Consider the following 57671-nt stretch of genomic DNA (forward strand, 5'->3'; position numbering starts at 1 on the left):
AGGTGCTCCTTGCGGGAGCTGAGCAACGCGAGCTGAGGACCGTCGGCAACGGGCTTCATGGCTGGCCTCCATCGGGGGTCAAGTGAACCGAACGGTAATAGACGCAGCCAACCGTGACCATGGTCATCGCTTGCCCGTCCGCACCATCTCGATTACGTTTCCGCAACATGCGCGCACGGTCTGTGGCACTCGTCTCACTATCCGTCCTACTCCTCGGCTGGTTGTCCCCGGCCAACGCCGCGCCGCCACCGGCCCGGGCGGTGGCCCAAGTCGTTCCGCCGTCCGAATTCGGGACCGATTACGACGATCCCCGGACGCCGGCGCCACCGGTCGCCGTGCCGGACACCCGGCACTGCTCGGTCGAGATCGTCCGGAACGGCTTCAAGAACTTCGATCCCTACACCTCCACCTATACCCCACCGGCCGGCTGTCGCGGACCGTGGTCCAAGGTCGTGCTGAAGATGCACGGCTCGGTCAAGGGCGTCCAGTACGACCGGCTGGGGCACATCACGATCGGCGGCGTCGGTGTCTTCCGCACCTCCACTCCCGAGCCGAGCACGGACGGCATCAGTTGGCAGGTCGAGAAGGACGTCACGTCCTACAGCCCGCTGCTGCGCACCCCACAGCCCGTCGTGATGGAACTCGGCAATGTGGTCAACGACACGTACACCGGCGTCCTGGACATCGTCGTCACCCTCGACTTCTACGTAGCAGGCCACGGCGCCCCACCGGCCCGTACGGCGAACGCCGTGCTGCCGCTCCAGGACCAGCGCCGCGAGGACTCCGACCTCGTCGGTACGGCGACGCTGCCGCGCAACACCACCCGCTTGCTCGGCGAGGTCTACGTGACCGGTTCGGGCGGCGGCTGCGAGGAGTTCTGGGACACCTCCGCGCCGGAGTCGACCGGCTACTCCTGCCCCGACGGATCGCCGTACCGCGAAGTCGACGTCCTGGTCGACGGCAAGCTCGCCGGGATCGCCCTGCCGTACCCGTACATCTACACCGGCGGCTGGTCCAACCCGTACTCCTGGCGTCCCTCCCCCGCACCACGTGCCTTCGACATCAAGCCCGTGTACTACGACCTGACGCCCTTCGCCGGCCTGGTCAGCGACGGCAAGCCGCACGAGTTCCGCGTCCACGTCGCCGGCGTACCGGCCGGGCAGAGCGGCTGGTTCACCGTCCCGAACCTGCACGTCTGGACCGACCCGATCCGCAAGCAGACCAGCGGTGCCCTGACCTCGTACGCCGTGTCGCCGCTGACCAAGTCGGACGACGTCACCGGTTCGAGTGGCGCGGCCGGCTCGGTGAAGATGACCGCGTCGCGATCGCTCCAGCTCAGCGGGTACGTCGACACGTCGGCGGGCCGGGTCCGCACGACCGTGCAGCGGACTCTTTCCAACAAGTCGGACCACGTCTGGGAAGCCGGCGAGTCGCGCGACACCCTGGATGCCTCGTGGCACGACAACTCGGTGGTCACCACGGGAGCCAAGGTCGAGCGGGCCGACCTCAGCTACGGCAAGTCGGGCTATCTCAGCTTCTTGCCCAACGCAACGATTCCCAACGGCTACGACATCGTCACCGACCTCACCATCTACGACCGCAGCCACCTGACCGCCACGGCCGGCCGGCACGTCGTCGCGGATCGCCGGACCGAGGAGACCTACGACGGCCGCGCGTCGTGGATCTACAACGTCCCCCGCGACCAGCGCCACGCCACCAGCGACCAAACCGTCCGGTACCGCAGCTCCGGCACCGACGGCTGCTACGACCACACGCTGAGTGCGATCAACGGCGTTTATGTGAAGGACTACTACCGCTGCTGAAGGAGCTCCGCGATCTGGACTGCGTTGAGCGCGGCGCCCTTGCGCAGGTTGTCGTTGGAGACGAAGAGGACGAGGCCACGTCCGTCCGGGACCGACTGGTCCTGGCGGATGCGGCCGACATACGACGGATCCTTGCCTGCGGCAAGCAGCGGGGTGGGCAGGTCGGCGAGCTCGACGCCGGGTGCGGTCGCGAGCAGCTCGGTCGCTCGCTCTGGGGTGATCGGGTCGGCGAACTCGGCGTGGATGCTCAAGGAGTGGCCGGTGAAGACCGGGACGCGGACGCAGGTGCCGGCGACCGGGAGGTCCGGGATGTGCAGGATCTTGCGGCTCTCGTTGCGGAGCTTCTGCTCCTCGTCGGTCTCCCCGGTGCCGTCGGCAACGATCGATCCGGCCAGCGGGAGCACGTTGAACGCGATCGGACCGGCGTACACCTGCGGCTGCGGCAGCTCGATGCCTTCGGCACCGCGGGCGAGCCGGCCGGAACCAGCGGCGAGCGCGTTCGTCTGGTCCTCGAGTTCGCGGACGCCGACGCCACCCGAGCCGGAGACGGCCTGGTAGGTGGAGACGATCAGCCGGGTCAGCCGCGCCTCGCGGTGCAGCGGAGCGAGCACCGGCATCGCCGCCATCGTGGTGCAGTTCGGGTTCGCCACGATGCCCTTGGGGAGGTGGTCGAGATCGCCGGGGTTGACCTCGGCAACGACCAGCGGGACCTCGGGATCCATCCGCCAGCCGGACGAGTTGTCCACCACGACCGCTCCGGCGGCCGCGACCTTCGGGGCGAACTCCTTCGACGCCGTCTTGCCGTTGGAGAACAGCGCCAGGTCGAGCCCGGCGAAGTCGGCCGTGGCCGAGTCCTCGACGGTGACCTTGGCGTCACCGAACGGAAGCTGACTGCCGGCGGATCGCGCGGACGCGAAGTACCGGATCTCGTCGACCGGGAACTTCCGCTCGACGAGCAACTCCCGCATGACCCCGCCGACTTGACCTGTGGCTCCGAATACTCCTACTCGCATACCCCGAAGCCTAAGTGAGCCCGCCGCTCGCGACGGCCGAAGTCCACCATCCGGTGGAGGCGCGAGGTGTGGCGGCGGCGGGGTGTGGGCGCCTGGGGTGCGCCGGCTCTGCCTCGAGGCGGGCGGCGGAGCCGGCGCGGGTGGTCAGGAGTCGGAGACGAGGATGCCGCCGTTGGCGACGTCGGACTTCTCGATCTCCTGGAAGACGATGCGCACCGATTCGCGCTTGGCGCCGAGGATCGCGATCGCGGAGTCGGTGACGGCGGCAACGAACTCGCGGCGCTGGTCGAGAGTGCGGCCGGAGAGCAGTTCGACGGTGATGTTCGGCATAGGGAGTCTCCTCAGCGAAGGGATTGTTGTTCTGTGTGGTGAAACATTGTTCCAGTACGACGGTCAGCCGACCGCCGCCGTCCGCCTGGCGGGCACCTCACCGGCGGGGTCGGTGTTGAGCGAGTCGAGCAGTTCGTCCACCTCGGCCCGGCGCTCCGGCAGCAGCCGGCCCAGGCCGACGTACACGACCAAGGAAGTTGCCAACGGCAACGCAACTACCAAAGTGGTGTCGGTCGAGCCGATGCCCCACTTCACGATCGCCCAGACGATCAGGCCGATCGCCCAGGACGCGATCGCCGCCCGCGACCCACTCCGCCGGAACCAAGGCAGCAGGCCGAGCATCAAGGGGATCGCGATCGGTCCCATCGTCGCGGCCACCAGGTCGACGACGATCTTCAGTACGACGCCCTGCCCGTTGGTGATGATCGCGATCAGCATGCTCGCGGTGACGAAGCTGAAGGTCACGATCCGCGCGAACTTCAGGATCCCCGCGTCGCTCAACTGACGCAGCCTCGGTACGAGCACCGGGCCGAGGTCGCGGGTGATCACCGAGGAGATCGCGTTCGCGTCCGAGGCGACCATCGCCATCGTGTGCGAGAAGAACCCGGCCAGGACGAGCCCGATCAGGCCGCTCGGCAGCAGCAGTTGCGACATTTCGACGTACGACTGCTCGGGCTTGGCGAGGCCGGGAACCAGTAGCGGCGCCGCGCACATCGGGATGAACAGCACGAGCGGCCAGACCAGCCACAGCGCCGACGACAGCAGGGCGGACCGCTTCGCCTCGGAGCCGGACGGTGCGGCCATGTAGCGCTGCGCCAGGTTCCACATCCCGCCGTTGTATTCGAAGGTCTTGATGAACAGGAAGGCGATCAAGAAGATCGGCGTGTACGGTCCGTTCAGCGCCGAGCCGTGCCCCGCGGGCAACTGGTCCCACATCTTCCACAGCGTGGGAATGCCGTCCAGGTGCGAGAGGACGCCGACGAACATCGCGATCCCGGCCGCGGCCTGGATGACGAACTGGCCGAAGTCGGTGAGTACGTCGGCCCACAATCCACCCAGCGTCGCGTAGAGCATCGTGACGACCCCGGTGAGCAGGATGCCCCAGCGCATCGGTACGCCGGTGAATCCGTTCAGCAGTACGGCGATCGCGACCCACTTGGCGGCGATGTCGACCACCTTGAGCAGCGCACCGGAGTACGCGAGGACCTGCTGGGTCGGCAGGTTGTACCGGCGGGCGAGGTACTCCAGCGGCGAGACGACACCGTGCTTGGCTCGCAGCCGGTTCCAGCGTGCGGCGAACACGAACGCGCCGATGCCGACACCGACGCCGATCGACATCGCCCACCACACGTAGACCGTGATGCCGTAGCTGTAGGCGACCGCCGCGAAGGCAACGAACATGACCGCGCTGTAGCCGGACATGTGGTGCGAGATCCCGGACAACCACCACGGGATCCGGCCGCCGGTCGTGAAGTAGTCGACGACGGTCTTGACCTTGCTGCGGGACCAGACTCCGATCGCCACCATCAGCACGAAGTAGCCGGCCAGGACCGTCCAGTCGAGGGCTGTCATGTGAATCCTCCAGAGGCGGGCGGGATGTGCCTGGAAGGTTCCACTCAACAGAACCAAGTGTCAAGAGGCGGAACAGTCAGGATCACCAAGACGCAGCTTAGACCCCATGACGTGGTCAACGTTTGACAGGATGTTCCGCTGAGTAGAACCTTGTTCTGTGAATGACGCTCAGCAACCTCTCCAGGTCCGGCACGCCACCCACCCCGACCAGATCCCGGGTTTCGCCACCGCGGACCTGCGCGACTCGTACCTGGTCGAAGACCTGTTCACTCCGGACACGATCACCGGGGTGCTCACCCACCACGACCGGATCGTGCTCGCCGGCGCCTGCCCGGCGAGCGGCCCGCTCACCCTCGGAACCTGGCCGGAGCTGCGCAGCGAATTCTTCCTCGAGCGCCGCGAGGCCGGCATCGTCAACGTCGGCGGACCGGGCACGGTCACCGTCGACGGCACCAAGTTCGAACTGACCACCGGCGCCTGCCTGTACGCCGGACGCGGCGCGCGCGACGTCGTCTTCGAGGGACCCGAGGCCGCCTTCTACCTCTTCTCCGCCACCGCGCACGCCGACTTCCCGACCGCACTGGTCCAGCCCGGCGAGGGCAACCGGCTCGAACTCGGCGACCAGCAGACCGCGAACCGGCGCACCATCGACCAATACATCCACGCGGACGGCGTACAGAGCTGCCAGATCGTGCTCGGCGTGACCACGCTGCACCCCGGCAGCACCTGGAACACGATGCCCGCACACACCCACGACCGACGCACCGAGTGCTACCTGTACTTCGGCCTCCCGGAGGCCGACCGGGTCGTGCATCTGCTCGGCGAACCTGACGAGACCAGGCACCTCGTCGTCGCCGATCGCGAGGCAGTGATCTCCCCCAGTTGGTCCATCCACTCCGGCGTCGGCACCTCGGCGTACAGCTTCGTCTGGGCGATGGCCGGCGAGAACCAGGCGTTCACCGACATGGACGGCGTCGACGTGCAGGATCTTCGGTGACCGCTGGATTCTCACTGCGGGGCCGTACCGCGCTGGTGACCGGCGCCCGACGCGGCATCGGCGCGGCGATCGCCGCCGGGTACGCCGCGGCGGGAGCCGACCTGATCCTGCTCGCACGCGACGCGGCGCTGGAGGACACGCTCGAGGCGATCAAGCTGAACGGCGGCGGCGAAGCGACGGTGATCACCGCGGACTTCGCCGACCCGGCCGAGGTGGAGGCGGTCGCGACCGCTCTCGTCCGGGACCGTCGGGTCGACATCCTGGTCAACAACGCGGGCACAATCCGCCGGGCGCCTGCCGTCGAGACCGCGCCGGCCGACTGGCAGCACGTGATCGATGTGAACCTGAACTCGACCTGGGCGGTGACGCGGCCGATCGGCGCCGCCATGGTCACCCGCGGCGACGGGAAGATCATCACGATCGCTTCTCTGCTGAGCTTCCAGGGCGGCATCACAGTTCCCGCCTACACCGCCAGCAAGCACGCGGTCGCCGGGCTCACGAAGGCACTGGCCAACGAGTGGGGAGCGTCCGGCGTACAGGTGAATGCGATCGCTCCCGGATACATCAGTACCGACAACACGACCGACCTGCGGGCCGACGCCGACCGGGAGGCGGCCATCCGGGATCGCATCCCGGCCGGCCGGTGGGGACGACCGGAGGATCTGGTCGGTGCCGCCGTCTTCCTGGCGTCGGCGGCGGCCGACTACGTCAACGGCCATGTGCTGGCCGTCGACGGCGGCTGGCTGGCGAGATGAGAGGTGACAGGATGAGCGACATGAGTTCGCCCTCGGCCATCGACAAGACGCTGATGGTGCTCGACGCGGTCCTCGAGCACTCCCGGTTCACCGACGTGGTGACGGCCACCGGCCTGGCCAAGTCGACCGTGCACCGGATCATGGCGTCGCTGGTCGAGCACGAGTTCGTCGCGCAGTCCGAGGACGGCTCGTACCACCCGGGTCCGAAGGCGCTGCGGCTTGCCGGGCATGCGCTGACGAACGTCGATCTCGCGACGGTCGCCCGGCCCGTGCTGGCCGACCTGGTCGCGCAGACCCGCTGCACGGTGCACGTCGGCCTGCTGAACGGCGACGAGGCGATCTACGTCGCGCGACTCGACGGACCCAAGCCGTACCGAATGCCGTCCCGCGTGGGCAAGGCTTTCTGGCTGCACTGCACCGGCATCGGCAAAGCCCTCCTGGCCGAACTGGACGACGAAGCGCTCGACGCCCTCGTCACCCGGACCGGCCTGCCCGCCCGTACGCCGCTCACCCACACGACCGCTGCTGCTTTGAAGGCCGACCTCACCCAGGTCCGGGCCCGCGGGTACGCCCTGGACGACGAGGAGAACGAGCCCGGCATTCGCTGCGTCGCGGCCGTCATCCACGACCACACCGCCAGCGCGATCGCCGCCGTCAGCATCTCCACCCTCTCCCTCGAGCAGTCCATCGCCCAGGTGGCGCTGATGGCTCCGGCCGCCATCGAAGCCGCCCGCAAAATCTCCGCCGCCCTCGGCTACCGCGAACCCACCTGAGCCGTTGTCAGCCCGCCTTCTCCGGCGCTAGCATCGATCACAGTTTGACAGGAAAGTTTCTTAACGATCATGTGGCCGATCACCGCCCCGAGGAGGCCCACCGATGCGATCGTGGCCGAGAAGCATCCGATTTCTGACGGTTGCCGCGCTGGCAGCCGCAGCCTGTACCGCGGTCCCCGCCGCCGGCGCGCCGTACCGGGACCCAGCCCCGCCGTTCGCCCCGACCCTCTTCGCGACCGCTGCGGTCAGCCCGATCCCTGGGTTCTTGCTGCAGACCTCCGCGCAGGTGTCCAACGACGCGGCCGTCACCCAGCCCGGCTACCCGACGACCGGCTGGCTGCCCGTCTCGGCGCGGTCGACGGTCTTCGCGGGCCTGTTGCAGAACAACAAGTACCCCGATCCGTTCTTCTCCACGAACATGAAGAACGTCGACAAGAGCCAGTTCACCGTGCCCTGGTGGTACCGCTCCGACGTGGAGATTGCTGACACCGCCCAGCGCACCTACCTCGACTTCAGCGGAGTGCTGTCCCGCACCGATGTCTGGGTCAACGGCACGAAGGTCGCCGACAAGACGCAGACCGCCGGCGCCTACACCCGGCACGACCTCGACATCACCGCGCAGGTGCACACCGGCAGCAACGCGATCACCTTCAAGGTCTACCCGAACGACCCGAACAACGACCTCACGATGGGCTGGATCGACTGGGCCCAGACGCCACCGGACCAGAACATGGGCATCGTCCGCGACGTCCTGGTCCGGCGCAGCGGTGCGGTCGCCCTCCGCGGCGCTCACGTCGTCACCAAGCTCCCTTCGGTGACCCACGCGGACCTGACCGCGAAGGTCGACGTGCGCAACGACTCGTCGGCCGCCGTCACCACCACCGTCGCGGGCAGCGTCGCCGGCGTACCGGTCAGTCAGTCGGTCTCGCTCGCCGCCAAGGAGAAGAAGACGGTCACGTTCCCGACGATCGGGCTGGACAACCCGAACGTCTGGTGGCCGGCCGGGATGGGCGGGCAGCCGCTGTACGCGCTCGACCTGACCGCCACCGCAGCCGGTACGCCGTCCGACGCGGCGCACGCCGACTTCGGCGTACGGGAGGTGAAGGCGCCGCTCAACAGCAGCGGTGGGCGCGCGTACTCGATCAACGGCCGGCCTCTGCTGGTGCGCGGCGGTGGTTGGTCACCCGATCTGTTCCTGCGCTGGAACGCCACCTATGCGGCCGACAAGCTCAAGTACGTCAAGGATCTCGGCCTCAACACGGTCCGGCTGGAAGGGCACATCGAGCCCGACGAGTTCTTCGACCTGGCCGACCGGCTCGGCATCCTGACCATGCCCGGCTGGGAGTGCTGCGACAAGTGGGAGGGCCAGGTCAACGGCGGCGAGAACGGCAACACCTGGAAGGCGGAGGACTACGTGACCGCCAAGGCGTCGATGACGGCCGAGGCCGAGCGGCTGCGGAACCACCCGAGCGTGCTCACCTTCCTGATCGGCAGCGACTTCGCACCGAACGCGACGATCGAGAAGAACTACCTCGACGCGCTGAACGCCGCCGACTGGCAGACCCCGGTGATCCCGGCCGCGTCGGCGAACTCGTCGCCGCAGCTCGGCAGCTCCGGGATGAAGATGAACGGACCGTACGACTGGATCCCGCCGAACTACTGGTACGACAAGGCGCACGGCGACTCCGGCGGCGCGTGGGGCTTCAACTCGGAGACCAGTGCGGGCCCGGACATCCCCACGATCGACACCCTGCAAAGGATGCTGACCCCGGCCGAGCTCGACGTGCTCTGGCAGAACCCGAGCGCCACGCAGTACCACCGGTCGTCGTCGTCCACCTTCGGCAACCTGAAGCTGTTCGGGAACGCCCTGTCCGGCCGGTACGGCGCCCCGACGGGCCTGACCGACTACGTGAAGAAGGCCCAGCTGGCGCAGTACGAGAATGTGCGTGCCGAGTTCGAGTCGCACAACCGGAACTTCACCGACTCCTCGAACCCGTCGACCGGGTTGATCTACTGGATGCTCAACAGCGGCTGGACCTCGCTGCACTGGCAGCTGTTCGACACCTATCTGGACCAGAACGGCGCGTACTACGGTGCCAAGAAGGCGAACGAGCCGCTGCACATCCAGTACTCCTACGACAGCAACTCCGTTGCCGTGGTCAACCAATCCCACGGTACGGCGTCCGGGCTGACCGCGTCGGTCAAGCTCTACAACCTCGACGGCACGGAGAAGTTCTCCCAGGCGGTCAACGTCTCGGTGCCGGGCGACGGAGGCAAGACGACGGCGCTCACGATTCCTTCGGTGAGTGGCCTGTCCACGACGTATCTGGCGAAGCTGGTGCTGACCAACTCGTCCGGCACCGAGGTCAGCCGCAACGTCTACTGGCTGTCGACGAAGGCGGACACACTCGACTGGAACAACACCGATTGGTACTACACACCGACCACCAGCTACGCGGATCTGAAGGGATTGTCGTCGCTGGCGCAGGTGCCCGTTTCGTCTGTTGTCAGCTCGTCGGTGTCGGGCTCCGATACCGTCACGACGGTCACGTTGAAGAACACCACGACCAGCAAGATCCCGGCGCTCTTCGTCGACGCGCACATCATCGGTGCCGGCGGCAAGCCCGTGCTGCCGGTGCAGTGGAACGACAACGCGGTCAGCCTGTGGCCGGGCGAGAGCGTCGTACTGCGGGCGACGTACCGGACCGCCGATCTGCAAGGTGTGACGCCTTCGGTCCGGGTGTCCGGCTGGAACACCGTGCCGGACACCGGTGGCCCCGGTCCCGGCCCGACGGTCTACGAGGCGGAGGACGCGACGATCACCGCCGGAGTGGTGGAGTCGAACCACGCGGGCTTCACCGGGCGCGGCTTCGTGAACTACGACAACGCCGTCGGGTCCGCCGTCGAGTGGACGGTCACTGCGGCAACGGCCGGCCCGGCGGACGTCGTACTGCGGTATGCCAACGGGACCACCACCTCGCGGCCGATGAACATCGCGCTCAACGGGACCGTGGTGTCTTCCGGGCTGACGTTCCCCGGCACCGGGAGCTGGGACACCTGGCAGACCAGGACCATCCGGGTGAATCTCATTGCTGGTAGCAACAAGATCAAGGCGACCGCGACCAGCACGGACGGCGGCCCGAACGTCGACAGACTCACCGTCGGCTAGACGAGTTGGGCTGCCGGCCGCGCTTTGCGGGCGGCAGCCCAACGCACGACCGGCACGAAGAGGATGCCGACGATCGCGAACCAGACGCCCAGGATGATCCAGCCCGGTACGCCGAGGCCCAACGGCAACAGGGCGAGCACGGTCGGCGCGACCATCGTGCTGATCGACATACTGGTGTTCCAGACACCTTGGTACTGGCCTTGTGCCTCGTCGGCGGCGAGGTCGAAGCCGAGCAGGAACGAGCCGGACGACTGCAGCAACTCGCCGATCACCTGTACCAGCGCACCCGCTGCGAGCAGTCCGACGGCGACCACGACGCCGCCACCGGAAGCACCCGCGAACAGCACCATCGATGCCAGCAGCAACAACCCCGCCGTCCGGGTTGCTCTTGCCGCACTTGCCGGATCGGCGATCCCCCGGCTCGATCTGACCTGGAAGAGGGAGATCACGACGGTGTTGACGATCAGCAGCAGCGCGACCGTCCAGCGGGGCGCGTCGGTATGATCGACCACCCACAACGGGATCGCCACGTCCAGGACCGCGTAGTGGATCGACATGCCCGCGTTGAGCGCGGCGACGGCGAGATAGCCGCGATCTCTCAGCGCGATCCAGACCGGGCCGTCCTCGTTCTTCGGCTGCGGCGCGACCTTCGGCACCGCGAGCACGACGAAGGCGGCGACGATACTGAGCGCCGCATCCAGCACGAACATCGACCGGTACGCCGTGGCGGTGTCGAAGTGCAGCGCGAGAGCACCGATTCCGGCGCCGGCCATGATGCCGATGTTGGTGATCGCCCGCAGGTAGGCCCGGGCGGCAACTCTGCCCGCGGCGCCCTGAGTCACGGCGGCGATCAAAGCGGCTCGGACCGCGCCGGCACCTCGGTCGAAGATCGTCAGCACGACGGCGACGGCGAGGAACTGCCAGAACGTGTCGACCAGCAGGTAGAGCAGCGACACGCAGCAGACGACGAGGCTCAGGATGACGAACAACGTGCGCGGACCACGCCGGTCGGCGAGGTGGCCGAGCGGGACGGCCGAGAGCAGGCCGAACAGCCCGGCGATGGTCAGCCCGAGCCCGACCTGCGCGATCGAGAGTCCGACGATCCGGGTGAAGTAGAGCACGCTGACCGTCATCAGCAGCCCGTTGCCGATCCGGCTCAGCAACGTCGCCAAGGCCAACGGCCGCAACGGTCCCTTCGCCGGGATCAGCCCGGCGATCCGCGGCGCCTTCATCCGCGGGCGGCGACCCGGTGCGCCAGCTCCCGGAGGTCGTCGGCGAGGTCGACGCCGGAGTCGAGCATGCCCTGCATCTTGGCCGGGTCCTGCCCGCCGAACAGGCCACCGACGGTCAGCTCGTGCGCGGGCCGGTCCAGCACCTCGACCTCGTCACCCGCGGCGATCGTGCCGGTCCTCAGCACCTTGAGATAGGCACCCGGCCGTCCCTCGGTGTGGAACCGCTTGATCCAGCCGGGTATCTCCATCCGGTGCTGGAAGGTGATGCACGGGATCCGCGGCGACCGGACCATCACCTCGACCGCGTCCCCGAGCCGCCACACCTCGCCGATCAGCGCGTTGGTGATGTCGAGCCCCTCGGTCACCAGGTTCTCCCCGAACAATCCCGGCGGGATCTCCCGCCCGAGCTGCCCGGCCCACCAGGCGGCATCCTCGGCGGCGTACGCATAGAGCGCCTGATCCGGTCCGCCGTGATGCCTGGTGTCGCAGACCGAGTCCCCTTGGAGCCCGAGCTCCCCCACTGCCACCGACCCGGCTTGCGGCCGCTTGTCGATCGCCGTGAGCCCCGTGTCCTTGGGCCCCGGGATCAACTCCTCCACCACATTCACCGTCAGCAGCCGCATACCCGCATCCTCTCCCGGCGGCCGGTCAGGTGTCACCGCGTTTTCAGTCCTGGATTGCTTTCACGATGGAGATGTTGCGGGTCAGCCAGTCCTGCGGGAGGGTGGCGTCGCTGCCCGCGTCCTTGAGGGTCCAGAGGACGTTGAGGAGTTGGCGGACGATGATCCAGTCGCGGGCGCGGTCCTCGTCGAGGCCGGCGGTGTCGACGATCGCGTAGAAGCGGCGGCGGAGGGCGAAACGGAGGTCACGGGCGGCGGCGAGTTCGTCCCAGCGGTTCCAGATCAGCGGGGCGACCTCGTAGTGCGGGTCACCGGACAGCGGTTTGGGGTCGATGACGAGCCAGGGTTCGCGGTCGGCCGCGAGGACGTTCTCGTAGTGCAGATCGGTGTGGATCAGGGCGCCGTCGCAGTCCGGGTCGCTCGCGAAGTCCCGGGCGAGCGCGGCCGCCTGTTCGACGTACCGGCGTGGGACCGGTGCCGAAGCGGGGAGCGCGAGCAACTCGCGAGACCACCGGGCGATCTCCCCCGAGAGCAGCTTGAACTGTGGTCCGGCCGGCACGTGCAGGCGTTTGTAGCTCGCGGCAACGATCTCGCAGGCCTCGATCTCGTCGACCGTGGTCAGGTCCCGCGGCTGCGCACGCTCGAGCAGCAAGGCGAACCGGCGGGGATCCGCCCGCAGCAACCGGATCGCCCCGTTGCCGTCCCAGATCCGGAGCGCGAGATGCTCGGTCTCGGCCTCCCAGTGCGGGAACTGCACCTTGAGCATCGCCGCCGCGCCTTCCGGCGTACGGACAGGAACCACCAACGCACAGTTCCCGTACTGCGCGCCGCCGTCGACCCGCAGTTTCCACTCGTCCAGCAGGTCGCGCGTCAGCCGCGGCAACTTGTCGAGCCACGCGGCCCAGTCGGAACCGCGCAAACCAACCTTGAGGAACTCCGCGGGAATCTCGACCGGCACTACTTCTTGGCCTTCTCCGACGGCTCGTTCGTCTTCAGCGCGGCGATGAAGGCTTCCTGGGGAACCTCGACCCGGCCCACCATCTTCATCCGCTTCTTGCCCTCTTTCTGCTTCTCCAGCAGTTTGCGCTTCCGGGTGATGTCACCGCCGTAGCACTTCGCCAGCACGTCCTTGCGGATCGCCCGGATCGATTCGCGGGCGATGATCCGGGACCCGATCGCGGCCTGGATCGGCACCTCGAACTGCTGCCTCGGGATCAGTTCCTTCAGCTTGCCGGCCAGCGCCACGCCGTACGAGTAGGCGTTGTCGCGGTGCACGATCGCGGAGAACGCGTCGACCGTCTCGCCCTGCAGCAGGATGTCCACCTTGACCAGTGCCGCGGCCTGCTCGCCGGTCGGCTCGTAGTCGAGCGACGCGTAGCCCTTCGTCTTCGACTTCAGCTGGTCGAAGAAGTCGAACACGATCTCGGCCAGCGGCAGCGTGTAGCGCAGCTCGACCCGGTCCTCGGACAGGTACTCCATGCCGTTCAGGTTGCCGCGCTTGGTCTGGCAGAGCTCCATGATCACGCCGATGTAGTCCTTCGGGCTCAGGATCGTCGCCCGCACCACCGGCTCGTAGATGTCGGCGATCTTGCCCTCGGGGAACTCGCTCGGGTTGGTGACGACGTGCTCCTTGCCGTCCTCCATCTCGACCCGGTAGACCACGTTCGGCGCGGTCGAGATCAGGTCGAGGTCGAACTCGCGCTCCAGCCGCTCGCGGACGATCTCCATGTGCAGCAGGCCGAGGAAGCCGCAGCGGAACCCGAAGCCGAGCGCGCCCGAGCTCTCCGGCTCGTACTGCAGGGCCGCGTCGTTCAACTGCAGGCGCTCCAGCGCGTCGCGCAGCGTCGGGTAGTCGTCGCCGTCGATCGGGAACAGCCCGGAGTACACCATCGGCTGCGGGTGCTTGTAGCCGCCGAGCGGCTCGGTCGCGCCGTGCACCGCGGACGTGACGGTGTCACCGACCCGGGACTGGCGGACGTCCTTCACGCCGGTGATCAGGTAGCCGACCTCGCCGACGCCGATACTGGGCGACTTCATCGGCTCCGGCGAGATGACCCCGACCTCGAGCATCTCGTGCACGGCGCCGGTCGACATCATCTTGATCTTGTCGCGGTGGGTGAGCTCGCCGTCGACCACCCGGACGTAGGTGACCACGCCGCGGTACGTGTCGTACACCGAGTCGAAGATCAGCGCCCGCGCCGGTGCGTCCTTGACACCCTTCGGCGGCTCGACCTGGGCGACGATCTCACTGAGCAACTCCTCGACGCCCTCGCCGGTCTTCGCCGAGACCCGCAGCACGTCCTCGGGACGGCAGCCGATGATGTGCGAGAGCTCGGCGGCGTACTTCTCCGGCATCGCGCCCGGCAGGTCGATCTTGTTCAGCACCGGGATGATGTGCAGGTCCGCGTTCAGCGCGAGGTACAGGTTGGCCAGCGTCTGCGCCTCGATCCCCTGCGCCGCGTCGACCAGCAGCACCGCGCCCTCACACGCCTCCAGCGACCGGGACACCTCGTAGGTGAAGTCCACGTGGCCGGGGGTGTCGATCATGTTCAGGATGTACGTCGTACCGTCGGGCGCGAGCAGGCCGCCCGGGGTGTCCGGCTTGGGCGCGAACGGCAGCCGGACCGCCTGCGACTTGATCGTGATGCCGCGCTCGCGCTCGATGTCCATCCGGTCCAGGTACTGGGCCCGCATCTGGCGTCCGTCCACCACACCGGTGATCTGCAGCATCCGGTCGGCCAGCGTCGACTTGCCGTGGTCGATGTGGGCGATGATGCAGAAGTTCCGGATCAGCGACGGGTCGGTACGACCCGGCTGCGGCACGGTCGTGGGGCCAACGGGCACGGAGGGATCCAGTTCATCTCAGGAGCAGTGCGGACAAGGCTCCAATCATCCCACGCCAGGCCAGTCCTTTCCGCATCGTTGTCCCTCGCCGAGCTATAAATGGTCTGGACCGCTGTCTCTCTAGTGTGACGAACATGATGCTGAGCCTGAGCCGACCAGGCCCCCCACCCGCGGCCGTCGCGGAGCGTGAAGCCGCGATCACCCCGCTCGACACCGACCAATGGCGATCCGCCGTACTCAATACCAGCCGTTCCGGCCGGTGGAATTGTCTGCGGGGGTGGGCGAGCACGTCTACGCTTCTGTCTTATGGCGCACGCGGTCGGGGTACGGATGCCGTTCGAGCAGGTGCCGGTTGCGGTGCGGGAATGGGTGGAGCGCTCGCTCGGGTCGTCGGTGGTGTCGGCGAGCACGCAGCACGGTGGGTTCTCGCCCGGTGTGGCGGCCCGGCTGGTGACCGCGTCGGGGCGGCGGGCTTTCGTCAAGGCTGTCGGGTTGTCGCTGAATCCCGATACGCCGACGCTGTTCCGCAACGAGATCGCCGCCATGCAGGGGCTTGCTGCCCATTCGTTGCCGCATACCCCTTTCCTGTACGACGTGTACGACGACGGCGACTGGGTCGCGCTGCTGCTCGAGGACATCGAGGGATACCTGCCACCGCATCCGTGGCATCCGCACGACGCGGCCCGCGTACTGGACGGCCTGGCCGAACTGACCGAGGCGCTGCAGCCTTCCCCTTGGCCGGAGGCGCCGGTCGCCGCAGTACGGAGTGAAGCGTTCCTGAGTCGGTGGGACCTGGTGATCGCCGACGGACTCGAAGTACCGGAGTGGGTGTCAGGGCGTGAGCAGGAGCTGGCTGAGCTCGCGCGGACCGGCTTGGCTGCGCTTGCGAAGGGCGACGGGCTGGCGCACTGGGACCTGCGGGCCGACAACATCCTGCTGACCGAGACGCGGGTCGTGTTCATCGACTGGGCGCACGCCGCGCTTGCGGCGCCCTGGGCAGACACCGTGATCCTGCACGCGGACATGCGCGGGTCGGTCGAGCTGCCCGACCTCCCTGCCGACGACGGCATCAGCGGCTTCCTCGCCGGTATCGCGGGCGGCCTCTGGTGGGGCAGCAACCAGCCGGCGCCACCAGGACTCCCCACGATCCGCGCCTGGCAACGGGAGACGGCCCTGGTTCACCTGGACTGGCTGCACGAACGCCTGAGCTGACGATGCAGCGTTTCACCCCGCGAGGCGTCTTAGGGGGTGTGACGAACCACATCGTGGCCCTGGTGCAGTCCGAAGGCACGCCAGTCGCCATCTCCGAGCTGTACCGGCAGCACTGGGTCGGCCTGGTCCGACTGGCGGTGCTGGTCGTCGACGACCCGGAGTCGGCGGAGGACGTCGTACAGGAGGTCTTCACCGAGCTCTACCGCAAGTGGCCGCTCGACGACTCCGCAAAGGTCCTCGGCTACCTGCGGACGGCGGTGCTGAACCGGAGCCGCTCTGTACTGCGCAGACGCAGGGTGGCCCGGCTCTACATCCCACCTTCCGCCCGCTCGGGTGACTCGGCGGAAAGCGCGGCCGAGCTCGGTGAAAGCCGGCGGGAAGTGCAGCGGGCCCTGCAGGCGCTGCCCATCCGGTCCCGCGAGGTGCTCGTCCTGCGGTACTACCTCGATCTCCCGTACGCCGAGATCGCCCAGACGCTGGGCATCAGCGAGTCCACCGCCCGGGCCACCTCGTCCCGCGCCCTCGCCGCCCTCACGAAAAAGCTGAAGGAACCCCGATGACCGACACCGAGACCCGCCTGCGCGACTACCTGGACTCGATGGCCGCCACCGTCCCCGACGAGCCCCCCGGCCTCGAGCTGACCCCTCGCCGCCAACGCCACTGGCCAGTAGCCCTCGCCGCCGCCGCGATGGTCGTCATCGCCGTCCCCGTCGCAATCCACCTCTCCGACCGGGACAAGGCAACCCCACCTCCCCCGGCCGAAACCACCGGCAACGAACTGCGGCTCCCGTACGTGCTGCAGGGCGCCGGTCCCGGCACATTGCACGACGGCAAGCAAACGGTGACCTGGCCCCGTGGCCTGGATGCCCCGCTGGGACGAGTGAACGGCGGATGGCTGACGGTCCAGGAGAGCATCCCCAGCAAGATCGGCGTCGGCACGCCGGACGGGCGATTCCGGCAGATAGGACCGACCGGGGCCGACTTCGGCACCCTGTCACCGGACCGGTCGAAGGTCGTCATGAGTCACGAACTCGGCAACGGGAAGACACGGATCGGCGTGTACTCCGTGGCCGGCGGCAAGGAACTCGCCGCGATCACGCTGCCCTTCGCGCCAACGATCATCTGGGCCTGGAACCAGGCCGGGATCTGGCTCGGATCGGAGAACGACGTCGGTGCACAGCCGATGCTCTGGCAGCCATCCAAAGGGCAGCCGGTGCAGCTCTCGATCCCCGGGTTCGACGCAAGCCTGGTGGGCGCCACCGACACCGACAAGGTCCAGGTCGTGACCCGCACCGACAAGGGCAGGGCCTGGTGTCTGAAAGTGGGATCGGTCAAGGGCACCGGTCTTGCGGTCGACCGTGAATACTGTGGCACCGGCAACCAGTTCTCTCCGACCGTGTCTCCCGATGGCAGGACCATGATCTACCCCGGATCGTCGTCTTCGGTCGACGGTAAGCGCACTGTCGTTCCGCAGCCGGTGGCGATCGATGTGGCCACCGGCAAGGTGACGAAGCTGCGGCTACCGCAGGAGATGCCCAGCTATCCCCCGCCGGTCTTCGAAGACGACACGCATCTCATCTACACCGACACCTCGGTCGGGGGAGGCACGCCACCGGGACAGGCTCCCGCCACCGACGGCAAACCGGTCATCCGCTGTGAGGTCACCTCGGGAGATTGCCAGTTGCTGTTCACCACACCGGAGGGAGTCTTCCTCTTGATCGGCCGCGGCTGATCAAGCCGAAGCCGGCTGCGCCCTGGGGGTGCGCAGCCGGCTCGGTTTCTCCTCAGCTGGGGTGGATGTGCATCGCCCTGGCCGGGTGTTCCGTTCTTGACCGTGGATGGCACGCTCGGTCCAGCAGCCGTCACGGGGAATCACCGTCATCGCGGAGGAACCACATGCCCGACTTCGAGGCGTCCATCACCGTCGATGCACCCCCGGACCACCTCTACGCCCTGATCAGCGACCTCCCGCGGATGGGCGAATGGAGCCCTGAATGCACCCGCGTCACCTGGGTCGGCAGTACGACGTACGCCGTACCGGGGGCGCGTTTCGTCGGGTACAACCGGGCAGGGGCGATCCGCTGGTTCACGCAGGGCGTGGTGATCGATGCGGACCCGGGCCGGCGGTTCTCGTTCCGGATCCACTTCGGGCCGATCCAGGTCGCCTTCTGGAGCTACGACCTCGCCGCCACCCCGACCGGCTGCCAGATCACCGAGTCCTGGACCGACCACCGTCCAGTCGTCCTGCGCCGCCCCCTCGCGCTCGTCTTCGGCATTCGCCGCGACCGGAACATCGCCGGGATCCACCACACCCTCGAGGCCCTCAAGACCGCCGCCGAGTCACCGGCCTCCAGTGCGTCCTGACCGGCCTGCGGGAACGATGGCGGGGCGGATCGGGGTCCAGCGGCCCTGTAGAGTGGGCACCGAAGGCAGGCGTCGGTACCGTTGCTCGGTTTGGTGCTGACCAGGGCTTCTTGCTAGTCTGTCTCTTCGCGCGTGTGCGTTGGTACTCACCCGTGCACGCACCACCTTTCCTGTATTGACCGCAAACTCCTGATCGAGGCTCTGCTCCGTGGCGAACATCAAGTCCCAGATCAAGCGCAACCGCCAGAACGAGGCTGCGCGGCTTCGCAACAAGTCTGTGAAGTCGACCCTCAAGACGGCAGTTCGCCGCTTCCGTGAGGCCGCCGACGCCGGCGACGCCGCGAAGGCGCAGGAGAACGCCCGCGTGGCGGCTCGCCTGCTCGACAAGGCCGCCAGCAAGGGCGTCATCCACGCCAACCAGGCTGCCAACCGGAAGTCGTCCATCTTCAAGAAGGCCGCTTCACTCTGATCGCGCCCTGACGATCGGCCCATCCGCCAGCGGACCGGGCCGATCGTTTTTGCGTACCCGAAACCGCCAGGCGCGTTGAACGTCAGCGGCGGCCGTGGGCGCGGCTGACGGTGATGACCATGCGCTCGAGCGCGTAACCGGCATCACCCGAGGCACCTTTGACGTCGGCGTCTGCCTGAGCGACCGCCTTGATCGCAGTCGCCAGACCGCCCGCGGTCCAGCCGCGTGCCTGCTGCTTGAGCGTCTTCAACTTCCACGGCGGTACGCCGACCTCGCGCGCCAGGTCCGCCTCGCGCAGACCGCTCGGCGCACTCGTGTACTTCGCCAGCCCACGCAGCCCGCCCGCCATCGCACTCGTCACGAGGACAGCCGCGACTCCGCAGTCCAGTGCCCAGCGCAGTTGCTCGAGCGCCGGCTCCGTCCGCCCCGCGATCGCGGCGTCGGCCACGGCGAAGCTGGTCACCTCGGCGCGGCCGCCGAAGTACTGACCGATGAGGTCCTGGTTGACCGGCTGGCCGTCCGAATCCGACACCAGCTGCGAACACGCACCGGCCAGCGCCCGCAGATCATGTCCGACAGCATCGACCAGCGCCGTCGCCGCCCGTTCGTCGATACTCCCGCCCAGCAGGCGGACCTCACCGAGCACGAACTGCGGCAGCTCCCAGGTCTTCGGCGCCGTCGCGACCACCTCGTTGACCGAGGCCTTCCGCAACTTGTCGAGAACGGCCTTGCCCTTCTGCCCGCCGGAGTGCACCAGCACCACCAGTACGTCGTCCGCCGGCGCACCGGCGTACTCCAGCAGGTGCGGCACCATCTCGGCCGGCAGGTTCTCCAGTGCCCGCAGCACCAGCACGCGCTCGGTCGCGAACAGCGAAGGACCCGTCAGCTCGGCGAACACCCCGACATCGAGATCCGCCGCCACGACGTCGGTCACCTCGACGTCGACGCTCCCTTTCGAGACCGCCGCGATCGCAGACCGCACCGCCCGGTCGGCCAGGAACGTCTCGGCCCCCGTCACCAGCAGGACATCCCCAAGCTTGGGCGCAGAATTCTTTCGAGCTGCCATAACCCCGCCAGCATCCCACGCCCCACCGACAACCACCGAACCACACCGATCCCCCTGACCTCCTCACGGCTGCTCGGTTGCGTTAGTGGGTGGGGCTGGTTGCCAGGGAGAGGCCGTGGGGTGTGGTGAGGACTGCGAGGGAGCCTTGGGTGTCGGTGCGGGCGATGGTCATGCCGGCGTGGGTGAGGAGGTCGAGGGTGCGCGGGGCCGGGTGGCCGTAGTCGTTGTCGATGCCGGCGGAAATCAAGGCGAGTTTGGCGCCGGTGGATTGGATGAAGGCAGGGTCCTGTTGAGCGGAACCGTGGTGCGGGACCTTGAGCACGTCGGCTCGAAGGTCGACTCCAGTGGCGAGGACAGCTCGCTGGGATTCTGGTTCCAGGTCGCCGGTGAGGAAGAGGCGCAGGCCGGCGACCTCGACCATCATGGCGATGCTCGCGTTGTTCTCCGGTGAACCTTCGTCGGTGGAAGTCGCAGAGGATCTGCCTGGCTGGGGCACTGCGGGAACTCGCGCCGGCCAGAAGGTGGTCCAGCTGACTGGGCCGATCGTGCGTTGTTCATGAAAGGCAACGGTTCGGAGCGGTATCCGATGCAACTCAGCCAGTTCGGCGACGCGCCTGTACTCGGCAGCGGGCGACGAATACGGCGTCACCTCGATCTCATCCACCTGCCTGCCACGCAGTACGCCGGCCAGTCCGCCGACGTGATCGGCGTGGAAGTGGGTGAAGACGAGCACCGGCACGCGAGTCACCTGCAACTCTCGCAGACAGCGGTCCATCGCTGCAGGGTCTGGCCCGGTGTCCACCACAACGGCGACGCCGGCACCAACTCGCAGTACTAGTCCATCGCCTTGGCCCACATCGCAAGCAACGAGGAGCCAGCCGTTCGGCGGCCAGGTGAGTGAACCGACGGGACGTAGTACGAGCACGGCGACCAGTACTACGGCGAGCACGACAGCGATCGGCTTCGCCAGGATGCGGTGGAGGCCGATGATCAGGGCGAGGCAGAGCAGGGTGAGTACGCCGACGCCGATCACCGTGGCGGGCCAAGCGCTTGCGGCGCCGGGAAGGTTCGCTCCTCGCTGGGCGACGAGGATGATCCAGCGAGCCGGCCAGCCCGCGAGCCAACCGGTCAGGCGAGCCAGATCCGCGCTGAGCAAGGCAATACCGGCCGTACCGAATCCGATGATCGTGGCCGGGCTGACTGCTGGGCCGGCGAGCAGGTTCGCCGCTACGGCGATCAACGAGACCTGGCCTGACAACCAGGCGACCACCGGAGTACAGGCGATCTGTGCGGCGAGAGGGCAGGCGATTGCTTCCGCCAGACGCACGGGCATCCATTTCGCGAGCGCGTCACGCCAATCCGGGCCGAGCAGAACGATGCCGGCGGTGGCCAGTGCCGAGAGGGCGAACCCGGCAGACCTTGCCAGTGACGTGTCGAGCAACAACAAGATGAATACGGCGACCGAGAGAGTCCGCACCGCTCGCCGACGGCCTCCGTTGCCGGTCATTGCTGCCAGGGCGACCAGTCCCATCACGGCGGCACGGAGCACGCTTGGTTGCGGGCGAGCGAGTACGACGAACACGACCACCATCGCCAGGCCGACGACGTTCAGGCCGCGGGCACGGATGCCGAGCAACCTGGCCAGCGGCAGCACGAACGCGAGCAGCAGGGTCAGGTTCGTTCCTGAGACCGCTGACAGGTGGGTCAGGCCGGTGACTTTGAAGTCGTCGGACAGGTCGGCGGGGAGGCCGGACTCGTCGCCCATCACCAGGGCGGGGACCAGGCCGCGGACTGCCTCCGGCTGACCGGAGACTGCTTGCCGCAGCCCGGCTCGCACTCGTTCCGCGGCTCTCAGCCACCAGGCTGGTTCGTCCAGGATCTTCGGGGCCGCGCGTGCTGAGAGCATTGCGGCGACGTCGGAACCGGACTCGACCGGCGCCAACCTCCCGCCGGCTTCGAGGTGTTGGCCGAAACGGACCTCCTTCCAGCGGGCGGGGCCGACTACCAGCACCGGCGTATTCACTCGGGTGGTCTGCCCCCTACCGGTCACCTCCTCGATCGTTGCTCTGACGACGACGTACGGCGGTCGTCGTCTGCTGGTGCTGGTCCGAACGGCTGGGTCGCCGTCGATCTTCAAGCGCACCTTCACTGCGGCTTCGGTGGAGGCGAGTTCACGCACGGGACCGGCGCGGAGGCTCTGCGCTTGCAGGGCGGACGCGAATGCCATGCCCGCCACGACGACGGTCACGCCGGCCGCCGTCACCACCCTGGGTCTGCGACGGAATCCGATGAACAGCACACAGGCAAGCAGGAGCGCAATCGCACCGGCCAGAACACCAGCAGCCGGCCGCTGACCGATCAGGATCACAGCCGTTAGCCACCCACCCGCCGCCGGCCCCAGCAACCGCAGATCCAGCAACCCCTCCCCCGACATCTCAGCCGCCGACGTGGTCCCCTCGCCGGAGGTGGCCTCGGGTGTGGGGCTCGGGTGGTCAGACGTGGACATGGGGTTTCAGGGATTCGAACTTTTTCTCGCCTACGCCGGTGACCTCCTGGAGCTCGTCGACTGTGGTGAAGCGGCCGTGTTCGGTCCGCCAGTCGAGGATTCGCTGGGCCAGGACCGGGCCGACGCCGGGGAGGGATTCCAGCTCGGCGAGGGTTGCCTTGTTGAGATCCACTGGCGTCGCGGTGGGGTTGGTGGAGGACGTGCCGGGGCCAGGAGTTGCGGCTGGTGGGGCGCCCGGGAGGCCGACGAGGATCTGCTCTCCGTCGGAGACCTGACGGGCGAGGTTGAGGTTGGTCAGGTCGACGCCGGGCAGGGCTCCGCCCGCGAGCACCAGCACGTCGGCTACTCGGGAGCCAGTGGTGGCGCGGACCAGGCCGGGCCGGCGGACCTTTCCTGCCACGTCGACGACGACTTCCTGTGGCGACGGTGACGTGCCGGGTGAGCCTGAGGTCGAGGATTGAGGAACGACGGAGCCCGAGGTCGACGGTTGGGCGACGGGCGATCCGCCGATGGCTGACGGCGCTGACGGATGGGCGTCGGGGATGACCTCGGGTCGGCTGTGGAAGACCGACCAGGCCGCCCAGGCGAGTCCGAGCACCAGGATGACGGTGAGCACCGCGATGTGTCGCGGGGCCAGCGTCCAGTTGCTTGCGCGGAGTCGATCGGGAACCACTGTCTCGGGAATCCATCCACCTCGCACCTCCTCATCACTCCCCAGTTGCTCGTCGCGTCGCACCGCTCCTGGCGCAGCCGCGTGCAGCCGGGCGAGCGCGCGGCGGCGCCCGTCCGGATCGGGCGCTGGGGTTCGGCGTCTGACCTTCACGCCAGAGAAGGTACGAGCGTTGGAGCCGCCGGCCAGAACCAGTTCCAGGCCTGTGGAAACCGCTGCTCAAGAGGAGCGGTCTGGCGGGGGTGTCGGCGCAGGGTGAAGCGGACGCGGGGCTGGGTGAGCGGCGCCGCGGCTCGGGTTAGTAAGGCGCTACAACTACGGCGAGCATGCCGGGGCCGACATGGGCACCGATCACGGCGCCTACCTCGCGGAGGACGATCTCGTCGGCTTGCGGCAGGCGCTCGGCCAGGCCGTCGGCGAGGGTCTGGGCCTTGTCGAGGTTGGCGAGGTGGTGGACCGCGAGCTGGACCGGACCGTCCCCGGCGCGCTGGACGGCAATGTCGGCGAGGCGGGCGATCGCGCGACTCGACGTACGGACTTTTTCGAGGGGGACGATTCGGCCGCCGCTGATGGTCAGGAGCGGCTTGACGGCGAGCGCCGTGCCGAGCAGGGCCTGGGCGGCGCCGATCCGGCCGCCACGGCGCAGGTACTCGAGGGTGTCGACGTAGAAGTAGGACGACACGGCCGACATTCGAGCCCGCGCGGCTGCCTCGACACCTGCCTGGTCAGCGCCGCCGGCAGCGGCTGTCGCAGCCGCGAGCACGGGGAAACCGAGCCCCATCCCGAGGGAGCGCGAGTCGACCACCCGGACCGGGATCGGTGACTCCTTGGCTCCGATCATCGCTGCCTCGAACGTGCCGGACATGTCGCCGGACAGGTGGATCGAGACGATGGACTCGGCACCGGCGGCGGCACACGACGCGTAGGTGTCGGCGAACGACTGCGGAGCCGGCCGACTGGTGGAAACGGGCGTGAACGTCTTCAGCGCCTCCGCGACGGCGTCCGCGCTGGTGGCACCGTCGTCGTACGACGTGCCGCCGATCACCACCTGCAGCGGTACGACGGTCAGCGGGAGCCGGAGCACCTCGTGCGCCGACAGACCCGCGGTGGAGTCGGTGACGACGTGCACGCGGGCAGACATGCAGCGAGGTTACCGGACAGTTTCGTCGGCGCCTGGTGTCAGACTGCCAGGCATGTTGGACAGCCCCGAGGAAATCGCCGCGCTGCAGCGGCTACTGGATGCGGCTTACGAGGGCTCGACCGAGCATCTCCGCAACATCATCACCGACCCGCGCCGGCTCGACGCACAGAATCTGGTCGACCTGCTGACCGGGATGCGCACGCTCAACCTGGCCACCGTGACGGCCCACGACGAGCCCCGGATCAGTGCCGTCGACGGGCACTTCCTGCATACCCGATGGGTCTTCACGACCTCCGGCACGGCGGCGAAGGCGCGCCACCTGCGAGCCAGACCGGCCGCGAGCATCTCGTACGTCGACGGCGAGCGGATCGGCGTCTTCAGCCACGGCCAGGTGGAGTTCCTCACCACCGAGCACCCCGACTTCGGCGAGATCGAGGCGCATCTGACCAAGCACTACGGGAGCTCACCGAGCAGCTGGGGTCCCGAGATCGTCTACTGCCGCCTGCAACCCACCTGGATGGTCGGTTACGCCTTCGACAAGGCAGCGCTGCTCGACGAGAAAACGGCGCGGTGAGGCGGAGGCCAACCCCTCCCGCTGGCCTCCACCTCACCGATAGAGCTGGCTCCCCCTCGGTGTCAGCTCTTCAACGCCTGGTACCGGCTGTGCGGCGAACCGTCCCCTGTGCGGTTCACCGCGAATAACCCCGGGAGACCCCAGCGGCCGACCCACCGGTGGGTGACCAAACCCACCGGCTTTCCCGTATCGGCCGGGTCAGCACTCGTCCCCTGTGTCGTGTGCCTGACCGCTGCTGGGACCTCACCCCGGGTCCGGTGCCCTGACGGCGCACGGCACCCGGTTTGTCGTAGAACAGACCCGCACGCTGCAGCACTCCGGAGCCCTCGCCAACCGGTCGGCGCCCCCACCGTCCGGCCGTCGGATGTACTCCGCGTCGCCTGCTCCAGGTGTTCGAGCCGAACCGGCAGTCCGGTGGACTGTGCTTGCCTCGTCACAGCCACCACCCCGTTTCTCTGCCGTCAGCCCGAACCCGGTCTCGGATCTCTGTCTCGTGGACCCTGTCCTACGGCTGTAATTCTTGTGTCGGGCCGCATGTCAGGACGAGGCAGAAGTACCGGCAGTTCCCCGGCAGCTTGGCCGGATCCGCGTCAGGAAAGCGCAGTCAGTACGTCGTCCGCCAAGCGCTGGACGGACTCGGCAGGGTCCGGCTCGGGCCAGCCGGAAGCCTCCGTGGCGCGGGCACACGACTCCTGCAGCACTCCCCAGGCAGTCGGCAGCATGGGCGGGTCCATCGTGCGCTGCCAAGCCAGTAGCTGCCCGCAGAGCCGGTCAGCCTGCTCGTGCTGACCCAGCGCGTGCAGCACGGCTACAGCTTCGGGCAGCACGTCCAGCAGGTACACGACCCGCCCCTCGGCCAACAGACGGCTTACAGCGTCTCGGATGGACAGGCGAGCCTGTTCGAAGTCCTGGCCCTGCCGGGCCAGCCTGCTGCGGTACAGCATCACAAGGTAGTCGAAGTAGCCCCGGTGACCGCGAATGTCCGCGTCGGCCTCGTCCAGCAAGGCCTGAGCCTGGTCGTACTTGCCGGCCTGGAACTCCACCATGGCCAGGCAGCCCGCCACCTTGGTCCGGTCCGGGTCGTCCGAGGCCTGACTGTCCCTGGCCAGCTCCGCCCAGCGACGCGCCTCGTCCAGGTTGCCGAGCTCCAGCTCCACCCGGCTCAAGGCCATGTAGGCGATCTCGTCCGGATAGACCCCGGGGTTCGACAGAGCGGCAGCCCAGGCGAGCAGTAGCTCCTTGGCCTCGGGGAGCCGTCCCCAGCGAGCCAGGGCGAGCCCACAGATCGCCTGCACGGTCGCGGACCGCTGTGCGTCGCCGTGCCCCCGGGCGTCGTCCACCAGCGCCGGTATCTCGGCCAGGCTCACAGTGTCGAGCAGCAGCGACCCCGACGACACCCAGCCACCTCTGGCGACGAGACCCATCTCCGACTCCGGCGGCATCAAGGTACGAGCCTCGCCGTAGTGCCGACGCGCAGCCCGGACGTCCCCAGTGAGACTCGACAGCCGACCGGCGATCGCCAACAGCCGGCCGCTCGTCTCCTTGTCGGCCACGTTCTCCGCCGCGGCGCTGGCCCACTGGATCCCGCTCTGCGCCACACTCGCCTGGTACTGCCAGGCGATCCGGAAGCCGAGCACGATCCGCGCGGCGGTGTCCCAGTCGCCCAGCTCGGCCGTGCGTTCCAGTGCGACCTCGAAGGTGGCCGAGTTCGCGTTCGCGGCGCGGTACCGGCGATCACGGTCCGGCGAGGACCAGGCCCCGTCCAGCCCTTCCACGTACGTCGAGCACCAGGCGACCGTGCGATCGCGGAACTCGGTCAGGTCGGAGTCCTGCGACGACAGCCCGGCGTACGCGTGCTCGCGGATCGTCTCCAGCATCTTGTACCGCGCGCCGTACAGCGCCTCGAACTCGAGCACCGGTTGCAGCAGCGACTTGTCCACCAGCTCGGCCAGCAGCATCGGTACGTCGGCGGCGTCGATCGGCGGCCCCGTACAGACACCGACGACCGCGTCGAGAGTGAACGGCGACCCCAGCATCGACGCGCGGTACAGCAACTGGCGCGCGGGGTCGGAGAGCGCGTCGACGCTCCAGGCGATCGTGTCGGCAAGGGTGCGCTGGTGGGGTGCTCCGAACCGGCGCGGCCCGGACAGCAACCGGAACCGGTCGTCCAGTGCGGTCAGGATCGTCTCCACCGACAGCGACCCGGCCCGAGCGGCCGCAAGCTCCAGGGCCAACGGCAACCCGTCCAGCCGCTGGCAGAGGCGAGCGACGGTGGTGGCGTTCTCCGGCGTCAGCTGGAAGTCCGGCCGCACCCGAGCGGCACGCCGTACGAACATCTCGACGGCAGGGCTCGCGGCGATCTCGGCGAAGTCGGTGTCGTTCGCCGGTACGCCGAGCACCTGCACGCGGCGGACGACCTCGTCCGGCAGGCCGAGCGGGATCCGCGAGGTCACCAGTACGCCGATGCCGGGGAAGCTGCGCACCATCCGGTTGGCCACAGTCGCGACACCGTCGAGCACGTGCTCGGCGTTGTCCTCCACGATCACCAGATCACCGGGCTTGCGGCCGGCCAGCACATCGTCGAGATCAGACGTCCCAGGAGCAGTCCCGAACGCGTCGAGGATCGCGGACGGTACTGCGGCGTCGCGCTGAACCGTGGTCAGGTCGACGACGACAACCGTCGTGTCGGCTCCCGAGAAGCGGTCGGCCGCGGCCAGCGCGAGCTCGGTCTTGCCGACGCCACCCGGACCGACCAGGGTCACCAGGCGGTTCTGCCGCAGCAGCGCCTCGAGCTCGACCAGTTCGTCCTCACGGCCGACGAGACCGTCCGGGATCGGTCTGGTGCCGCGCCAGCGCAACCCGGTCGGAGCCGGAGCGGCCACCGCGATCACCGGCCGGATGGTGGCGTGCCCGGCCGCGGCCAGGAACCTGCCGGCATCGCCGTCGCGCAGACCGAGCCCCTCGGCGAGCAGCCGGACGGAGTCCTTCCGCGGTCGCGCGACCCGGCCCGCCTCGAGCTCGCGGATCGTGCGCACACTGAGCCCGGCGCGATCGGCCAGCTCCTCCTGGGAGAACCCTGCCTGGACCCTCAAGTCGAGCAAGAGGTCGGCAAAACCCCGCCGTCCCTCGACCCGGCCATCAGCGTCCGACAAAGCCCGTCACCCCTTCAGAGCCTCACACGTCCCTCGCACAACATAGCGTGACAGCTTCTCAGATAACGGACGCACCTGGCGACCGCAGTCCGGGACGGCGTCCCGCCGAAGGACGGACAAAATGGCCGAATTCGACCGGGCCGGGCGAAAAGAACGGCTTTACTGACGCGGCAAGAATGCCATTGTCAGGCCGTCGCGCCGACCGCCACCGGCTCATTCTGCGGCTCGGTCCGCGGCTCGGTCCGCGGCTCGGCCAAAGAAACCAAAGAAAGCTGGGGCTCGTAGAGGGAAAGCACTCCGGCCCACTCCTCGATCCGCGCCCGGGTGACGGCGCGACCGAGCTCGGCGTTCAGGACGCTCCCCGCGCAGATGCCACGGGTCGCACGGACCAGCAGTTCAGTGCTCACCGAGAGCCACTGTTCGCGAAGGGTTGCCATAGCCAGTATTCAAGCGAAGCTGTGTTTCGCGAACGTAACGTGACAGGCAACATCGCGATAAGTCACCAAATACCGCAATTACCGCATTGCCGGTAGTCCAGCAACAGCTTGAACACTCAGCTTGGCAACCAGGACAACCGGACCTGCCGGCGTGGATTGTCCACGTTGGTGTCGACCAGGCAGATCGACTGCCAGGTCCCGAGCATCATCCGGCCGCCGATCACCGGCACCGTCGCGTACGGCGGGATCAGGGCCGGCAGCACGTGATCGCGCCCGTGACCCGCTGAGCCGTGCCGGTGCTGCCACTCGAAGTCCTTCGGCAGCAACTGCTCCAGCACCGCCAGCAGGTCCGTATCGCTACCGGCTCCGGTCTCCAGGACCGCCAGTCCGGCGGTGGCATGCGGCACGAACACGTGCAGCAGCCCGTCGCCCTGGGCCTGGTGGGCCTCAGCGGCGACGAACTGCTCGCACCTGCTGGTCAGATCGAAGACGACCTGCTGACTACCGGTACCGATGTCGATCAGCTCGGAACGCATACGGCAGCGTCTCAGGCCGGGACGATGTTCACCAACTTGGGCGCGCGGGCGATCACCTTGCGGATACCCCGGCCGTCCAGCGCGGCCTGGACCGCGTCGTCGGCCAGCGCCAGCTTCTCCAGGTCGGCGTCGGTGATGTCCGGGGACACCTCCAGCCGGGCCTTCACCTTGCCGGCGATCTGGACCACGGCGGTGACCGAGTCCTGGACCAGCAGCTCCGGGTCGACAGCAGGCCAGCCCGCCTTCGCGACGGTCGGCTGGTGACCCAGGTTCTCCCACATGTCCTCGGCCGTGTACGGCGCGACCAGGCTCAGCAGGATCGCCACCGTCTCGACGGCTTCCCGTACTGCGGGGTCGGCGGCACCCGGTCCGGAGTCGATCGCCTTGCGGGTCGCGTTCACCAGCTCCATCACCCGGGCGACCATCACGTTGAACCGGTACGACTCGATCAGCTCGGTCGCGTCGGCCACTGTGCGGTGGGTCAGCTTGCGCAGCGCCAGGTCACCGGTGGACGGGTCGGACCCGACCGGCGCCTCGACCGAACCGCTCAGCCGCCAGGCGCGCTGCAGGAAGCGCAGCGAACCGCCGGGTGACAGGTCGGCCCAGTCGATGTCGTCGTCCGGCGGACCGGCGAACACCATCGTCAGCCGGATCGCGTCGACGCCGAACTCGTCCAGCTGGTCGCCCAGGTTGACCCCGTTGCCCAGCGACTTGCTCATCGCCTTGCCCTCGTTGATCACCTGGCCCTGGTTCAGCAGCCGGGTGAAGGGCTCGACGGCGTCCAGCATGCCCATGTCGTGCAGTGCCTTGGTGAAGAAGCGCGCGTACAGCAGGTGCAGGACGGCGTGCTCCTTGCCACCGACGTACTGGTACGCCGGCATCCAGCGGTTCACGGCCGCCGGGTCGAACGCGCCCTCGGTGTACTCCGGGGAGCAGTACCGCAGGAAGTACCAGGACGAGTCGACGAAGGTGTCCATCGTGTCGGTGTCCCGCTCGGCGGGTCCGCCACACTTCGGACAGCTGACCTCGACCCAGTCACGGGCCGACGCCAGGGGCGAGACACCCCGGGGAGCGAGAGCCGCACCCCGCAGGTCCGGCAGCTCGACCGGCAGCTGGTCGTCCGGCACCGGCACCTCGCCGTCGACCGGGCAGTGGATGATCGGGATCGGCGCACCCCAGTAGCGCTGCCGGCTCAGCAGCCAGTCGCGCAGCCGGTAGTTGATCGTGCGCTCGCCCAGACCCTTGTCCTCCAGCCAGTCGATGATCTTCGCCTTGGCCTCGGTCACTCCCAGGCCGTCCAGGCTGATCTCGTCGTTGGCACTGTTGATCGCCGGGCCGTCGCCGGTGTACGCCTTGCCGTCGAAGCCTTCCTCCGGCTGCACGGTCCGCACGATCGGCAGGCCGAACTTCTCCGCGAACTCCCAGTCGCGCGAGTCCTGCGCCGGCACGGCCATGATCGCGCCGGTGCCGTAGTCGGACAGCACGTAGTCGGCGGCCCAGATCGGGATCCGCTCGCCGGTCACCGGGTTGGTCGCGTACGACCCCAGGAAGACACCGGTCTTCTCCCGGTCCGTGCTCAGCCGCTCGATCTCGGTCGAGGACTTGACCGCGGTCAGGTACGCGTCGAACGCCTCCCGCTGCTCCGGCGTCACCAGCTCCTCGGCCAGCTTCGCGTCCGGGGCAACCACCATGAAGGTGGCGCCGAACAGCGTGTCCGGACGAGTCGTGAACACCTTGATCGGCTCGTCACGGCCCTCCACCTTGAAGTCGGTGAAGGCGCCCTCGGAGCGGCCGATCCAGTTGCGCTGCATCAGCAGGATCTCTTCGGGCCACTGCAGCAGGTCCATGTCGTCCAGCAGGCGCTGCGCGTACTCGGTGGTCTTGAAGTACCACTGGGTCAGCTCGCGCTTGGTGACCTCGAACCCACAGCGCTCACACCGGCCCTGGACGACCTGCTCGTTGGCCAGCACGGTCTGGTCGTTCGGGCACCAGTTCACGTACGACGCCTTGCGGTAGGCCAGCCCACGCTCGTAGAACCGCAGGAACAGCCACTGCGTCCACCGGTAGTACTCCGGGTCGGACGTGTGCAGCCGGCGCGACCAGTCGAAGCTCAGCGCGTACCGCCGGATCGACTCCGCCTGGGTCTCGATGTTGGCGTACGTGTACGTCGCCGGGTGCTCGTTGCGCTTGATGGCCGCGTTCTCGGCGGGCAGCCCGAAGGAGTCCCAGCCGATCGGGTTCATCACGTCGTAGCCCTGCTGGAACCAGAACCGCGACAGCACGTCGTGCAGCGCGAACACCTCGCCGTGACCCATGTGCAGGTCACCGGACGGGTAGGAGAACATCGTCAGCGCGTACCGGCGCTCGGCCGAGCCGTCGTCGCGCGCCTTGAACGGGTCGAGCTTCTCCCAGACCGGCCGCCACTTGGCCTGCATGGCATTGAAGTCGTAGCCGCCGCGGTCGATCGCGCCGTCCGCCTCGTGCTCCACCTGCTCGCTCACCGTCGTACTCCTGCGTCTTGAGATGTCATGGGAACCCTGCCAGAAAGTGCTGATAAATGAAAAAACCCCTCACACAGGAGGGGACGCCGTACTGACCGGCGCAGAAGGCGCCTGATTGCCAGTACGGCTAGCTAAGGAGCAGGGTCACTCGCATACGCCCAGATTAGCGCATCAGACGAACGACGTCCCCCCGGTACGGCGGAACTCGCCAGGCGTCCGGCCGTAGTGACGTTTGAAAGCGGTGGAGAACGGCCGTACGTCGGAGTACCCGCAGGCGCGCGCCACGTGGGTGACAGTGAGGGTGTGGTCCAGCAACAGCTGTGCTGCGAGCTCCAGGCGCATCCGGCGCAGCGTGGACATCAGGGAGGCTCCCGTGACCGTCTGGAAGAGCCGCTCCGCGTGCCGCTCGGACAGGTGCACGGCTGCCGCGACCTCTCGTACGGTCACCGGTCGGGCCAGGTTGTCGAGCAGATGCCGCTGCATTGCCTCCACCACCACTGGACCGCGGTCGCGCACTATCGGCTCTACTGAGAGGTCCTGGTCGAGCGCGAAGGCTCTGGCGGTGTCGAGCACCAGAGCAGCGCCGAAGGCCGCCAGCGATTCGCTGTAGCCGGAGCGTGGCGACGCAGCCTCACCGGCCAGAGCCGCGACGACCGCAGGTAGTCCACCGACGGCTGTGGACACCACCGGCCCGTCCGGTCGAGTCAGTCCCGACCACCAGCCGTTCCCCGGCGTACCGGACATCGCCCGGAAGGTGAAGCCCCAGAAGGCGATGCCCAGCGGCGACGACCGGCTCGACTCGATCTCGTGGACGTCACCCGGCCGCGCCAGGAACACGTCCCCCTCGCCGACCGCGTACTCGGCTTGACCGGAGTTGAAGCGCCCCTCGCCGGCGTACGCCAGGCAGACCTCGTGGAACGAGTGGCTGTGCCAGTAGTTGCGCCAGTACTCCGGCCGGTAGTGCCCCCAGCTCACGAAGTCGGCCCGGAAGCCGCCGACCTCGCAGGACTCCAGCAGTCCCGCGAGGTCCACGAACCGGTCCGCTGTCGCGACAGCCGCCAGACTCAAGCGCCACTCCTACCGGTCGGGTCCACTCCCCTCAGCATCATGCCCTGCCCCAGCGAGTGGTCGTGGGTCTTCACCGTGGGCGGGTCGGACGGGTCGCGGTACTGCACGAGCCAGGTGGTCCGCGGCTCGTTGCTGACGTTCACCCCCGAGCCGTGCACGGTCAGATAGGTGAAGAACAGCACGTCGCCGGCCTCGGCGGGCTGCGGTACCGCGTCGTCGAACGGTACGTCGGGCAGGTGGAACGAGCCCTCCGGGTCGTGCTCCCGCGGACCGCCGAGGTGGCTCCCGGGGATCACCCGGACGCAGCCCTTCTCCTCCGGTGCGTCGTCGAAGTGGAAGATCGCGGCGCCGACCCGGTGGTACTTGTGCGGGAAGAACGGGTAGTCCTGGTGCAGCGGGAACGGCGACCCGTTCTCCGGCGGCTTCACGAACAGCTTGGTGTGATGCAGCTGGACGTCCTCCACCCCCATCACCGCGGCGGCCACGTCGGTGAACCGCGGGTCCACCAGCAGCCGCGAGAACGCCGCGTCGTAGAACTGCGCGTCATGCAGATGCTGTAGCCGCGTCCTGCCGCCCGACATCCCCATCGCGGACTGCCAGGTCGGGTCGTCGTCGCGGTTCAACCGCTCCAGCAGCGCATGGCTGGTGGCGCGATAGGCGGCCGCTTCTTCCTTGCTCAGCAGGCCTTTCACCAGTACGAAGCCCTGCTCGGCGTACTGCGACGCCAGCGCCGGCAGGTCCGTCGTACCTTGCGTGATCGTCATCTCGGAATCCTCCTGTTCGGGTACTCCGAGCCTAGGAACAGCACGCGCGGAACGGCAGGACCGTGCCGGACACCGATGTTCGCCGAACGGACATCGTCCGCGCCCGGACTACTCCCTGTCCTGCCTCGCGGCCTGCTCGGCGGCCTGCTCCACCGGTACGACGATCGGCCGCAGGCGGGCCCAGAGCACGAACAGGGCGGCGAAGACCAGCATCGCGATGCCACCCCAGAGGTTGATGTTGATACCGGCCGCCTTGTCCACCTCCGCCGGGTCCGCGATGATGCCGAGGATCGTCAGCACCACACCGTAGATCGCGATCAGCGCGGCGATCACCACCCGGATGTCGAACGCTCCGGCCTTCTTCTTCTGTTGCGCAGCCATGTCGAGTCTCCTTTCCGGGCGTTCAGCCGAAGACGACGTTCAGGACGACGACCAGTGCCAGCGAGATCCCCGCCAGCAGGGTCGGCTTGCGGTACCAGCCGTGGTCGCCTTCCTGGGCGGCCTCGGACCGGTCCTCCTTCGGGGTCAGCGAGTACACCAGCCCCTTCAGCTCCTCGTCCGTCTTCGGCCTCGTCACCAGGCTGACCACGACGCTGAGCAGGATGTCGACCACGAACGCCGCACCGGCGCCGACGAAGCTCGCACCCTGGCCCGGCAGGTCGATCGCGCCGTTCTCCGAGAGCACGAAGACGACGATCGCGGTCGCCGTACCGCTCACCAGACCGATCCAGCCGGCCGCGGCGGTCATCCGCTTCCAGAACATACCGAGGATGAACGTGGCGAACAGGGGTGCGTTGAAGAACGAGAACAGTTGCTGCAGGTAGTCCATCAGGTTGCTGTAGCCGGAGGCGATCGCCGCCGTACCGATCGCGACGATCGTGCCGCCGACGGTCAGCCAGCGACCGGTCCGCAGGTAGAACGCGTCGTCGCGGTCCTTGATGATGTACCGCTCGATCAGGTCGTAGGTGACGACGGTGTTGAACGAGCTGAGGTTGGCCGCCATGCCGGCCATGAACGAGGCGAGCAGACCGGTGATCGCCAGGCCGAGCATGCCGTTCGGCAGCAGGTCACGCATCAGCAGCAGCAACGCGTCGTTGTAGTCGACCGAACCGCCACCGGTCTGCTTGTACTTCTGCAGGTCCGGTACGGCGACCGCGGCGATCATGCCGGGGATGATGACGATGAACGGCACGAACATCTTCGGGAACGAGCCGATGATCGGGGTCCGCCGGGCCGCCGACATGTTCTTGCTCGCCAGCGCGCGCTGGACCTCGACGAAGTTGGTGGTCCAGTACCCGAACGACAGCACGAAGCCGAGACCGAAGATCAGGCCGATCACCGACAGGAAGCTGTTGTGGAACCCACTCAGCTCGGCGCCGGGCCAGGCGTGCAACTGGGCCGATCCGCCCTTCGGATCCGCGGTGATCTTGTCCACCAGGCCCTGCCAGCCACCGACCTTGTGCAGCCCGACGATGGTCAGCGGCAACAAGGCGGCCACGATCACGAAGAACTGCAGCACCTCGTTGTAGATCGCCGCCGACAATCCGCCCAGGGTGATGTAGCTGAGCACGATCACCGCGGCGATGACCACCGACAGCCAGATCGGCCAGCCCAGCAGCACGTTCACGATCGTCGCCAGCAGGAACAGGTTCACGCCGGCGATCAGCACCTGGGCGAGCGCGAAGCTGATCGCGTTCACCAGGTGCGCCGGCTTCCCGAACCGTCTGAGCATGAACTCCGGCACGCTGCGGACCTTGGAGCCGTAGTAGAACGGCATCATCACGACGCCGAGGAACAGCATCGCCGGAATGGCGCCGATCCAGAAGTAGTGCACGGTCGGCATCCCGTACTGCGCGCCGTTGGCCGACATCCCCATGATCTCGATCGCGCCCAGGTTGGCCGAGATGAAGGCCAGGCCGGTCACCCAGGCCGGTAGCGACCGGCCGGAGAGGAAGAAGTCGAGGCTGTTCGACACCGCGCGTTTGGCCAGATAGCCGATCCCGAGCACGAAGGTGAAGTACAGAGCAATGATGATGTAGTCGATCGCCTTGGCATCCAGCCGCAGGATCGAATCAAGCGCGAGCATCGGCCCTCCGCATCGTCGTCATGACGCAAGGTGGTGTTACCGGTGAGGAACGTTACTCCTGTGCCCACCCGCATTCGCGCCGGGCCGCGCGGGCAGTTTCGTCACCGCGAGGCACGGTCGGACGGCCGCCTTCTCCACCCGGGTCTCCACCCGGGGAAGGTTCAGCGCGACGGCCCGCGAACCTAACTTCGAGGTCATGACACTGTTGAACGCTGCCGTCGTGATCGCGATCGTGATCGCCGTCGTGGCCCGCCGGCTGTCCTGGTCACCGCTTGCGAACTCCGATACGGACGTCTGGCGCGGCCCACTGGTGATGATCGGCGTCGGCGTCTACCAACTGCACGACAAGCTCCCGCACGCACAACTCGGCGTACTCGACATCGTCCTGCTCGTCGCCGGCGTCGGCCTCGCGCTGATCGCCGGACTCGCGGCCGGCCGGGTCGCCCAGGTGCAGCTCCGCGACGGCGTGGTGTTCTACCGCCTCGGTCTGCCCGGGCTCGGCATCATGGTCGGCTACCTCGTCGTCCGGCTGGCTCTCGCGGGACTCGGTCATCTGCTCGGTGCGACGATCACCTCGGGCGGCGGGTCGATCCTGCTGACCGTCGGTGCCAACCTCCTGGTGCAATCCTTGGTGGTCCAGGCGAAAGCACAGCGTGATGCCGAGGAGTACGCGACCAGGTGACGAAGCGGGAGATGCACGGGGATTCCGGCTGGCTCGGCCGGACCCTGGCCGGGATCGTGGCCGTCGGCGTCCTCGCGACCGCCCGGCCGGATCCGCCCTGGGCCTGGGCCGTCCTCGGCACGGGCCTGCTCAGCTTCTTGCTCGGCACCTTCCAGATGAAGCGCCGGCAGCCGGTCGCGCTCGCGCTGCTGGCGTACGCCGCCGTGAGCGCGGCCCTGATCGCCGGTCTGCCGGGGTCGAACTCCCTCGTGCTGGTGCTGCTCGCGGTTGCCGATATCGCGGTGATGGTGTTCCCGCAGGGATATCGGCCGGTCATTGCCGTGGGCATCGGTTGCGCCGTCGCCTTCGGCATCTCCGCCTGGTGGTGGGACGAGTCCGACAGCTGGTATCTCAGTCAGGTGGTGTGGACCTGCGTGCTGATCGCCTTCGGGCTGAACCGGCGGCAGGCCGAAGTACAGGCCCGGCAGACGGAACAGCTCCTCGAGCAGACCCGGCTCGCCCAGCGTGAACACGCTCGGGCGGCGGCGCTGGACGAGCGCGGCCGGATCGCGCGCGAGTTGCACGACGTACTGGCGCATTCGCTCGGCGCGCTCAGTGTCCAGCTCGAACTGGCCGAGGCACTGCTTGACGAAGGCAACGATGTACCCGCGGCCCTTGACCGGGTGAAGCGGTCGCGGCGGCTCGCAGTCCAAGGGCTGGTCGAGGCGAGGAATGCGGTCGCGGCGCTGCGAGCGGACGAGATACCGGCCCTGCCGGAGGCGCTCGCGGCTCTGGTCGAGCAGCACCGCAAGGACCACCGGACCGAGGTCGGTCTCACCGTCGAAGCTCCTCCCTCGCCGACGCCTGATGTGGTCGTGGCTCTCCTTGGTGCCGCCAGGGAGGCTTTGACGAACGCGGCGAAGCATGCGCCCGGGAGGCCCGTCGACGTACGGCTCGATGGTCGCCGGGGTGCCCGGCTGACGGTCAGGAACGCGGGAGCGACGGTCGGCGAGAACGGGTTCGGGCTGGCCGGGATGCGGGAGCGGCTGGCACTGGTGAATGGCAAGCTGGAAGCCGGTCCGGACGGGGACGACTGGCTGGTGGTCGCGGAGGTGCCTGATGAATGAACACGTTCGGGTCGTGGTGGCCGACGATCAGCAGGTGGTCCGGGAGGGCCTGGTCGCGTTGCTCGGACTGCTCGACGGCGTCGAGGTGGTCGGCGCGGCCGCCGACGGCGCCGAGGCCGTCGAACTCGTTGCGCAGGGCAACGTCGATGTGGTGCTGATGGATCTGCGGATGCCGGTCCTCGACGGCATCCAGGCGACGGCGCGGATCACCGCGGAGTACCCGGCGGTCGCCGTCCTGGTGCTGACCACGTACGCCGACGACGAGTCGATCACGATGGCGCTCAAGGCCGGGGCGCGCGGCTACCTCACCAAGGACGCCGGCCGGGTCGAGATCGGAGCGGCGCTCAGGTCGACCGCGGCCGGGCAGGCGACCTTCGACCCCGAGGTGTCGCGCCGGCTGGTGGCCGCGATGACTCCGGCTCCCCCGGCGGCCAACGACGGCCTGACCGGCCGGGAGACCGAAGTACTGAAGCTGATCGCACGGGGCCTGAGCAACTCCGAGATCGCCGAACAGCTGTTCATCGGCGAGACGACGGTGAAGACACACATCAACAACACGTTCGCCAAGATCGGCGCCCGCCATCGCGCGGAGGCGGTCCGCTACGCCTACCGCAACGGGCTGGTGGACGGCTGAGGCTCAGATCCGGATCTCGGCGACCACGGGCCGATGGTCGCTCCCGGTGGAACCCATCACCCAGGCCTTGGTCGGGACGACACCGCGGACCATGATGTGGTCGATCCGGGCCATCGGGAACTTGGCCGGCCAGGTGAACCCGAAGCCGAACCCGGCCGCGCCCTGCGCCGAGCGCAGCCCGGCGGTGATCGGGGCCAGACTGCGATCGTTCGCGGTCCCGTTGAAGTCACCCATCACGACCACCCCGGCCAGCTTCTCCTGGGCGATCTGCTGACCGAGCTGCTTGATGGTGTCGTTGCGCTGGTTCGAGGTGAAACCGCTGGTGCCGACCCGGACCGACGCGAGGTGCGCGACGTAGAAGGCGACCTTGCCCTGCGGCGTACTGATCTCGGCCCGCAGCGCCCGGGTCCAGGCGAAGCCGACGTCGACCGACTCGCTCTCCTCGACCGGGTACTTCGACCACAGGGCGACGGTGCCGCGCGAGACGACATGCGGGTACTTCTCGGCGAACTCCTTCTTGTAGATCTTCAGGTCCGCCGACGTGATCTCCTCGAGCGCGATCACGTCCGCGTTCGCCGCGAGCAGGTCGGTCGCGGTCCTGGCCGGATCGGGGTTGGCCGCGTCGACGTTGTGCGACAGCACCCGCAGGTCGTGCGGGCCGCCACCCTTGCCGGGGATCAGCGCGTTCCCGAACATCATTCCCCAGACCGCGAGCGGGACCAGCAGAGCGACGCCGGCCGTGGCGGACCGGCGTACCAGCGCCGCGATGCCCAGGACCGGGATCGCCACCCCGACCCACGGCAGGAACGTGTCGAGCAGGCTGCCGAGGTTACCGACCGAGTTCGGCAGGTGCCGGTGCAGAGCCATCGGCAGCGCGGACAGCACCGCGAGCACGGCGATGAACCAGCCGCGGCGCCACTTGCCGGCGTGGCGTTGCCGCCGCGAGGTCGAACGCGAGGTCGATCGCGACGGCGGCTTCGGGCTGGCGACAGCGGTCTGGCGGTTGGACATGCCCCGATTGTTCACGACACCGCCCGCACGCCAAAGCCCAGGAGCGATTCCTCGTCCTGGTCTTACCGCGATTTCATCCGTCCGGACGACGAACCCGGCCGAACGGACCAGCCGAGGTGGTGATTTAGGGTCATCGGATGGATGAGCAGACCTTCCGATGGGTCGACCCGGCCCAGGTGCTGGCGGAGACCGTGAAGTTGAGCGGGCTGGAGTACATGCAGGGGCTCCAGGACGGCTCGGTGCCACCGCCGCCGATCGCCGTACTGATGCAGATGTCGGTCGTGGAGGTCGCCTTCGGCAAGGTGGTCTTCGGGTGCCTGCCGTCCCACGCCCACTACAACCCGATCGGGATGGTGCACGGCGGACTCGTCTGCACCCTGCTCGACACCGTCACCGGCTGCGCCGCGCACAGCACCCTGGCCGCCGGCGTCGGCTACACCTCGATCGAGATCAAGGTGAACTACCTGCGACCGGTCCTCGCCGACACCGGCCCGCTCACCGCCACCGGCCAGGTGATCAAGGGCGGCAACCGGGTGATATTTGCTGAAGGCAACGTTGTGACGAGCGCCGGCGACCTGGTGGCGACCGCCAGCAGCACCCTGTTGGTCCGCCCCAAGCCCGCCTGAGCTGACCCGGCCTTCACTTAGCTTCTCCGGTATGACCGAACACTTCGACCACGTGCCCACCATCGACAGCGCCGAGGACAGAGCCCGGTACGAGCGCGGGCTGGCCGTCCTGCAGGCAATCGACGGCGGCTCCGGTGCGGCGGTGATGGACGCGCTCCAGGACATCGCACCGGCACTCGCCCACCACGTGGTCGCGTACGGATTCGGCGACATCTATGCCCGCCCGGGGCTCGACCCGAAGCAGCGGCAACTGGTGACGCTGGGGATGCTGACCGCACTCGGTGGCTGCGAGCCGCAACTCGAGGTGCACGTGAAGACCTCGCTCAACGTCGGCCTGACCACGACCGAGATCGTCGAGGCCCTCATCCACGCCTCCGGCTACTGCGGCTTCCCGAAGGCCCTGAACGCGATCTTCGTCGCCAAGAAGGTCTTCGCCGAGCGCGGCCTGCTCCCCGTCCAGGACCACCTCACCCCAGAGGGCTGAGCCTGGTCGAGCTGCCGGCCGTCACCGTCACGGTCCGTTCGTCCTGCTCCGCGAGCGCGATCCGGAAGGTGCCGTCCACCTCCGCGTGCACGGTCGCCTCGACGAGGCGGCCACCCTGCCAGACCAGGTCGAACGACAACCCGCCGCGCGCGCGGAGCCCACGGAAAGAACCGTCCGGCCATTCGGCGGGCAGCGCCGGCAACAGCCGGATGACGTCGGTGTGGCTCTGGATCAGCAACTCCGCGATCCCCGCCGTCATCCCGAAGTTCGCGTCGATCTGGAAGATGTCGCCGTCGCGGTGCAGCAGGTTGTCCGAGACCAGCTTGCTCAGGTAGTACCGGATCGCCCCCGCGGCCTTCTCGGGCTCGAAAAGCCTTCCCCACAAGGCCGTCAGCCACGCACTGGTCCACCCGCCCGGCGTACCGGTGGCAGTCCGTACGGCGAGGCTGGCGCGCGCGGCCGAAGCCCAATCCGGCGTACGGCGCGGGTCGATCTCCGCGCCGGGATACAACCCGTAGAGGTGGGACTGGTGACGATGATCCGGCTCGGACGGCTGCCAGTCGGTCGGCCACTCCATCAGCCGTCCGTCGGGAGCGACGGGGATGTCCGGCAGTCGTCCGACGGCCGCCCGGGCTCGCGAGGCCAGTTCGGTGTCGAGTCCGAGCGCCTGCTCGGCCTCGGTCAGGTTGCCGACCAGTTCGCGGATGAGCCACAGGTCGTACGTCGTGGTCAGGTCGACCGACGCCTTGTCCCCCGACGGCAGCACGAAGTGGTGCTCGGGCGCCGTCGACGGGACGAACTGCAGCCGTCCGTCGCGGTCCTCCACCAGCATGCTGAGCACGAACTCGGTCGCACCGGCGAGCAACGGGTAGGCCCGGTCCCGCAGGAACTCCCGGTCCTGACCGAACCGGTAGTGCTCCATCAGGTGGGCCGAGAGCCAGACACCGCAGGTCGCGGCCATCGCCCAGACCGGGTCGTCCTCTCCGTCGCCGACCGGCCAGGTCGCCCGCCAGATGTCGGCGTTGTGGTGCGACACCCAGCCGGGGGCGTCGTACAGGATCCGCGCGGTCTCCCGGCCCGATTCGGCGAGGCCTTCGAGCAGGTCGGTCAACGGGTCGAAACACTCGCTCAAGCCGGTGACGTCGGCGAGCCAGTAGTTCATCTGGGTGTTGATGTTGTTCGTCCAGTCGCTCGCCCACATCGGCCGGCGATCGGCGTTCCAGATCCCCTGCAGGTTGGCCGCCTGGGTCCCCGGCCGCGACGAGGCCATCAACAGGTAGCGGCCGAACGCGAACACCAGCGCGGCCAGATCAGGATCGTTGCCCCCGGCAGCGAACGCCCGCAACCGCTCGTCGGTCGGCAGGTCGATCGGTACGCCGAGGGTCAGTGCCGCGCGATCGTAGAGCGCGACGTGATCGTCGAGGTGCCGCTGCCGCACCTTCGCCAGGTCGACCGCGTCGAGCAGATTTGTCGCCTCCTGCAACGCAACGAGTGGATCGCGGCCGGGTTCCACCTTCCAGCCGGCGAAAGTGCTTGCCGCTGACAACACCAGGGTCAGACTGTCCGCTCCACGCACCGCGATCCCGGCCTCGGTCGCCTGCACCGACCCACCGGCGGCGTGCGCACGCAGTACGACACCGAAACCGATGCCCTGGCCGTCGTGGTAGCGAATCGGGTCGGGGCTTCTGCGGTACTCGATCGTGAGCTCCGACGGCGCGTGGCCGGTGATGGCGACTGTGGCGTCGTCGAGCACCGAAGGCCGAACCGGATGCTGGCTGGACAGCGTTATGTCGAGATCCACAGCACCTGAGGTGTCGGCCAGCACCGTCCAGACGAAGACCTGGTCCGGCGTGGAGACGTACGACTCGCGATGGAACCGCACTCCCCCGCGGGTGTAGTCGACGGCGACGATGCCGGTGCGCAGATCGAGACTGCGGCGGTAGTCCTCGGCTCCTTCGGCTTCGGTGATCACGAGGTCGCCGAGTGGCTGGTAGGACTCGACCAGCGGTCCTTGCAGCGCACGGGTCCGCTCGGTGGCCGCCAGGCGATCACCTTCGTCGAGCAACAGCCGCCGTACGTCGGCCAGCACTTCGGGGCCATCGGTGACCTCGAGCTTGCGGGGGCCGTCACCGGACCAGACGTCGTCGAGGTTGAGCGCGATCCGCTCGGTGCCGACCCGGCCGAACACCTTGGCGCCGAGGTGGCCGTTGCCGATCGGGAGCGCCTCGAACCAGTCGGCGGCGGGGGTACGGAACCACAGTTCGTTCGACATACAACAAGATCCTTGACTACGCGGCTGCGCCGCGGGCGACCGGGGCCGCGGCGATGGGGGTGTGCGGTCGCGCCGCGGAGCCAGGACGGTGGCTCCGCCGCGCGACCCCGGAGGATGGCTGTTACTTGCTGCCGGCCTTGTACTTGTCGTAGGCCTGCTGCTGGATCTGCAGGTACCGGGTCATGCCGGTGCTGTCGAGACCCTTCACGTAGGCGTCCCAGCCGGTGTCGATGTTCTTCGACCCGGTGATGAACGCGAGCTGGTTCTGGTTGACGTAGCTGCTCAGGTTCGTCTGCAGGGTGGCCAGCTCACCGCTCAGGCTGGGGTCCGGCCAGACCGAGGTCTGCGGGAACCACTGGGCCTTGTCCTCGTGGCCCTGGTACAGCTTGGTCGCCTGGAACAGCCGGCGCTCGAGGCCTGCCTCGGAGTAGATGTCGGTCGGCACGACCTGGGCGTTGCGGTAGGCCAGCGTGTTGTTGTACTGCCCCATCGCGCCCCAGCTGATGTTCTTCGGCACCTTGTCGCCCTGGATCGGCTTGTACAGCGGCTTGGTCTTGGCGTCGAGGGCGATGTCACCAGGACCGGGCTTCGTCCAGCCCACACCCTCCGGACCCATGTTGGCGATTTCCTGGCCCTCGTCGGTGTAGATGTAGTCCAGCATCTTGATCGCCGCGACCTGCGCCTCCTTGCTGGCCTTGTTGGTCAGCATGAAGGTGTAGCCGGTGGAGGTCGGGTAGTTCAGCCCGGTGTAGCTCTTCCCGTCGGGCCCGGTCAACGGCGGCACGGCGTCGTACTGCTTGTCCCGGCCGTCCTTGGAACCGAGCTGGACGAAGATGCCCGGCCACAGCACCGGCACGGAGCCGAGGACGACGGCCTTCGGGTTGTTGCCCTGGGCCTGCAACGCCTGCGCGTTCTGGGTGAACGCGGCCTGGTCGATCAGACCCTCCTTGTAGAGGGAGTTGATGTACTTCAGGCCCTGCCGCCAGGCGTCGGTGTTCACCGGCGTCGTGACCTTGTCGCCGTTGAGGGTGAGCAGCGAGCGCTGGCCGTTGTTGGCGCCGACCGGGTCGTAGGCGAACGCGCCCATCAGGTAGGCGATCAGGCTGCTGTCCTGCGGGTCGCTGGTCATCGGGATCTCGTCGGCCTTGCCGTTGCCGTTCGGGTCCTTCGTCTTGAAGGCCTCCAGCACCGTGCGCAGCTCCTCGGTCGTCCTCGGCTGCTGCAGGCCGAGCTTCTTCAGCCAGGCGCTGTTCATCCAGAGCTTGTCCGGGTAGTTGCAGTGGTAGCAGTCCGCCCACTGCGGCAGCGCGTAGATGTGACCGTCGGGCGCGGTCGACATCTCCTTGTACGTCTTGTTGGAGTCCAGCGCCTTCTGGATGTTCGGCGCGTTGTCCTTGATCAACTGCTCCAGCGGCAGCGCCACGCCCTGCGTGCCGAGTTTGAGCACCTCGGCCTGGGTGAAGGCGTCGACCCACGGGATCAGGAAGAACAACGCCGGGTAGTCACCGCTGGCCAGCGAGATCTGCCGCTTCTCCTTGGCCGGACCGGAGTCGAAGGTGGTGGTCTGCCACTTGAACTGGATCTTGAACTTGTCGCTCATGAGCTTGGTCACCCGGTTGGTGTCCAGATTCATGGTCGGGTCGGACGGCGAGAAGACGGTGATCACGGTCTTGCCGTCCGCGGTCGTCTCGTTCGCGGCCCCGTCGGCCGCCTTGTTCGAGCTGCACGCCGCGGCGGCGAGCGCGAGGACCGCCGCCAGTGCGGTCGCCTTGCTCAGAGTTGAGCGCATTTCTGTTGTTCCTTCCTAGACGTTCACAAGCCTTGTTTCGTGGGGTTTTCGCTTCGCTCAACCCTTGACCGCGCCGACCATCACACCCTTGGTGAAGTGGCGGGCGACGAACGGGTAGATGACCAGTACGGGCAGGCTCGAGATGACGATCAGCGCGTACTTGAGCACGTTGGCCAGCTGTTGCTGTTCGAGTTGCTGGGCCAGGCTCGTGGTGGTGGTCGAGCCGGTGCCGGAATTGAGGATGAGGACGTTGCGGAGCACGATCTGCAACGGGTACAGACTGGGGTCCTTGAGATAGACCAGGGCGTCGAAGTAGCTGTTCCACTGGTAGATCGCGTACATCAGCGCGATCACGGCGATCACCGGCTTGGACAGCGGGAGCACGATCGACCAGAGGAAGCGCAGGTCGCTCGCGCCGTCGATGGTGGCCGCCTCGTACAGCTCGTCGGGGATGGTGGACCGGAAGAAGGTCCGGGCGATGATCACCTGCCAGACCCCGATCGCACTCGGGATCACCATCGCCCAGCGGGTGTTCAGCATGCCGAGGTTCTGCACCACCAGGTAGGTGGGGATCAGGCCGCCGGAGAACAGCATCGTGAAGACCAGCGCGCTCATGATCAGGTTGCGGCCGAAGAACGTCTTCCTCGACAGCGGATAGGCGATCGCGATCGTCAGCGTGACGCTGATCAGCGTGCCGCCGATCGCGTAGATGAACGAGTTCAGGTAGCCCTTCATGATCAGGGGGTCGCTGAAGGCTTCCTTGTACGCGCGGATGCTCGGCTCGACCGGCCACAGCAGCACCCGGCCGGCACTGACCGCGCTCGCGCTGCTGAACGAGTTCGCCACGATGTAGATCAGCGGGACCGCGACCACGATCAGGGCGATCCACAACATGACCTTGATCCCCACCAGGAAGATCCGGTCGCCTCGCGTCTCCGCGATGGTGGTGTCACCTGCGCCCCGGGTCATGACCACAGTCCGTTCCCGGTGATCCGCTTCGCGACGAAGTTCACCGCGACCAGCAGGAAGAGGTTGAGCACCGAGTTGAACAGGCCGACCGCGGTCGCCATGCTGAAGTCCGCGTTCAGCAGGCCGGTCTTGTAGACGTAGGTGGCGATGATCTCCGACTGCGACTGGTTCAGCGGGTTCTGCAGCAAGAAGGCCTTCTCGAAGCCGATCGACATGATGTTGCCGACCCCCAGCACCAAGATGATCACCGCGGTCGGCATGATGCCGGGGAGGTCGACGTTGCGGATCCGCTGCAGCCGGCTCGCCCCGTCGATCTTGGCCGACTCGTGCAGGGCCGGATCGATCCCGGACAGCGCGGCCAGGTAGATCACCGCGGAGTACCCGGTGGTCTGCCAGACGTCCGACCAGACGTAGATGTGCCGGAAGTAGTTCGGGTCGCCCAGGAAGTCGACCTGCGGGATGCCGAACAGGCCGATCGCATCGTTGACGAAGCCCAGCCGCGGCGACAGCACCAGCAGCGTCATCGAGACCACGACGACGGTGGAGATGAAGTACGGCGCGTACGTCACCAGCTGCACCGTCTTCTTGAAGGCGCCCTGGCGGATCTCGTTCAGCGCGATCGCCAGCACGATCGGGATCGGGAAGCTGGCCAGCACCAGGTAGACGGCCAGGATGAAGGTGTTCTTCAGCAGCGTCCAGAAGACCGGATTGTGGAAGAACAGGTCGAAGTTCTTGAAGCCGACCCAGTCGCTGCCCCACGGCCCCTTGACCGGGCTGTAGTCCTTGAACGCGATCACCGCGTTCGAGATCGGGATGTACTTGAAGATGACGAAGTACGCGAGCGGGACGAGGATCAGCAGGTAGAGCTGCCAGTGCCGCCGGAAGCTGCGCCGGGCCTCGGTCCAGCGGCCCGGCCGCTGGATCCGGGCCGGCGACCGCACCGGTTCCCGTACCGGCGCGGGCGGCGCCGGACTCACCTCGATCGTTCCACTCACACTGCTTCCCTTTCTCCGCGGATCCTGCCGCCAAGCCGATATCCGATAGGATTCCTGCTCGCATCACGGAGAATGACACAGAACTCCGGTGAGCGGAAGTCCCTTGTAAAGAAGGGAAATCAGAAGTTGCCCGAAGCAATCAACCGGCCGGGAACGCCGACAGATCCCACCGGCGAAACCAGGGGATCCAGGGCAGCACAGATCAGCCGGGGAAGGAGTTCTGAGCAACCACTTCCCGGTCGGCCGGATTTATTTTCCTACGTGAACTATATCCCAGTCAACCGCCACCCGCCGACCGTGTCAAGAAGTGACCGCTCGCGCGCCAATACTCTGCTGCCATGACCTTGCAGCTGCGCGCACCTCGGAGCGGGGACTCTGTCGAGCCGGCCGGATTCGCACCGCAGTTCGTGGCTGAGGCCGACGGTGACGTCGTGGGCTGCGCGAAGAACGTCTGGTGGGACGAGGCCGACGGGACGCGGCTGCACCTGCTGCTCGGCTGGATCGCTCCTCGTCACCGCGGACGGGGACACGGCCGCGAACTGCTTGCCTGGCAGGAGGACCGGGCCCGGTTGGAGGCGATCGGCACTTCGTGCTTCGGGGTGAATGTCGACCACGAATCCGTCCGCCGGTTGGCTGTTGCCGCGGGCTACGGCATCGCCTTCACCCGGATCCGGATGACGGTGGAGCTCGATGAGCCCGGGACGGTCGAGTTGCCTGCGGGCGTCGAGGTCAGGCCTGCCGGCCCCGCCGATCACCGGGCAGTCTTCAACGGGAACGCCGCCGCCTTCAAGGGGAGTTCGTCCGGGTACCGGCAGGACACCTTCGAGGAGTTCGCACAGGATGTCGCCGACGACTTCCCCGACCACCGGTTGTGGACGCTCGGCTGGGAGGGTGATCGACTCGTCGGCTGGGTGGTCTCCGGGGCGGCCGACACTCCGTGGGTCGGAGTCGTGGCCGATTGGCGGCGACGCGGGTTGGCGAGTGCGTTGCTGCGGATGAATCACGCGGCGTTGTGGCGACACGGCGTACGGCGTACCGGGTTGTGGACCGTTGCCGAGAACCGGACCGGGAGCGTGGCGCTGTACGAGCGAGCCGGGTATCGCGTCACCGAGCGGCAGCCCCGCTACCGGAAAGGTGTTTGACGTTCAAGACCCGACCCGACCATCACGGGGGAACGGCCGGGCCGGGCTATTGCGATAGTACCCGTGCGTAGTGCTGTGAACCGGTGTGCCGGGCCGCTATTTTCTGCTGCGGCCCGGCGGTCAGCTCAGCGGGGCGGAGGTTACTTCACGCCGGTCGGCTCGAAGTCGAACACGCTGCCGTTGTAGACGAGCTTGTCGGCCGCGCCGTGGAACTCGAAATCGCGTCCCTTGGTGATCGACAGGCTGTACACGCTCGCGCCGGCTCCGCCGTCGTTCAAGGCGGCCTGGAGCTCGGTCCAGGTGCAGCGGGCGCCGTTGATGTTGCACGGCATGTCGGCGCCGGTGAGACCCCAGACCTTGCCGAGACTGTCATCCCTCGCGTCGAGCGCGGTCCAGGCGTTGGCCGCCGTGTTGTTCGGCGCGAAGACCATCGAGGAATAGGTCCTGGTCGAGGTCGACAGGTTCGGATTGATCTCGAAGGTGATGGACGGCATGTTGTTCACCGCCCGCGCGTTGTTCTCGCCGGTCGTGTAGACCGTGAAACCGAGGGCCGTGATGGCACTCACCTGGTTCCCGACGAAGTCGACCTCGTTGCCGAACGCAGCCTTGTCCGTGGGCGTCGCGGTGTTCAGCTCCAACGCGCCCGCGCCGGCCGGCGCGATCGTCGACGTCGCATTCAACTCGGCACTCCCCGCTCCGATGGTGTTCCGCAGGACAGTGCCCCAGTGAACTCCCGACCAGACCGCGGGCGGCCCCTGCGGACCGGCCTCACCCTTCGCCCCGGTTTCCCCCTTGGCCCCGGTTTCGCCCTTGGCCCCGGTTGCGCCGGTCGCCCCGGTCTCGCCCTTCGCGCCGGTTTCGCCCTTCGCACCCGCAGCACCGGTGGCCCCGGTAGCACCCGTAGCACCGGTGTCGCCCTTGAGAGCGACCTTCACTCCGGCCGAGAAGTCGTTCAGCGTCAGCGTCCCGTCCTTGACGCTGCCGGTCGTCACCGTGTTGTCGTAGATCGTGGTGAACCACGTGACCACAGCCGGCGCCATATCAGCGGCGTACAGCGTGCCGTCCTTCACCATCGCGCCGGTGATGCTGTTCGGCGCGGGCACCGGCGCCGTTGCAGTCGCATGCTGATCATTTGCCACGGACGCCGTGGCCGATCCCGTCGTACCCAGCAGGACCGCACCGACGGCCAGACCTGCGACTCCGAGACGACCCGTTGTGAGACTCATGTACACCTCTCCAGTCCGGCCGTTCGGCCGGAGCGTGCAACGGGCGGGAGTCGAACCCGGCCACCCCCCAAGTAGGGCCGCTGCTCCTGCACGCTTCCTAGGCGCAATCATCAACGTACGGTGAGTAGTCACCCACCACTAGGGCCGAAAGACCCGAACCGAAACAATTCGAAGGCGTTGCCGGGCACCGCTGCCCTACGCTGACCGGTATGCAAACTCGTTCCTGAAAGCGCACCACCGCGCCAACTCGCTGAGGCGCCGTCTTCACCTGCTGAAGCGCCGTCGTGCGTCACGTTCAGCGTCGACCCGTCGACTGCCCGCGAATCGTCCGGCAGCGACCCGGTCGGGCTTCGTCATGCCCGCACACGTGCTGCTTCCAGGAGTCACCGACGATGTCTTTGCCTGCCTACCGGGCCGCCGATCCGGCCCGCACCTACTACGCCTTCCAGGGCGGCTGGTCCTTCCTGTCCGCGCTGGCCTTCACGCTCAACATGGTCTACTTCGTCAAGGACGTCGGCCTGAGTCCGCTGCAGCTGGTCCTGGTCGGAACGACCCTCGAAGTCGCCTGTTTCGCCTTCGAGAGATCCCGACCGGCATCGTGGCCGACCTGTACAGCCGCCGGTTGTCGGTGGTCATCGGCTTCACGCTGATCGGTGCCGGGCTACTTCTTCAGGGTCTGGTTCCGGCGTTCCTGGCGGTACTCGCCGCTCAGGTCCTCTGGGGAATGGGGTACACCTTCACTTCGGGCGCCGACCAGGCCTGGATCACCGACGAGGTCGGTGAGGAGCGGGTCGGCCTGGTGTTCGTCCGGGCCCAGCAGGTGGAGCTGGCCGCCACCATCGCGGGTACGGTCGCAGCGGGCCTGCTCGGCCTGACCGCGTTGTCGCTGCCGATGAAGGTCGGCGGGGCCGGCACGATCCTGCTGGCGCTCGCCCTGGCGATCTTCATGCGGGAGGACAACTTCCACCCGACGCCGCGGGGCGAGCGGGAGACCTTCAAGAACCTGACCGACACCTTCAAGCACGGCCTCGCGGTCGCGCGGAGTCGCCCGGTGATCCGGAATCTGGCCCTGATCAGCCTCATCTCGGGGCTGTCCAGCGAGGCTTTCGACCGGCTGTGGTCGGTGAAGATCCTCGACGACTTCCGCTTTCCGGAGTTGTTCGGTACGGCGGATCCGGCGCTCTGGTTCACCGTGTTCGCGCTGATCGGAACGCTGCTGTCGCTGGCCACCTCGCTGGTGGTCAACAAGGTCTCGCCGGAGCGGATGACCGCGCTGCATCCCAACGGGCTGCTCGCCTTGCTCAGCATGTTCCAGGTGGCCGGCGTGCTCGGGTTCGCGCTGGCCGATCACCTCTGGCTCGGGCTCGCGGCCATGTGGCTCGGCAGCGTCGCCGCCACCATCGCCTATCCGGTCGAGTCCGCCTGGCTGAACCGCAACGTCGAGTCGCGATCGCGGGCGACCGTGATCTCGATGGTGTCCCAGTCCAACGCGATCGGCCAGGTCATCGGCGGACCACCGCTGGGCGCCCTGGCCGGCCGGACCTCGATCCGTACGGCGTTGGTCGTGTCCGGCCTGATCCTGACTCCGATCCCGGCTCTGTACCTCCGCCTCCGTCCTACCAAGGAAGCAGTCGAGGAGCCCACCGAGCTCAGGGCCTGACCGGCCTGGGTTGCGGGTCCGCGGCCACCCGCAGTACCAAGGTCAGTCGGCTTCGACCTCGACGCGGCGGCGGTCGCGGCCGGACTTGATCAGGCTGGCGACCGTGGTGACGATCAGGGTGGCGGCGATGAACCCGAGCGAGGTCGCGATGCCGATGTGCGGCAGGTGGATCGCGCCGATGTCGTCGATGTGCGAACCGTGCAGGGCCTCGATGATCAGCTTGACGCCGATGAAGGCGAGGATCACCGACAGGCCGACGTTGAGGTAGATGACCCGCTCCAGCAGGCCGCCGATCAGGAAGTACAGCTGACGCAGGCCCATCAGGGCGAAGGCGTTCGCGGTCAGCACGATGTACGCGTCCTGGGTGAGGCCGAAGATGGCCGGGATCGAGTCGAGCGCGAAGATCACGTTCGCCATCCCGATCGCGGCGATCACGATCACCAGCGGGGTGAGCATCCGCCGGCCGCTGGTCCTGGTGACCAGATTCGCGCCGTCGTAGTCGTGCTGCAACGGCAGCACTCGGCGCATGCCGCGGATGACGACGTTCTCCTGGAAGTCGGTGTCGTCGTTCTCGCCCTCGAGCGCCAGCCGGACAGCGGTGTACACCAGGAACGCGCCGAAGATGTAGAACACCCAACTGGCCGCCGAGATGGCCGCGGCGCCGGCCAGGATGAACACCGCGCGGAGCAGCATCGAGACCACGATGCCGATGTAGAGCACCTTGTCCTGCGCCAGCGACGGCACCGCGAACCTCGCCATGATGATGACGAAGACGAACAGGTTGTCGACGCTGAGGCTGTACTCCGTGATGTACCCGGCGACGAACTCGCCACCCGACGCGCCCGGGCTGAAGACGAACAGGCCGACCGCGAACAGTCCCGCCAGACCGACGTAGAACAGCACCCAGCGGGTGGCGTCCTTGATCGTGACGCTGCGCTTCCGCCGGGCGATCACGACCAGGTCGAAGGCGACGATCGCCAGCAGACCGGCGATGGTCAGAATCCACACGGTCGGGGACATATCGGACACCACAGGCATACCTCCGGACGGGCTCACTCGGCTGGTCCGGAGGTCTCTTCCGCCCGACAAGCTCGGACCGACAGCACCGGGTCGGCCTGGGGCCTTCCGTGATGACGACGCTGCCGCGAAGGAATACTCCCCTCCACAAACGTACCTACCCTACCCGCGCACGGACGGCGACCGCCGTGCCCGGGGTCACAGTAGACCGCCCTGCTTGCATCGTAGGCGCCCTACGGATTCCCGGGGCCACTCGACCGGACCAGTTTGTGAACGTGTGCGGTCGGGTACCCGCAGCAAGTGTCGCCGGACGGCTGTCCCGCGGCGCACCAACCTGTGGAGGTCTGTGATGGGAATCGGTGCGGGAATCTTTCTGCTCGCGGTCGGCGGCATCCTCGCGTTCGGCGTATCGGACCGGATCAGCGGCGTCGACCTGACCGTGGTCGGTTACATCTTGATGGGCGCCGGCGCGCTCGGCCTGATCCTGGTCGTCCTGCTCAACAGCCAGCGCACGCGCAGTTCGCACACCACCGTCGTCGAGGAGCGCCGCGACCCCCGCGACCCGCGGTACTGAGAACCCTCCCGGAATAACAGCGGCGCGACGACGGCTGTAGCCCCAGTACGCGATCGCTGATCCCTGGGAGTTCTGATGAAGGCAGTCGTTCATGACCAGCACGGCCCGGCCGAGTCCGTACTGCGGCTGGTGGACCGAGAGATCTCCGAGCCGGCCGCGGGCGAGGTCCGGGTCCGCGTGGTGGTCTCGGGCGTGAACCCGACCGACTGGAAGGCTCGTACCGGCATGTACGGCGGCGAGCCCGCGGCCGAATCGGTGCCGAACCAGGACGGCGCCGGTGTCGTGGACGCGGTCGGCCCGGAGGTCGAAGGCCTTGCGGTCGGGGACCGGGTCTGGCTCTCGCTGGCGGCGTACGAACGGCCTGGCAGCGGTACGGCGCAGGAGTACACCGTCGTACCGGTCAATCGTGTCTTTCCGCTGCCCGAGGGTGCCGATTTCGATCTCGGTGCGAGCATCGGAATCCCTGCGATCACGGCGTACCGAGCATTGACGGTTGCCGAAGACGGTCCTGACCGGCTGGCTCCTGGAGCCCTCGAGGGCAAGGTCGTTCTGGTCGCGGGCGGAGCCGGAGCGGTCGGCCATGCGGCGATCCAGCTCGCGCGCTGGGCCGGTGCCACCGTCATCGCGACAGTGAGTAGCGAGGCGAAGGCGGCGTATCCAACCGCCGCGGGCGCGCAGTACGTCGTCAACTACCGGGACGCCGATGCCGCCGAGCAGATCCGCTCGCACGCGCCTGACGGCGTCGACATCGTGGTGGAGGTCGCGGCAGGGGCCAACAACGCGCTCGATCTGGCCGTACTGCGAACGCGCGGCACCATCGCAATCTACGCGAACAACGGTGACCAGCCGTTCGAGGTGGACGTCCGCGCCAACATGGGCCTGAACTCGCGCTACCAGTTCGTGCTGCTCTACTCGATGGGCTGGCCCCTGATCACGGCCGCCGCCGAGGACATCAACGCCGCCATCGCGGCCGGCGCTCTCCCGGTCGGCGAGGCCGCCGGCCTGCCGCTGCATCACTTCTCCCTCGACCAGACGGCCGACGCCCACCAGGCGGTCGAATCCGGCACCACCGGCAAGGTGCTCATCACCATCAGCGAGGCGTGAGCTGCCGGCGGCTCGCCTGTGGGCGGGCCGCCGCAGCGGGTTGACAGCGGAATTGCCGGGTGGTGTGATGCAGAGCACGGTAGTTAGGAAACTTTCCTAACGAACTTTGCTCCTCCGTCCGCCCCAGGAGGCTCCTGTGACACCTCGTTCCCTTTGGCGCGCCGTCGTCTCCGGCTCAGCCACTCTCGCCGTCGTCCTGGCGCTCGCACCGTCGGCGCTGCCATCAGCAACCGCTGCATCGACCACTCCACAGGCACAAGCGGCCTCGACGGATTATCAGGCAGAGGACGCCACGATCTCGCAAGGCGTCGTCGAGTCGAACCACGCCGGGTACACCGGCAGCGGGTTCGTCAACTACGACAACCTCGTCGGCGGCTATGTCGAGTGGACGATCACGGCACCCGCCGGCCCGGCCGACGTGACGCTTCGCTACGCCAACGGGACGACCGCGGCCCGGCCCCTCGACTTCACCGTCAACGGAGTGGCCGGGGCCGTCGGCATCACCTTCCCCGGCACCGGCGACTGGACCACCTGGCAGACCAAGACGGTCCGGCTGACGCTTGCCGCCGGCACCAACAAGATCCGGGCCCGCGCGACCACCGCCGACGGCGGGCCGAACGCGGACAAGCTGACCGTCACCCCGACCAGCGACGACACCCAGCCGCCGTCCGCACCCGGGAACCTTGCCGTCAGCAACATCAAGTCGAACGCGGCCACCTTCACCTGGACCGCGGCGACCGACAACGTCGGCGTCGTCCGGTACGAGATCAACCGCGGCGGCAACGTGCTCAAGGTCGTCGACGCCAACACCTTGACCGCCACCGTCGACACGCTCACCTCGAACACCTCCTACGACGTGTCGGTCGGCGCCTTCGATGCCGCAGGCAACGCTTCGCAGCAGAGCAACGTGGTCACCTTCACCACCCCGACCAGCGGCGACACCCAACCGCCGACGGCACCCGGCAGCTTCCGCAGTACGAGTGTCAGTTCGAACAGCGTTTCCCTTGCCTGGAACGCTTCCACGGACAACAGCGGCAGCATCGCCGGGTACGACGTGTACCAGGGATCGGCCAAGGTCTCGACCACGAACTCCCTGACGGCGACGATCACCAACTTGTCGCCGAACACCGCCTACACGTTCATGGTCAAGGCTCGCGACCCCGACGGCAACGCGTCGAGTCCGAGCAATGCACTGACGGTGCGGACTGCGAGCGCGGGGACCGGCGGCATTCCGCAGTACGAGAAGGACATCGCGCGGGTCGACCTCGGCTGGAGCATCGCGTTCCTGCCGGACAACTCGGGGTCGGCACTCGTCACCGAGCGGGACCGGTTCGAGGTACTGCTGGTGACGGCGGCCGGGCAGAAAACCACGCTGGGCAAGGTTCCTGGGGTGGTCACGACCACCGGTGAAGGCGGTCTGCTCGGGATCGCGCTGTCGCCGAACTTCTCGACCGACCACTGGGTGTACCTCTATCACACGGCCGCGAACGACAACCGGATCGTGCGGATGAAGTACGAGAACGGCGTGCTGGCGTCGACCTCGGAGCCGATCCTGACCGGACTGGCGAAGAACCGCTACCACAACGGCGGCCGGCTGCGGTTCGGTCCGGACGGCAAGCTCTACGCGACCGTCGGCGACGCCAAGAACAGCGCCAACGCGCAGAACAAGGGCTCGCTGAACGGCAAGATCCTGCGGATCAACCCGGACGGTACGCCGCCGAGCGACAACCCGTTCTTCAGCACCGGCGGCAACGCGCGCTACGTCTACAGCTACGGCCATCGCAATCCGCAGGGCCTGGCCTGGGACTCCCGGGGCCAACTGTGGGCGGCGGAGTTCGGCGAGAACAGCCAGGACGAGCTCAACCTGATCCAGAAGGGCGGCAACTACGGCTGGCCCGCGTGCGAAGGCACGATCGGCGACTGCGGCGGCTACATCGCCCCGAAGCGCACCTGGTCGACCTCCCAGGCGGGACCGAGTGGTGTCGAGATCGTCAACGACTGGATCTACATCGCCGGTGTCACCGGACAGCAACTGTGGGTCACCCAGATCAACTCCACCGGCACCGGTGTCGGTACGCCGCAGGCCGTCTTCTCCGGTCGCTGGGGCCGCCTGCGCAGTGTCACCAAGACGCCCGACGGCGCGCTGTGGCTCACCTCCACCAACAACGACATGAACGGTGGCTCTCCGGGCACGATCGACAACTACATCGTCCGCCTCAAGTTCCCGGCCCCGTGACGGCCTGATCCGCAGTACCGGCGGCGGCGTGCGCTGGATAGGGTTGCTGGATGAAGCCCTCGGCGCACGCTGCCAGCCAATATGCGGAGACCACGGAGAATCTCGCCGCGCGGATCGCGCTGCACGCCTACAGCACCAATCCGCAGGACTGGTTCGCGTGGCTCGAGGAGCGGCTGCCGCTGGAAGGCGACGTGCTGGAGGTCGGCGCCGGTACGGGCAAGCTGTGGTCGCAGATCGACCACGTCGCTCGCGGTGTGCGACTCACGCTGGTCGACTTCTCCCCCGCGATGTGCGCCGAACTGCGCAAGATCCCGAGCGCCCAGGTGCACGAGGCGAACGCACTCGACCTGCCGTTCGACGACGCGAGTTTCGACACCCTGATCGCGAACCACATGCTGTACCACGTGGACGATCCCGCCCTCGCTCTGCGCGAGTTCGCCCGCGTACTACGCCCTGGCGGCAGGCTGGCCGTCGCGGTCAACGGCGGCGCCCATCTGGCCGAGCTCTTCGCGCTCACCCCGGTCATCGGCCACCCCGAACTGGCTCGTGGCCTGATCATGAACGACTTCACCGCCGAGGCCGGCCCCGGCTACATCGCCCGCTACTTCTCCGACGTCGAGGTCGAGCGCTACCCCTGCGACCTCGCCGTTCCCAGCGCGGACCCGATCATCGCCTACCTGGCCAGCCTGGTCGGCGGCCCGCTCACCCCGGCCCAGGAAGCCGCCGCCCGCGCCGCCGTCCAGCCCATCATCGATGCGCAAGGCAACTTCCCCATCCGCAAACACACCGTCCTGATCACCGCCACCCGCTAGGACTGCCCCGGCGGTCATCGAGTGATCGCCCGCTGCCGGACCGGCCGTTCCGTGGTACGTTCCGCCGGACTCGTGCGTGCTGGGGAAGGCGGTGCCGTGAAGCTGGATTCGGCTTCGGTCGGGGCCGTCGGGCTGGTCGGCATCGCGGCCGGCGCGATCGAGCTGCGCGACGAGGGCAGCCGGACGAGCTGGCGGGTCGACGTACCGGCGTACCGGATCGGCACGCGGGCGGTCACACCGGAGCTGTACTGCGCCGTAACCGGCGAACCGGAGCCGGCGGATCCGCGGCTGCCGGTGACAGATGTGTCCTGGCTGGATGCGATCCGGTTCTGCAATCTGCTCTCGGCCGCGCAGGGACTGCGGCCTGCCTATTCGTCGGGCGCCGATCGCGACGGGCTCGACGTGGTCTGGGACCGGGCGGCCAACGGGTATCGGTTGCCGTCCGAGGCGGAGTGGGAGTACGCCTGCCGGGCGGGCAGCTCCGGCGTACGGTACGGCGAGTTGGACAAGATCGGCTGGTACCGGGAGAACTCCGGCACGCATCTGCACAAGGTCGGTGGCAAGCTCCCGAACGCGTGGGGGTTGTACGACACCATCGGCAACGTCTGGGAGTGGTGCTGGGATCGCTACGACCCGGTGGTCTACGGCCCCTACCGCGTGTTCCGTGGCGGCGGGGCCTTCGACCACTCGCGATCCTGCCGGGCATCCTGCCGTCGCAAGAGCCATCCCACCTTCCGGATCGACGACCTCGGATTCCGCATCGCGCGCAATCCCTAGGACTGCTCGGTGACGTACTGGTCCCAGGTGCGCTTGCCGGTGGTGGCGCCGGTGAGGGTGAGGTTGTCGGCGTTGCGGTAGGCGCGGCCGACCTTGCCCGGCATCCGGATCGGCAGCTTCGGGCGCCGCTTTCCCTGGGCGTGCAGGTAGCTGTCGACCAGCTCGCGCAATCCGTAGACGGCCGGCCCGGCGAGATCCGGTACGGCGCCGGCCGGCTCGCCCAGTGCCAGTTCGACCATGCGGTCCGCCACGTCCCGCTCGTCGACCGGCTGGAACCGCAACCCGCCCGGCACCGGGACGATCGGCATCCCGGCCATCTTCTTCACGATCGTGTAGGTCAGGCTGTTGAACTGGGCCGCGCGCAGGATCGTCCACGGCACCCCGGACTCCCGGACGGCCTGCTCGGCGCCGAGCTTCTCCCGGAAGTAGCCGATCGGCATCTTGTCGGCGCCGATCACGGAGATGTGCACGAGGTGCCGTACGCCGGCTGCCGCGGCGGCACGGGTCAGGTTCGCCGCAGCGACCGCGTCGCCCTTCGCGCCACCCGCCAGGTGCACCACGATGTCGATGCCGTCGAGCTTGAGACCCTCACCCTTCACCAGGTCGCCCTGGACGTGCTCGATCCCGTCGCTGTTCACCCCGCCGCGGCGGCTCAGCACGCGGACCTCGTACCCGGCAGCCTTCAACTGCGGCAGCACCAGCTTGCCCAGCGTGCCGGTCCCGCCGGTCACCAGAATCGTCTCGGTCATGTCAGCTCCCAGTTCTCAGTGTTTCCGTCTTCTGCTCCTTCGACGGATCGACTTCGGGGACTGTGACCGGGTGCTTTGTGAGCTGGCTCACCAGCTGGTGTTGAGCGGCTTGCCCTCCGAATAGCCGGCCGC

At 67.9% G+C, this 57671-nt stretch carries 53 protein-coding genes (2 of these 53 only partly in view); 24 read left to right on the plus strand and 29 right to left on the minus strand.

What is annotated here, in order from left to right; genetic code table 11:
* On the minus strand, positions 1 to 59 hold the start of the coding sequence (locus EV138_RS05000) for an AMP-dependent synthetase/ligase (RefSeq protein WP_133977255.1). It extends 1777 nt beyond the left edge of the window; only the first 59 of its 1836 coding nucleotides appear in the window; its start codon is at positions 57 to 59; the stop codon falls past the left edge of the window.
* 108 nt (positions 60 to 167) lie between these two features.
* On the opposite strand from EV138_RS05000, the gene EV138_RS05005 reads away from it, so the two are divergent.
* The gene (locus EV138_RS05005; RefSeq protein WP_133977256.1) at positions 168 to 1823 is read left to right on the plus strand and encodes a peptide-N4-asparagine amidase; all 1656 of its coding nucleotides are present in this window, start codon (positions 168 to 170) and stop codon (positions 1821 to 1823) included.
* Here the strand turns inward: EV138_RS05005 and EV138_RS05010 are convergent.
* The 3 genes from EV138_RS05010 to EV138_RS05020 form a co-directional block, all read right to left on the minus strand.
* Entirely contained in the window at positions 1811 to 2836 is a 1026-nt protein-coding gene (locus EV138_RS05010; RefSeq protein WP_133977257.1) for an aspartate-semialdehyde dehydrogenase, read from the minus strand. The two genes, EV138_RS05005 and EV138_RS05010, sit on opposite strands and share 13 nt — an antisense overlap.
* 144 nt (positions 2837 to 2980) lie before the next feature.
* On the minus strand, positions 2981 to 3166 hold the full coding sequence (locus tag EV138_RS05015) for a tautomerase family protein (protein ID WP_133977258.1): 186 nt from the start codon (positions 3164 to 3166) through the stop codon (positions 2981 to 2983).
* Between the two features lie 63 nt (positions 3167 to 3229).
* Positions 3230 to 4738, minus strand: coding sequence for a sodium:solute symporter family protein (locus EV138_RS05020; protein WP_133977259.1), 1509 nt, complete (start codon positions 4736 to 4738; stop codon positions 3230 to 3232).
* Between the two features lie 157 nt (positions 4739 to 4895).
* Between EV138_RS05020 and kduI the strand changes: the two genes are divergently transcribed.
* The 4 genes from kduI (at position 4896) to EV138_RS05040 (ending at position 10432) form a co-directional block, all read left to right on the plus strand.
* Positions 4896 to 5735 carry a 5-dehydro-4-deoxy-D-glucuronate isomerase gene (kduI, locus tag EV138_RS05025; protein WP_133977260.1) on the plus strand — a complete coding sequence of 280 codons (840 nt, stop codon included), beginning with the start codon at positions 4896 to 4898 and terminating at the stop codon, positions 5733 to 5735.
* Positions 5732 to 6490 carry an SDR family oxidoreductase gene (locus EV138_RS05030; protein WP_133977261.1) on the plus strand — a complete coding sequence of 253 codons (759 nt, stop codon included), beginning with the start codon at positions 5732 to 5734 and terminating at the stop codon, positions 6488 to 6490. Before kduI ends, EV138_RS05030 begins: the two co-directional genes overlap by 4 nt.
* Before the next feature lie 11 nt (positions 6491 to 6501).
* Complete coding sequence (locus tag EV138_RS05035; protein WP_238157965.1) at positions 6502 to 7263, plus strand: IclR family transcriptional regulator; 762 nt, start codon at positions 6502 to 6504, stop codon at positions 7261 to 7263.
* Between the two features lie 103 nt (positions 7264 to 7366).
* A complete protein-coding gene (locus EV138_RS05040) occupies positions 7367 to 10432 on the plus strand; it encodes a glycosyl hydrolase 2 galactose-binding domain-containing protein (protein WP_133977262.1) in 3066 nt (1021 codons plus the stop codon).
* On the opposite strand, the gene EV138_RS05045 is transcribed toward EV138_RS05040, so the two are convergent.
* Genes EV138_RS05045 through lepA form a run of 4 tightly spaced genes read right to left on the minus strand, consistent with a single transcriptional unit; the run spans position 10429 to position 15128 of the window.
* Positions 10429 to 11664, minus strand: a complete 1236-nt coding sequence (locus EV138_RS05045) for an MFS transporter (protein ID WP_133977263.1) — start codon at positions 11662 to 11664, stop codon at positions 10429 to 10431. The two genes, EV138_RS05040 and EV138_RS05045, sit on opposite strands and share 4 nt — an antisense overlap.
* The gene (locus EV138_RS05050) at positions 11661 to 12287 is read right to left on the minus strand and encodes an MOSC domain-containing protein (protein WP_133977264.1); all 627 of its coding nucleotides are present in this window, start codon (positions 12285 to 12287) and stop codon (positions 11661 to 11663) included. The genes EV138_RS05045 and EV138_RS05050 overlap by 4 nt, the downstream gene beginning before the upstream one ends.
* 43 nt (positions 12288 to 12330) lie before the next feature.
* Complete coding sequence (locus tag EV138_RS05055) at positions 12331 to 13242, minus strand: aminoglycoside phosphotransferase family protein (RefSeq protein ID WP_133977265.1); 912 nt, start codon at positions 13240 to 13242, stop codon at positions 12331 to 12333.
* Entirely contained in the window at positions 13242 to 15128 is a 1887-nt protein-coding gene (gene lepA, locus EV138_RS05060; protein WP_202866620.1) for a translation elongation factor 4, read from the minus strand. Before lepA ends, EV138_RS05055 begins: the two co-directional genes overlap by 1 nt.
* Before the next feature lie 306 nt (positions 15129 to 15434).
* Here lepA and EV138_RS05065 point away from each other — a divergent pair, with 306 nt between their 5' ends.
* From EV138_RS05065 to rpsT, 5 genes are all read left to right on the plus strand, one after another.
* Positions 15435 to 16340 (plus strand): aminoglycoside phosphotransferase family protein, encoded by a 906-nt coding sequence (locus tag EV138_RS05065; RefSeq protein WP_133977266.1) that lies wholly within the window; start codon positions 15435 to 15437, stop codon positions 16338 to 16340.
* A gap of 38 nt (positions 16341 to 16378) precedes the next feature.
* A complete protein-coding gene (locus EV138_RS05070; protein ID WP_238157966.1) occupies positions 16379 to 16900 on the plus strand; it encodes an RNA polymerase sigma factor in 522 nt (173 codons plus the stop codon).
* A complete protein-coding gene (locus tag EV138_RS05075; RefSeq protein ID WP_133977268.1) occupies positions 16897 to 18072 on the plus strand; it encodes a TolB-like translocation protein in 1176 nt (391 codons plus the stop codon). Before EV138_RS05070 ends, EV138_RS05075 begins: the two co-directional genes overlap by 4 nt.
* A gap of 164 nt (positions 18073 to 18236) precedes the next feature.
* On the plus strand, positions 18237 to 18704 hold the full coding sequence (locus tag EV138_RS05080) for an SRPBCC family protein (protein WP_166678489.1): 468 nt from the start codon (positions 18237 to 18239) through the stop codon (positions 18702 to 18704).
* Positions 18705 to 18912: 208 nt separating this feature from the next.
* The gene (gene rpsT / locus EV138_RS05085; protein ID WP_112245713.1) at positions 18913 to 19173 is read left to right on the plus strand and encodes a 30S ribosomal protein S20; all 261 of its coding nucleotides are present in this window, start codon (positions 18913 to 18915) and stop codon (positions 19171 to 19173) included.
* Between the two features lie 82 nt (positions 19174 to 19255).
* Here the strand turns inward: rpsT and holA are convergent, their stop codons facing one another.
* From holA to EV138_RS05105, 4 genes are all read right to left on the minus strand, one after another.
* On the minus strand, positions 19256 to 20191 hold the full coding sequence (gene holA / locus EV138_RS05090; RefSeq protein ID WP_238157967.1) for a DNA polymerase III subunit delta: 936 nt from the start codon (positions 20189 to 20191) through the stop codon (positions 19256 to 19258).
* Positions 20192 to 20321: 130 nt separating this feature from the next.
* Positions 20322 to 22745 carry a ComEC/Rec2 family competence protein gene (locus EV138_RS05095; protein ID WP_133977271.1) on the minus strand — a complete coding sequence of 808 codons (2424 nt, stop codon included), beginning with the start codon at positions 22743 to 22745 and terminating at the stop codon, positions 20322 to 20324.
* Positions 22732 to 23568, minus strand: a complete 837-nt coding sequence (locus tag EV138_RS05100; RefSeq protein ID WP_238157968.1) for a ComEA family DNA-binding protein — start codon at positions 23566 to 23568, stop codon at positions 22732 to 22734. Before EV138_RS05100 ends, EV138_RS05095 begins: the two co-directional genes overlap by 14 nt.
* A 145-nt stretch (positions 23569 to 23713) precedes the next feature.
* A complete protein-coding gene (locus EV138_RS05105) occupies positions 23714 to 24556 on the minus strand; it encodes a DegV family protein (protein WP_133977272.1) in 843 nt (280 codons plus the stop codon).
* A gap of 52 nt (positions 24557 to 24608) precedes the next feature.
* Between EV138_RS05105 and EV138_RS05110 the strand changes: the two genes are divergently transcribed.
* Complete coding sequence (locus EV138_RS05110; protein WP_133977273.1) at positions 24609 to 25130, plus strand: pyridoxamine 5'-phosphate oxidase family protein; 522 nt, start codon at positions 24609 to 24611, stop codon at positions 25128 to 25130.
* A 590-nt stretch (positions 25131 to 25720) separates the two neighbouring features.
* Here EV138_RS05110 and EV138_RS05115 read toward each other — a convergent pair.
* The 8 genes from EV138_RS05115 to EV138_RS05150 form a co-directional block, all read right to left on the minus strand.
* Positions 25721 to 28282: an ATP-binding protein gene (locus tag EV138_RS05115; protein WP_133977274.1), complete on the minus strand. Its 2562-nt coding sequence runs from the start codon at positions 28280 to 28282 to the stop codon at positions 25721 to 25723.
* 185 nt (positions 28283 to 28467) lie between these two features.
* Positions 28468 to 28689, minus strand: a complete 222-nt coding sequence (locus EV138_RS05120) for a hypothetical protein (protein ID WP_133977275.1) — start codon at positions 28687 to 28689, stop codon at positions 28468 to 28470.
* Positions 28690 to 28835: 146 nt separating this feature from the next.
* Positions 28836 to 29255, minus strand: coding sequence for a secondary thiamine-phosphate synthase enzyme YjbQ (locus EV138_RS05125; protein WP_133977276.1), 420 nt, complete (start codon positions 29253 to 29255; stop codon positions 28836 to 28838).
* A gap of 11 nt (positions 29256 to 29266) precedes the next feature.
* Positions 29267 to 31756: a leucine--tRNA ligase gene (gene leuS / locus EV138_RS05130; protein ID WP_133977277.1), complete on the minus strand. Its 2490-nt coding sequence runs from the start codon at positions 31754 to 31756 to the stop codon at positions 29267 to 29269.
* Positions 31757 to 31927: 171 nt separating this feature from the next.
* Positions 31928 to 32824 (minus strand): helix-turn-helix domain-containing protein, encoded by an 897-nt coding sequence (locus EV138_RS05135; protein ID WP_133977278.1) that lies wholly within the window; start codon positions 32822 to 32824, stop codon positions 31928 to 31930.
* Entirely contained in the window at positions 32821 to 33588 is a 768-nt protein-coding gene (locus tag EV138_RS05140; RefSeq protein ID WP_133977279.1) for a phytanoyl-CoA dioxygenase family protein, read from the minus strand. The genes EV138_RS05135 and EV138_RS05140 overlap by 4 nt, the downstream gene beginning before the upstream one ends.
* A 108-nt stretch (positions 33589 to 33696) precedes the next feature.
* On the minus strand, positions 33697 to 33969 hold the full coding sequence (locus tag EV138_RS05145) for a hypothetical protein (protein WP_133977280.1): 273 nt from the start codon (positions 33967 to 33969) through the stop codon (positions 33697 to 33699).
* Between the two features lie 22 nt (positions 33970 to 33991).
* Positions 33992 to 35674, minus strand: coding sequence for a sodium:solute symporter family protein (locus EV138_RS05150; protein WP_133977281.1), 1683 nt, complete (start codon positions 35672 to 35674; stop codon positions 33992 to 33994).
* A gap of 196 nt (positions 35675 to 35870) precedes the next feature.
* Here EV138_RS05150 and EV138_RS05155 point away from each other — a divergent pair, with 196 nt between their 5' ends.
* Genes EV138_RS05155 through EV138_RS05165 form a run of 3 tightly spaced genes read left to right on the plus strand, consistent with a single transcriptional unit; the run spans position 35871 to position 38096 of the window.
* Entirely contained in the window at positions 35871 to 36356 is a 486-nt protein-coding gene (locus tag EV138_RS05155) for a hypothetical protein (RefSeq protein WP_133977282.1), read from the plus strand.
* Positions 36353 to 37462 (plus strand): sensor histidine kinase, encoded by a 1110-nt coding sequence (locus EV138_RS05160; protein ID WP_133977283.1) that lies wholly within the window; start codon positions 36353 to 36355, stop codon positions 37460 to 37462. The genes EV138_RS05155 and EV138_RS05160 overlap by 4 nt, the downstream gene beginning before the upstream one ends.
* On the plus strand, positions 37455 to 38096 hold the full coding sequence (locus tag EV138_RS05165) for a response regulator (protein WP_133977284.1): 642 nt from the start codon (positions 37455 to 37457) through the stop codon (positions 38094 to 38096). The genes EV138_RS05160 and EV138_RS05165 overlap by 8 nt, the downstream gene beginning before the upstream one ends.
* 3 nt (positions 38097 to 38099) lie before the next feature.
* Here the strand turns inward: EV138_RS05165 and EV138_RS05170 are convergent, their stop codons facing one another.
* Positions 38100 to 39107 carry an endonuclease/exonuclease/phosphatase family protein gene (locus EV138_RS05170; RefSeq protein ID WP_133977285.1) on the minus strand — a complete coding sequence of 336 codons (1008 nt, stop codon included), beginning with the start codon at positions 39105 to 39107 and terminating at the stop codon, positions 38100 to 38102.
* A gap of 137 nt (positions 39108 to 39244) precedes the next feature.
* Here EV138_RS05170 and EV138_RS05175 point away from each other — a divergent pair, with 137 nt between their 5' ends.
* Both EV138_RS05175 and EV138_RS05180 read left to right on the plus strand, forming a co-directional pair.
* Complete coding sequence (locus EV138_RS05175) at positions 39245 to 39733, plus strand: PaaI family thioesterase (protein ID WP_133977286.1); 489 nt, start codon at positions 39245 to 39247, stop codon at positions 39731 to 39733.
* Positions 39734 to 39764: 31 nt separating this feature from the next.
* The gene (locus tag EV138_RS05180; RefSeq protein ID WP_133977287.1) at positions 39765 to 40217 is read left to right on the plus strand and encodes a carboxymuconolactone decarboxylase family protein; all 453 of its coding nucleotides are present in this window, start codon (positions 39765 to 39767) and stop codon (positions 40215 to 40217) included.
* On the opposite strand, the gene EV138_RS05185 is transcribed toward EV138_RS05180, so the two are convergent.
* From EV138_RS05185 to EV138_RS05200, 4 genes are all read right to left on the minus strand, one after another.
* Positions 40201 to 42489, minus strand: a complete 2289-nt coding sequence (locus EV138_RS05185; RefSeq protein WP_133977288.1) for a glycoside hydrolase family 95 protein — start codon at positions 42487 to 42489, stop codon at positions 40201 to 40203. The two genes, EV138_RS05180 and EV138_RS05185, sit on opposite strands and share 17 nt — an antisense overlap.
* A gap of 121 nt (positions 42490 to 42610) precedes the next feature.
* Positions 42611 to 44278 (minus strand): type 2 periplasmic-binding domain-containing protein, encoded by a 1668-nt coding sequence (locus tag EV138_RS05190; protein ID WP_133977289.1) that lies wholly within the window; start codon positions 44276 to 44278, stop codon positions 42611 to 42613.
* A gap of 57 nt (positions 44279 to 44335) precedes the next feature.
* On the minus strand, positions 44336 to 45247 hold the full coding sequence (locus EV138_RS05195) for a carbohydrate ABC transporter permease (RefSeq protein ID WP_133977290.1): 912 nt from the start codon (positions 45245 to 45247) through the stop codon (positions 44336 to 44338).
* Positions 45244 to 46242, minus strand: a complete 999-nt coding sequence (locus EV138_RS05200) for an ABC transporter permease (protein WP_133977291.1) — start codon at positions 46240 to 46242, stop codon at positions 45244 to 45246. Before EV138_RS05200 ends, EV138_RS05195 begins: the two co-directional genes overlap by 4 nt.
* A 338-nt stretch (positions 46243 to 46580) precedes the next feature.
* On the opposite strand from EV138_RS05200, the gene EV138_RS05205 reads away from it, so the two are divergent.
* Entirely contained in the window at positions 46581 to 47384 is an 804-nt protein-coding gene (locus EV138_RS05205; RefSeq protein WP_133977292.1) for a GNAT family N-acetyltransferase, read from the plus strand.
* Positions 47385 to 47524: 140 nt separating this feature from the next.
* Here the strand turns inward: EV138_RS05205 and EV138_RS37175 are convergent, their stop codons facing one another.
* Positions 47525 to 48610 carry a collagen-like triple helix repeat-containing protein gene (locus EV138_RS37175; RefSeq protein WP_202866622.1) on the minus strand — a complete coding sequence of 362 codons (1086 nt, stop codon included), beginning with the start codon at positions 48608 to 48610 and terminating at the stop codon, positions 47525 to 47527.
* Between the two features lie 392 nt (positions 48611 to 49002).
* Here EV138_RS37175 and EV138_RS37180 point away from each other — a divergent pair, with 392 nt between their 5' ends.
* Positions 49003 to 49260: a hypothetical protein gene (locus tag EV138_RS37180; protein ID WP_166678491.1), complete on the plus strand. Its 258-nt coding sequence runs from the start codon at positions 49003 to 49005 to the stop codon at positions 49258 to 49260.
* Positions 49209 to 50270, plus strand: a complete 1062-nt coding sequence (locus EV138_RS05215; RefSeq protein WP_166678492.1) for an MFS transporter — start codon at positions 49209 to 49211, stop codon at positions 50268 to 50270. Before EV138_RS37180 ends, EV138_RS05215 begins: the two co-directional genes overlap by 52 nt.
* Before the next feature lie 42 nt (positions 50271 to 50312).
* Here the strand turns inward: EV138_RS05215 and EV138_RS05220 are convergent, their stop codons facing one another.
* Positions 50313 to 51290: a TerC/Alx family metal homeostasis membrane protein gene (locus EV138_RS05220; RefSeq protein ID WP_133977294.1), complete on the minus strand. Its 978-nt coding sequence runs from the start codon at positions 51288 to 51290 to the stop codon at positions 50313 to 50315.
* A gap of 346 nt (positions 51291 to 51636) precedes the next feature.
* Between EV138_RS05220 and EV138_RS05225 the strand changes: the two genes are divergently transcribed.
* The 5 genes from EV138_RS05225 to EV138_RS05245 all read left to right on the plus strand — a co-directional run bounded on the left by EV138_RS05225 (position 51637) and on the right by EV138_RS05245 (position 56790).
* Positions 51637 to 51861 (plus strand): DUF6458 family protein, encoded by a 225-nt coding sequence (locus EV138_RS05225; protein ID WP_133977295.1) that lies wholly within the window; start codon positions 51637 to 51639, stop codon positions 51859 to 51861.
* 75 nt (positions 51862 to 51936) lie between these two features.
* Complete coding sequence (locus EV138_RS05230; RefSeq protein ID WP_133977296.1) at positions 51937 to 52965, plus strand: NADPH:quinone reductase; 1029 nt, start codon at positions 51937 to 51939, stop codon at positions 52963 to 52965.
* A 136-nt stretch (positions 52966 to 53101) separates the two neighbouring features.
* A complete protein-coding gene (locus EV138_RS05235; protein ID WP_133977297.1) occupies positions 53102 to 55201 on the plus strand; it encodes a PQQ-dependent sugar dehydrogenase in 2100 nt (699 codons plus the stop codon).
* A 50-nt stretch (positions 55202 to 55251) separates the two neighbouring features.
* Complete coding sequence (locus tag EV138_RS05240; RefSeq protein WP_133977298.1) at positions 55252 to 56013, plus strand: class I SAM-dependent methyltransferase; 762 nt, start codon at positions 55252 to 55254, stop codon at positions 56011 to 56013.
* A 96-nt stretch (positions 56014 to 56109) separates the two neighbouring features.
* Complete coding sequence (locus EV138_RS05245) at positions 56110 to 56790, plus strand: formylglycine-generating enzyme family protein (protein ID WP_238157969.1); 681 nt, start codon at positions 56110 to 56112, stop codon at positions 56788 to 56790.
* Here EV138_RS05245 and EV138_RS05250 read toward each other — a convergent pair.
* Together EV138_RS05250 and EV138_RS05255 are read right to left on the minus strand one after the other, a co-directional pair.
* Positions 56787 to 57539 (minus strand): SDR family oxidoreductase, encoded by a 753-nt coding sequence (locus EV138_RS05250; protein ID WP_133977299.1) that lies wholly within the window; start codon positions 57537 to 57539, stop codon positions 56787 to 56789. The genes EV138_RS05245 and EV138_RS05250 overlap by 4 nt on opposite strands.
* 87 nt (positions 57540 to 57626) lie before the next feature.
* Positions 57627 to 57671: the 3' end of a GuaB1 family IMP dehydrogenase-related protein gene (locus tag EV138_RS05255; RefSeq protein WP_133977300.1), read on the minus strand. It continues 1392 nt past the right edge of the window; the window shows 45 of its 1437 coding nt (coding positions 1393-1437); its start codon lies beyond the right edge, outside the window; the stop codon is at positions 57627 to 57629.

It is taken from the genome of Kribbella voronezhensis (assembly GCF_004365175.1).
GTDB lineage: Bacteria > Actinomycetota > Actinomycetes > Propionibacteriales > Kribbellaceae > Kribbella > Kribbella voronezhensis.

Excerpts from the sequence above, each read along its gene's own strand:
- EV138_RS05165 (WP_133977284.1), top strand. The coding sequence starts at position 37,455 with ATGAATGAACACGTTCGGGTCGTGGTGGCCGACGATCAGCAGGTGGTC.
- EV138_RS05095 (WP_133977271.1), bottom strand. The coding sequence starts at position 22,745 with ATGTCCACGTCTGACCACCCGAGCCCCACACCCGAGGCCACCTCCGGC.
- EV138_RS05075 (WP_133977268.1), top strand. The coding sequence starts at position 16,897 with ATGACCGACACCGAGACCCGCCTGCGCGACTACCTGGACTCGATGGCC.
- EV138_RS05145 (WP_133977280.1), bottom strand. The coding sequence starts at position 33,969 with ATGGCTGCGCAACAGAAGAAGAAGGCCGGAGCGTTCGACATCCGGGTG.
- EV138_RS05015 (WP_133977258.1), bottom strand. The coding sequence starts at position 3,166 with ATGCCGAACATCACCGTCGAACTGCTCTCCGGCCGCACTCTCGACCAG.
- EV138_RS05050 (WP_133977264.1), bottom strand. The coding sequence starts at position 12,287 with ATGCGGCTGCTGACGGTGAATGTGGTGGAGGAGTTGATCCCGGGGCCC.
- EV138_RS05185 (WP_133977288.1), bottom strand. The coding sequence starts at position 42,489 with ATGTCGAACGAACTGTGGTTCCGTACCCCCGCCGCCGACTGGTTCGAG.
- EV138_RS37180 (WP_166678491.1), top strand. The coding sequence starts at position 49,003 with ATGTCTTTGCCTGCCTACCGGGCCGCCGATCCGGCCCGCACCTACTAC.
- EV138_RS05110 (WP_133977273.1), top strand. The coding sequence starts at position 24,609 with ATGTTGGACAGCCCCGAGGAAATCGCCGCGCTGCAGCGGCTACTGGAT.
- EV138_RS05125 (WP_133977276.1), bottom strand. The coding sequence starts at position 29,255 with ATGCGTTCCGAGCTGATCGACATCGGTACCGGTAGTCAGCAGGTCGTC.
- EV138_RS05225 (WP_133977295.1), top strand. The coding sequence starts at position 51,637 with ATGGGAATCGGTGCGGGAATCTTTCTGCTCGCGGTCGGCGGCATCCTC.
- EV138_RS05045 (WP_133977263.1), bottom strand. The coding sequence starts at position 11,664 with ATGAAGGCGCCGCGGATCGCCGGGCTGATCCCGGCGAAGGGACCGTTG.
- EV138_RS05205 (WP_133977292.1), top strand. The coding sequence starts at position 46,581 with ATGACCTTGCAGCTGCGCGCACCTCGGAGCGGGGACTCTGTCGAGCCG.
- EV138_RS05140 (WP_133977279.1), bottom strand. The coding sequence starts at position 33,588 with ATGACGATCACGCAAGGTACGACGGACCTGCCGGCGCTGGCGTCGCAG.
- EV138_RS05035 (WP_238157965.1), top strand. The coding sequence starts at position 6,502 with ATGAGCGACATGAGTTCGCCCTCGGCCATCGACAAGACGCTGATGGTG.
- EV138_RS05065 (WP_133977266.1), top strand. The coding sequence starts at position 15,435 with ATGGCGCACGCGGTCGGGGTACGGATGCCGTTCGAGCAGGTGCCGGTT.
- EV138_RS05105 (WP_133977272.1), bottom strand. The coding sequence starts at position 24,556 with ATGTCTGCCCGCGTGCACGTCGTCACCGACTCCACCGCGGGTCTGTCG.
- EV138_RS05195 (WP_133977290.1), bottom strand. The coding sequence starts at position 45,247 with ATGACCCGGGGCGCAGGTGACACCACCATCGCGGAGACGCGAGGCGAC.
- EV138_RS05190 (WP_133977289.1), bottom strand. The coding sequence starts at position 44,278 with ATGCGCTCAACTCTGAGCAAGGCGACCGCACTGGCGGCGGTCCTCGCG.
- EV138_RS05005 (WP_133977256.1), top strand. The coding sequence starts at position 168 with ATGCGCGCACGGTCTGTGGCACTCGTCTCACTATCCGTCCTACTCCTC.
- EV138_RS05180 (WP_133977287.1), top strand. The coding sequence starts at position 39,765 with ATGACCGAACACTTCGACCACGTGCCCACCATCGACAGCGCCGAGGAC.
- EV138_RS05175 (WP_133977286.1), top strand. The coding sequence starts at position 39,245 with ATGGATGAGCAGACCTTCCGATGGGTCGACCCGGCCCAGGTGCTGGCG.
- EV138_RS05220 (WP_133977294.1), bottom strand. The coding sequence starts at position 51,290 with ATGTCCCCGACCGTGTGGATTCTGACCATCGCCGGTCTGCTGGCGATC.
- EV138_RS05240 (WP_133977298.1), top strand. The coding sequence starts at position 55,252 with ATGAAGCCCTCGGCGCACGCTGCCAGCCAATATGCGGAGACCACGGAG.
- EV138_RS05230 (WP_133977296.1), top strand. The coding sequence starts at position 51,937 with ATGAAGGCAGTCGTTCATGACCAGCACGGCCCGGCCGAGTCCGTACTG.
- EV138_RS05155 (WP_133977282.1), top strand. The coding sequence starts at position 35,871 with ATGACACTGTTGAACGCTGCCGTCGTGATCGCGATCGTGATCGCCGTC.
- EV138_RS05080 (WP_166678489.1), top strand. The coding sequence starts at position 18,237 with ATGCCCGACTTCGAGGCGTCCATCACCGTCGATGCACCCCCGGACCAC.
- EV138_RS05170 (WP_133977285.1), bottom strand. The coding sequence starts at position 39,107 with ATGTCCAACCGCCAGACCGCTGTCGCCAGCCCGAAGCCGCCGTCGCGA.
- EV138_RS05010 (WP_133977257.1), bottom strand. The coding sequence starts at position 2,836 with ATGCGAGTAGGAGTATTCGGAGCCACAGGTCAAGTCGGCGGGGTCATG.
- EV138_RS05040 (WP_133977262.1), top strand. The coding sequence starts at position 7,367 with ATGCGATCGTGGCCGAGAAGCATCCGATTTCTGACGGTTGCCGCGCTG.
- EV138_RS05250 (WP_133977299.1), bottom strand. The coding sequence starts at position 57,539 with ATGACCGAGACGATTCTGGTGACCGGCGGGACCGGCACGCTGGGCAAG.
- EV138_RS05150 (WP_133977281.1), bottom strand. The coding sequence starts at position 35,674 with ATGCTCGCGCTTGATTCGATCCTGCGGCTGGATGCCAAGGCGATCGAC.
- EV138_RS37175 (WP_202866622.1), bottom strand. The coding sequence starts at position 48,610 with ATGAGTCTCACAACGGGTCGTCTCGGAGTCGCAGGTCTGGCCGTCGGT.
- EV138_RS05020 (WP_133977259.1), bottom strand. The coding sequence starts at position 4,738 with ATGACAGCCCTCGACTGGACGGTCCTGGCCGGCTACTTCGTGCTGATG.